This is a genomic window from Streptomyces sp. H27-D2 (genome assembly GCF_035828615.1).
Lineage (GTDB): Bacteria > Actinomycetota > Actinomycetes > Streptomycetales > Streptomycetaceae > Streptomyces.
The window spans coordinates 1-52,533 of record NZ_JAYMZR010000052.1 but is presented as its reverse complement, the minus strand read 5'-3'; the positions used below and the strand labels follow the sequence as shown (position 1 = coordinate 52,533).

44 protein-coding genes and 5 pseudogenes are annotated in these 52,533 nt (G+C 73.1%); 29 read left to right on the top strand and 20 right to left on the bottom strand.

Going from position 1 to position 52,533, the window contains the following annotated elements; all coding sequences use genetic code 11:
- Positions 1-558, top strand: a 558-nt coding sequence (locus tag QMK28_RS20315; RefSeq protein WP_326439971.1) for a L,D-transpeptidase family protein, incomplete at its 5' end; no start/stop codon positions are given.
- Positions 559-650: 92 nt separating this feature from the next.
- On the opposite strand, the gene QMK28_RS20310 is transcribed toward QMK28_RS20315, so the two are convergent.
- The 4 genes from QMK28_RS20310 to QMK28_RS20295 form a co-directional block, all read right to left on the bottom strand.
- On the bottom strand, positions 651-2,612 hold the full coding sequence (locus QMK28_RS20310) for a primary-amine oxidase (protein ID WP_326439969.1): 1,962 nt from the start codon (positions 2,610-2,612) through the stop codon (positions 651-653).
- A gap of 92 nt (positions 2,613-2,704) precedes the next feature.
- Positions 2,705-4,240, bottom strand: a complete 1,536-nt coding sequence (locus QMK28_RS20305) for an APC family permease (protein ID WP_326439967.1) — start codon at positions 4,238-4,240, stop codon at positions 2,705-2,707.
- Positions 4,241-4,309: 69 nt separating this feature from the next.
- The gene (locus QMK28_RS20300; protein ID WP_326439965.1) at positions 4,310-5,266 is read right to left on the bottom strand and encodes a hypothetical protein; all 957 of its coding nucleotides are present in this window, start codon (positions 5,264-5,266) and stop codon (positions 4,310-4,312) included.
- Positions 5,267-5,494: 228 nt separating this feature from the next.
- Positions 5,495-7,147: an FAD-binding dehydrogenase gene (locus QMK28_RS20295; protein ID WP_326439963.1), complete on the bottom strand. Its 1,653-nt coding sequence runs from the start codon at positions 7,145-7,147 to the stop codon at positions 5,495-5,497.
- A gap of 200 nt (positions 7,148-7,347) precedes the next feature.
- Here QMK28_RS20295 and QMK28_RS20290 point away from each other — a divergent pair.
- From QMK28_RS20290 to QMK28_RS20270, 5 genes and pseudogenes are all read left to right on the top strand, one after another.
- Positions 7,348-7,761: pseudogene (locus QMK28_RS20290) on the top strand (TetR/AcrR family transcriptional regulator); the annotation flags it as partial.
- Positions 7,758-8,522 carry a glucose 1-dehydrogenase gene (locus QMK28_RS20285; RefSeq protein WP_326439961.1) on the top strand — a complete coding sequence of 255 codons (765 nt, stop codon included), beginning with the start codon at positions 7,758-7,760 and terminating at the stop codon, positions 8,520-8,522. The pseudogene QMK28_RS20290 and the gene QMK28_RS20285, both read left to right, overlap by 4 nt.
- Positions 8,523-8,573: 51 nt before the next feature.
- A complete protein-coding gene (locus QMK28_RS20280) occupies positions 8,574-9,242 on the top strand; it encodes an NUDIX hydrolase (RefSeq protein ID WP_326439959.1) in 669 nt (222 codons plus the stop codon).
- 13 nt (positions 9,243-9,255) lie between these two features.
- Positions 9,256-9,684, top strand: a complete 429-nt coding sequence (locus QMK28_RS20275) for a YidH family protein (protein WP_326439957.1) — start codon at positions 9,256-9,258, stop codon at positions 9,682-9,684.
- Positions 9,684-10,013: a DUF202 domain-containing protein gene (locus QMK28_RS20270; protein WP_326439955.1), complete on the top strand. Its 330-nt coding sequence runs from the start codon at positions 9,684-9,686 to the stop codon at positions 10,011-10,013. The genes QMK28_RS20275 and QMK28_RS20270 overlap by 1 nt, the downstream gene beginning before the upstream one ends.
- A 151-nt stretch (positions 10,014-10,164) precedes the next feature.
- On the opposite strand, the gene QMK28_RS20265 is transcribed toward QMK28_RS20270, so the two are convergent.
- Complete coding sequence (locus QMK28_RS20265; protein WP_326439953.1) at positions 10,165-11,091, bottom strand: NADP-dependent oxidoreductase; 927 nt, start codon at positions 11,089-11,091, stop codon at positions 10,165-10,167.
- 300 nt (positions 11,092-11,391) lie between these two features.
- On the opposite strand from QMK28_RS20265, the gene QMK28_RS20260 reads away from it, so the two are divergent.
- The 3 genes from QMK28_RS20260 to QMK28_RS20250 all read left to right on the top strand — a co-directional run bounded on the left by QMK28_RS20260 (position 11,392) and on the right by QMK28_RS20250 (position 14,813).
- Positions 11,392-12,357 carry an MBL fold metallo-hydrolase gene (locus tag QMK28_RS20260; RefSeq protein ID WP_326439951.1) on the top strand — a complete coding sequence of 322 codons (966 nt, stop codon included), beginning with the start codon at positions 11,392-11,394 and terminating at the stop codon, positions 12,355-12,357.
- Positions 12,358-12,568: 211 nt separating this feature from the next.
- Positions 12,569-13,591 (top strand): phosphotransferase family protein, encoded by a 1,023-nt coding sequence (locus tag QMK28_RS20255; protein WP_326439949.1) that lies wholly within the window; start codon positions 12,569-12,571, stop codon positions 13,589-13,591.
- 7 nt (positions 13,592-13,598) lie between these two features.
- A complete protein-coding gene (locus tag QMK28_RS20250; protein ID WP_326439947.1) occupies positions 13,599-14,813 on the top strand; it encodes an acyl-CoA dehydrogenase family protein in 1,215 nt (404 codons plus the stop codon).
- Between the two features lie 226 nt (positions 14,814-15,039).
- Here QMK28_RS20250 and QMK28_RS20245 read toward each other — a convergent pair whose 3' ends face one another.
- The 4 genes from QMK28_RS20245 to QMK28_RS20230 form a co-directional block, all read right to left on the bottom strand.
- Positions 15,040-15,915: a PhzF family phenazine biosynthesis protein gene (locus QMK28_RS20245; protein ID WP_326439945.1), complete on the bottom strand. Its 876-nt coding sequence runs from the start codon at positions 15,913-15,915 to the stop codon at positions 15,040-15,042.
- 199 nt (positions 15,916-16,114) lie between these two features.
- Complete coding sequence (locus QMK28_RS20240) at positions 16,115-16,708, bottom strand: TetR/AcrR family transcriptional regulator (protein ID WP_326439943.1); 594 nt, start codon at positions 16,706-16,708, stop codon at positions 16,115-16,117.
- Positions 16,709-16,851: 143 nt separating this feature from the next.
- Entirely contained in the window at positions 16,852-18,513 is a 1,662-nt protein-coding gene (locus QMK28_RS20235) for a class I adenylate-forming enzyme family protein (protein WP_326439941.1), read from the bottom strand.
- A 142-nt stretch (positions 18,514-18,655) separates the two neighbouring features.
- Positions 18,656-19,438 (bottom strand): SDR family oxidoreductase, encoded by a 783-nt coding sequence (locus QMK28_RS20230; RefSeq protein WP_326439939.1) that lies wholly within the window; start codon positions 19,436-19,438, stop codon positions 18,656-18,658.
- 222 nt (positions 19,439-19,660) lie between these two features.
- Between QMK28_RS20230 and QMK28_RS20225 the strand changes: the two genes are divergently transcribed.
- The 8 genes from QMK28_RS20225 to QMK28_RS20190 all read left to right on the top strand — a co-directional run bounded on the left by QMK28_RS20225 (position 19,661) and on the right by QMK28_RS20190 (position 29,488).
- Entirely contained in the window at positions 19,661-20,968 is a 1,308-nt protein-coding gene (locus tag QMK28_RS20225; protein ID WP_326439937.1) for an exo-beta-N-acetylmuramidase NamZ family protein, read from the top strand.
- 459 nt (positions 20,969-21,427) lie between these two features.
- Complete coding sequence (locus tag QMK28_RS20220; RefSeq protein WP_326439935.1) at positions 21,428-21,646, top strand: ANTAR domain-containing protein; 219 nt, start codon at positions 21,428-21,430, stop codon at positions 21,644-21,646.
- Positions 21,647-21,791: 145 nt separating this feature from the next.
- Positions 21,792-22,520, top strand: a complete 729-nt coding sequence (locus QMK28_RS20215) for a GAF and ANTAR domain-containing protein (RefSeq protein WP_326439933.1) — start codon at positions 21,792-21,794, stop codon at positions 22,518-22,520.
- A 166-nt stretch (positions 22,521-22,686) separates the two neighbouring features.
- Positions 22,687-24,738 (top strand): SpoIIE family protein phosphatase, encoded by a 2,052-nt coding sequence (locus QMK28_RS20210; RefSeq protein WP_326439931.1) that lies wholly within the window; start codon positions 22,687-22,689, stop codon positions 24,736-24,738.
- Positions 24,735-25,265, top strand: a complete 531-nt coding sequence (locus tag QMK28_RS20205) for an ATP-binding protein (RefSeq protein ID WP_326439929.1) — start codon at positions 24,735-24,737, stop codon at positions 25,263-25,265. Before QMK28_RS20210 ends, QMK28_RS20205 begins: the two co-directional genes overlap by 4 nt.
- A 212-nt stretch (positions 25,266-25,477) precedes the next feature.
- Complete coding sequence (locus tag QMK28_RS20200) at positions 25,478-26,824, top strand: serine-threonine protein kinase (RefSeq protein WP_326439927.1); 1,347 nt, start codon at positions 25,478-25,480, stop codon at positions 26,822-26,824.
- A gap of 424 nt (positions 26,825-27,248) precedes the next feature.
- Positions 27,249-27,860 carry a hypothetical protein gene (locus QMK28_RS20195; RefSeq protein WP_326439926.1) on the top strand — a complete coding sequence of 204 codons (612 nt, stop codon included), beginning with the start codon at positions 27,249-27,251 and terminating at the stop codon, positions 27,858-27,860.
- Between the two features lie 194 nt (positions 27,861-28,054).
- Positions 28,055-29,488 (top strand): amidase, encoded by a 1,434-nt coding sequence (locus QMK28_RS20190; protein WP_326439925.1) that lies wholly within the window; start codon positions 28,055-28,057, stop codon positions 29,486-29,488.
- Between the two features lie 88 nt (positions 29,489-29,576).
- On the opposite strand, the gene soxR is transcribed toward QMK28_RS20190, so the two are convergent.
- Entirely contained in the window at positions 29,577-30,038 is a 462-nt protein-coding gene (soxR, locus tag QMK28_RS20185; RefSeq protein ID WP_326439924.1) for a redox-sensitive transcriptional activator SoxR, read from the bottom strand.
- Between the two features lie 125 nt (positions 30,039-30,163).
- On the opposite strand from soxR, the gene QMK28_RS20180 reads away from it, so the two are divergent.
- Positions 30,164-30,625 carry a MaoC family dehydratase gene (locus tag QMK28_RS20180; protein WP_326439923.1) on the top strand — a complete coding sequence of 154 codons (462 nt, stop codon included), beginning with the start codon at positions 30,164-30,166 and terminating at the stop codon, positions 30,623-30,625.
- Between the two features lie 113 nt (positions 30,626-30,738).
- On the opposite strand, the gene QMK28_RS20175 is transcribed toward QMK28_RS20180, so the two are convergent.
- Together QMK28_RS20175 and QMK28_RS20170 are read right to left on the bottom strand one after the other, a co-directional pair.
- Positions 30,739-31,365, bottom strand: coding sequence for a TetR/AcrR family transcriptional regulator (locus QMK28_RS20175; protein ID WP_326439921.1), 627 nt, complete (start codon positions 31,363-31,365; stop codon positions 30,739-30,741).
- Between the two features lie 156 nt (positions 31,366-31,521).
- Entirely contained in the window at positions 31,522-32,685 is a 1,164-nt protein-coding gene (locus QMK28_RS20170; RefSeq protein WP_326439919.1) for an acyl-CoA dehydrogenase family protein, read from the bottom strand.
- Positions 32,686-32,763: 78 nt separating this feature from the next.
- Here QMK28_RS20170 and QMK28_RS20165 point away from each other — a divergent pair, with 78 nt between their 5' ends.
- Positions 32,764-33,453, top strand: a complete 690-nt coding sequence (locus QMK28_RS20165) for a TetR/AcrR family transcriptional regulator (protein WP_326439917.1) — start codon at positions 32,764-32,766, stop codon at positions 33,451-33,453.
- Here QMK28_RS20165 and QMK28_RS20160 read toward each other — a convergent pair.
- The 5 genes and pseudogenes from QMK28_RS20160 to QMK28_RS20140 form a co-directional block, all read right to left on the bottom strand.
- Positions 33,450-34,547: a zinc-binding dehydrogenase gene (locus QMK28_RS20160; RefSeq protein ID WP_326439915.1), complete on the bottom strand. Its 1,098-nt coding sequence runs from the start codon at positions 34,545-34,547 to the stop codon at positions 33,450-33,452. The genes QMK28_RS20165 and QMK28_RS20160 overlap by 4 nt on opposite strands.
- A 142-nt stretch (positions 34,548-34,689) precedes the next feature.
- Positions 34,690-35,871: pseudogene (locus tag QMK28_RS20155) on the bottom strand (aldehyde dehydrogenase family protein); the annotation flags it as partial.
- Positions 35,862-36,602: pseudogene (locus QMK28_RS20150) on the bottom strand (MFS transporter); the annotation flags it as partial. The pseudogenes QMK28_RS20155 and QMK28_RS20150, both read right to left, overlap by 10 nt.
- A 125-nt stretch (positions 36,603-36,727) precedes the next feature.
- Complete coding sequence (locus QMK28_RS20145) at positions 36,728-38,227, bottom strand: CitMHS family transporter (RefSeq protein ID WP_326439913.1); 1,500 nt, start codon at positions 38,225-38,227, stop codon at positions 36,728-36,730.
- A gap of 119 nt (positions 38,228-38,346) precedes the next feature.
- Positions 38,347-40,617, bottom strand: coding sequence for a molybdopterin-dependent oxidoreductase (locus QMK28_RS20140; RefSeq protein WP_326439911.1), 2,271 nt, complete (start codon positions 40,615-40,617; stop codon positions 38,347-38,349).
- 237 nt (positions 40,618-40,854) lie between these two features.
- Between QMK28_RS20140 and hmgA the strand changes: the two genes are divergently transcribed.
- The 3 genes from hmgA (at position 40,855) to QMK28_RS20125 (ending at position 44,420) form a co-directional block, all read left to right on the top strand.
- Entirely contained in the window at positions 40,855-42,189 is a 1,335-nt protein-coding gene (gene hmgA / locus QMK28_RS20135) for a homogentisate 1,2-dioxygenase (protein ID WP_326439909.1), read from the top strand.
- A gap of 13 nt (positions 42,190-42,202) precedes the next feature.
- Entirely contained in the window at positions 42,203-42,952 is a 750-nt protein-coding gene (locus tag QMK28_RS20130) for a GntR family transcriptional regulator (RefSeq protein ID WP_326439907.1), read from the top strand.
- Positions 42,953-43,238: 286 nt separating this feature from the next.
- Positions 43,239-44,420, top strand: coding sequence for a type ISP restriction/modification enzyme (locus QMK28_RS20125; RefSeq protein ID WP_326439973.1), 1,182 nt, complete (start codon positions 43,239-43,241; stop codon positions 44,418-44,420).
- A 99-nt stretch (positions 44,421-44,519) separates the two neighbouring features.
- Here QMK28_RS20125 and QMK28_RS20120 read toward each other — a convergent pair whose 3' ends face one another.
- Positions 44,520-44,783, bottom strand: a complete 264-nt coding sequence (locus QMK28_RS20120; protein WP_326439905.1) for a hypothetical protein — start codon at positions 44,781-44,783, stop codon at positions 44,520-44,522.
- On the opposite strand from QMK28_RS20120, the gene QMK28_RS20115 reads away from it, so the two are divergent.
- Complete coding sequence (locus QMK28_RS20115) at positions 44,782-44,970, top strand: hypothetical protein (RefSeq protein ID WP_443050777.1); 189 nt, start codon at positions 44,782-44,784, stop codon at positions 44,968-44,970. The genes QMK28_RS20120 and QMK28_RS20115 overlap by 2 nt on opposite strands.
- A gap of 213 nt (positions 44,971-45,183) precedes the next feature.
- Here QMK28_RS20115 and QMK28_RS20110 read toward each other — a convergent pair whose 3' ends face one another.
- Positions 45,184-45,462 carry a hypothetical protein gene (locus tag QMK28_RS20110; protein ID WP_326439903.1) on the bottom strand — a complete coding sequence of 93 codons (279 nt, stop codon included), beginning with the start codon at positions 45,460-45,462 and terminating at the stop codon, positions 45,184-45,186.
- Positions 45,463-45,781: 319 nt separating this feature from the next.
- On the opposite strand from QMK28_RS20110, the gene QMK28_RS20105 reads away from it, so the two are divergent.
- On the top strand, positions 45,782-47,605 hold the full coding sequence (locus QMK28_RS20105) for a serine/threonine-protein kinase (protein WP_326439901.1): 1,824 nt from the start codon (positions 45,782-45,784) through the stop codon (positions 47,603-47,605).
- On the opposite strand, the gene QMK28_RS20100 is transcribed toward QMK28_RS20105, so the two are convergent.
- Positions 47,594-48,400 carry an SGNH/GDSL hydrolase family protein gene (locus QMK28_RS20100; protein ID WP_326439899.1) on the bottom strand — a complete coding sequence of 269 codons (807 nt, stop codon included), beginning with the start codon at positions 48,398-48,400 and terminating at the stop codon, positions 47,594-47,596. The two genes, QMK28_RS20105 and QMK28_RS20100, sit on opposite strands and share 12 nt — an antisense overlap.
- 220 nt (positions 48,401-48,620) lie before the next feature.
- On the opposite strand from QMK28_RS20100, the gene QMK28_RS20095 reads away from it, so the two are divergent.
- From QMK28_RS20095 to QMK28_RS20075, 5 genes and pseudogenes are all read left to right on the top strand, one after another.
- Positions 48,621-49,013, top strand: a complete 393-nt coding sequence (locus QMK28_RS20095; protein ID WP_326439897.1) for a hypothetical protein — start codon at positions 48,621-48,623, stop codon at positions 49,011-49,013.
- Between the two features lies 1 nt (position 49,014).
- Positions 49,015-50,109: a GNAT family N-acetyltransferase gene (locus QMK28_RS20090; RefSeq protein ID WP_326439895.1), complete on the top strand. Its 1,095-nt coding sequence runs from the start codon at positions 49,015-49,017 to the stop codon at positions 50,107-50,109.
- Positions 50,110-50,472: 363 nt separating this feature from the next.
- On the top strand, positions 50,473-51,312 hold the full coding sequence (locus tag QMK28_RS20085) for a glycosyltransferase family 2 protein (RefSeq protein WP_326439893.1): 840 nt from the start codon (positions 50,473-50,475) through the stop codon (positions 51,310-51,312).
- A 17-nt stretch (positions 51,313-51,329) separates the two neighbouring features.
- Positions 51,330-52,353 (top strand): annotated as a pseudogene (locus QMK28_RS20080) (glycosyltransferase family 2 protein).
- A pseudogene (locus QMK28_RS20075) lies at positions 52,350-52,533 on the top strand (polysaccharide deacetylase family protein); the annotation flags it as partial. The pseudogenes QMK28_RS20080 and QMK28_RS20075, both read left to right, overlap by 4 nt.

Below are 52,533 nucleotides of genomic sequence, written 5' to 3'. Positions count from 1 at the left end.
CCGGGATCGACCAGCGGCACGGTCTCCTGGTGGCAGCGGCGGAACGGCTCCTGGGTGCGCGCGGGGGTCACGCCGGCGCGTTTCGGCGGCGGCGGGCTGACCGAGGGCGCAACTCGCGCCCAGGGCGCCTCCACCACTCCCACCGGCCTGTACGACCTGCCGTTCGCCTTCGGCACCCGTACGGCCCCGGCCGGCGTCTCGCTCCCGTACCGCCCGGTGACCGACCGGTCCTGGTGGTGCCAGGACAACGGCTCCGCGTCGTACAACCGGTGGGTGGAGCCGCTGCCGGACGACTGCTCGGCGCAGGAGGCAGAGCACCTGGCGTCGTACGGCACGCAGTACGGCCGGGCGATGGTCATCGGCTTCAATTACGCGAAGCCGGTCAAGGGGCGCGGCGCGGGGATCTTCCTGCACGTCAACGGGAGCGGCGCCACGGCCGGCTGCGTCTCGGGGCCCGCGGCCGCGATGGACGCGATCCTCGCCTGGACGGACCGGGCGGCGCGCCCGCACATCGCCATCGGCACCGATTCGGGGAGCACCGCCATCACCCGTTACTGAACCCGCTGCCGAACCCGGTTACTGAGCGGACGCGTTGGAGCGAGGCGCCGGCACGACGGCTGAACCGCCGCGCCGGGCCCGTTCGCACTCCGCTATCCGGCGGGCTCCTGCCGGGGTTCCGCCGGGAGGTCCAGCGCCGGGTTGCGGTCGAAGAAGCCGGTGGGCTTCAGGGTGAAGCCGCTGCGGTCGACCGGCATGACCGGCCAGTCCTCCAGCCGCGGCAGGTGGGTGGGGCCGAAGGTGTGCCAGACGGTGAGGCCGGTGTCCTCCAGCGGCTCGCCGGCCGCCGCGTCCCGGGCGCTCCAGTCGGTGACGCCGGGGCCGCCGCGGTGCTGGTTGGGGTAGTCGCCGCCCGGGTAGCGCCGCTCGGGCGCGGTGCGGGTGACCCAGAGGTGCGTGGTGGCGTAGGCGACCCGGGCGGCGACCGAGGAGCCGGGCTGCGCGAGCAGCACCGGGCCCGGCTCCGGTACGAGGGTGTAGGCGACGGGCTCGCCCATCCGGTTGCGCGAGCCGGGGTTGCTGATCCGCCAGCGGCGGCCCGCCGAGGTGTCGGCGAGCCGGCCCGCCTCGGCTCCGGAGCCGATCGCGGTGGCGCGGGCGGTGAAGGCGTTGCCGTTGGGGTTGGCCGGGCCCATCGGGAGCGGGACGACGTCGACCTCCTCGACCGTGTTGGCCGGGCCGTCGACGGCCATGTCGAGCCGGGCGCAGAAGAGATGCTGGTGGAAGGGGGCGAGCAGACCGGGCGCGACCTCGGTCGCGTGCGCGGAGCCCGCGCCCGGTTCGGCGCCCGAGGTCTGGAGCAGGCCGGTGGACTTGGCCTCGAAGGCGATCGTGCCGTCCTGGTGGAAGTACCAGTAGAAGCCGTAGTCGTAGTTGCCCAGCGTGGCGATGTACGAGACGACCAGCCGGCGCGAGCGACGGCTCTCGGCGGCGGAGTCGTCGAAGATGTTGGTGTGCTTCCAGAGCAGGCCGTGGTCCTCCTCGTGGACGCAGATCGCGTTGGGCAGCGTCTGCGGCCTGCCGAGGTCGTCGGAGAGGACCGCGTCGAGGTAGCGGATCTCGCCGAGGCAGTCGCAGCCGAGCTTGAGAGCGTTGGCGTTGCGGCCGAGCAGGTACTCCCCCGCGTCGAGGTAGCAGACCCAGTTGCGGGCCGGGTCCGGCTCGGCGTACGGGACGGCCATCTCGGCCAGCGAGGCGCGGTGCAGCACGGACCGCTCGCGCTCGCCGTCCTGGTGCTGCACGAGGTGATGCACCAGGCCCTCGCGGGCGTTGAAGTCGATCCGCATCCGCCAGTTCTGCCAGCTGAGCCGGTGGCCGGAGAGGGCGAAGGAGGGGCCCTCGGGCTGGCTGATCTCCAGCGGGCGCAGATCTGTGCGGGCCGGGCCGTTGAACTCGGCCTCGTAGCGCCCGCATTCGGCCGGCACCGGGACGGCGGCAGTGTCTATGAGCCGCAGGACGCGGCGCTCGGTGACGTCGACGTCGGCGACCAGGCCCGCGACGGGATGCGCGAAGGGGTTGTCGCTCTCGTCGCAGCGCAGGAAGGTGAGCGAGCGCAGCATGCGCCGGCCGGTCTCCCGCGCGACGCCGAAGTTGCCGGCCGCGAGCGGCGCGGCGACGGCCAGTGCGGTGTCCGTGATGCCCCGTTCGGCCATCGCCTTGCGCCAGCCCGGGTCGGCCTTGACGACCGCGTCGCAGATCTCGTACTCCTCGAAGAGGATCGGCGGTTGGCCGTCCTCGACCGCGTCCAGCTCCCGGTAGGAGAGCAGCGCGCCGGGGGTGCCCGCGGTGACGTCGATCAGCGCCTCGGCGCCGAGGCCGGTGGAGGTGTCGAGGAGCGTGGCGCGCACCCGGCGCGCCACCGGGTCTCCGTCGCGGTGGGCGGCGACGGTGTGCCGGGCGGGCTCGTCGAGCAGGACGAGCGGGAAACGGGTGTCCGCGCCGGCCTTGCCCGCTTCGTCGAGCACGCGCCGGGCGGCGCTGATCTCGTCGGCGGACAGCGGGTCCAGCGGGTGCGGGGCCGTGGCGCCCGCCGGCGCCGGGTGGCAGGAGGTCATGTCGGCACTCGCTTCCTACGGAGGGTGCGGGGCATCCGGGTACGGCGACGGCCCGCCGCTCCCGGCAGGCGGGTGCGGCAGGCCGGGCGTGGTCAGACGGATGGGACCTTGGGCTCGGACACGGCGGCCTTCTCCAGTTGGAACGCCTCGTTGCCCAGGCCGATGCGAGCGTAGACCTCGGGCTTGGTGGCCCGCAGGACCAGGCCGTGCGCGATGCCGACGACGGCGGCGGCGGCGATGATGCCGGGCAGCAGCCAGCCGAGCGCCGAACCCGACCCGGCGTCCACCAGGATGTCGAAGTCCGCGAGCGCGTAGCCCAGCACGACCAGCAGCGCGATCCCGGCGAGGCCGGAGCAGAGGAGCCGCCCGGCCTGGGCGCGGGCCGCGCCGCGCCGGACGAAGAAGGCGATGACGGCGGCGGAGGCGGTGGCCATCAGGACGATCACGCCGACCGCGCCGACGTTGCCCATCCAGGTGAAGAGTTGCAGCACCGGGGCGGTCGGGTCGCCGGCCGGCTTGTCGTCGTTGACCGCGAAGGCCACGACCACCAGCAGTGCGATCACGCTCTGCAGCAGCGAGCCGAGCGCCGGGGCGCCGCTGGACTTGGAGGTGCGGCCGACGGCGGCGGGCAGCAGGCCCTCGCGGCCCATCGCGAAGGCGTAGCGGGCGACGACGTTGTGGAAGCTGAGCATGGAGGCGAAGATGCCGGTCACGAAGAACACGTGCAGCAGATCGGTGAAGGTGCCGCCGAGCCGTGCCTCGTTGAGCCCGAAGATCAGGCCGGGCCCGGCCTCCCGCGCCGCGCCGACGACCTCCGAGGGACCGGCGGCCACGCCGATCAGCCAGGAGCTGAGGGCGAAGAACACCGCGACGAAGCCGACCGCGAGGAACATCACCCGGGACACGACGGTCTGCGGGCTGCTGGTCTCCTCGGCGTAGACCGGGGCCTGTTCGAAGCCGACGAAGCCGGCGATGCAGAAGCACAGCGCGGTGCCGAGCCCCGCGCCGGTGAGGGACTCCGGGTTGAACGCGTGCAGCGACAGCCCCTGCGCGCCGGGGTCGGCGGCGAAGGCGATGTCGAAGACGATGATCAGGACGCACTCGATGAGCAGCAGGACGCCGAGCACCTTGACGTTGAGGTCGATCTTGAGCGCGCCGAGGACGCCGATGAGCACCACGCCGAACAGCGCGATGATCCACCAGGAGACGGTGATGTCGAGGTGCCGCTCCAGCAGTCCGGAGACCTCGAAGCCGAAGATGCCGTAGATGCCGACCTGGAGCGTGCTGTAGGCGGCGAGCGCGACGAAGGAGGCGCCCGCGCCCACGGTCCCGCCGAGGCCGCGGGCTATGTAGGCGTAGAAGGCGCCGGCGTTGTGGACGTGCCGGCTCATCTCCGCGTAGCCGACGCTGAACAGCGCCATCACCACGCCGAGGATCACGAACAGCAGCGGCTGGCCGACGATGCCCATGACGGCGTACGCGGTGGGCATCACGCCGGCCACCACCATCAGCGGCGCGCTGGCCGCCAGCACCGACAGCAGCAGCCCTGCCGTTCCGATCCGGTCGGCGCGCAGCGCGCGTTCATGGCCCTTGAACGTGCTGATCTCGGTCTTCGTGCCCGACAGCATGGCGGGGGTGTCCTTCCCATGGGGATGAGCAAAGGGGTGCGGCAGCGGGGACGTGCGCCGCGGCGCGGGTCATGGGGAGCCGAGCCCGAGCGCGCCGTCGCGCGCGGCGCGGAAGGCATTGCCGGGATCTCGTCCGGGGTAGGACCAGGGGCTTCTGGTGGCGTACGGGCCGATCCGGTTGAACAGCGCGGCGGCTTCGGCGGTGCGGCCCTCGTGGTACTTCGCGTGGGCCAGGTAGTTGAGGTCCGCCTTGTGCCGGGGGTGTTCCTCGCCCTCCCATTCGAGCCACCAGTTGAAGGCGGCCTTGAGCCCCTGGCGGGCGCGGCCGCTGGTCCAGTGCTGCGAGAGGGCGGGGTCGCGCGGTTGCAGGCCGGCCTCGGCGAGCACCCGGTAGCGCTCGGCGTGCGCGACCACCGGGAGGACCGCGAGCGGCGAGTCGGCGGGGGCCTGGTCGGCGGCCCAGGAGGCGAATTCGTACACCTCGTGGAACGGGTCGTCCTCGCGGCCCTCCTGACGTTCGGCCAGGAAGGCGGCCATCAGGTGGTGGGCGTGGTGGTGGTCGCGGTAGCGGGCGCGCACCTGGTCGAAGATGCGGGCCGGTTCGCCGTCGGTGCCCTTGTGCCGGGCGAGGATGAGCAGGGCCAGCCAGGGCGACGGGTCCTTGGGCGCCATTCTGGCCGCGGTGAGGCAGGCGGCCCGCACCGAGTCCGCTGAATCCTTTCCGCGCAGCACGCGGAAGACTCCGGCGCACGCGAGCAGCGCGGCGGCGCAGGGGCTGTCCGGTTCGGCGAGTTGCCAGTCGCGGGCCCAGCCGGCGCTGGCGGGGCCTTCGCCGAGGACGACGAGCCGGTGTCCGCGGCGGTCCCAGTCCTCGCCGGTCTCGGCCAGCAGGCTGCGCGCGTCGATCCAGCGGCCCTGCGCGAGGGCGTCACGAACGACGGCCAGTTCGCTGTCGTCGAGGGCCGGGTCGAAGTCGATGCCGTCCTTCTTGCGAGGTCGGCCGAAGGGGGGTGGCGGGGGTGTCATCCGCGAGCTGCCTCCACAGCGCACGCGACCGCGGCCCCGAACCAGGGTGCACGTGCAGGTTAGGTGAATGCCAGTGGCGGTCGCGCGAAGGTGGCGGCGGCGCCCAACGATCACCCACAGCTAACCGGTAGTGAACGGTCCGCGTCAAGACCGAACCCGCTCAACTACCCCTTCGGCAGTAGAAGTTGATCTTTATCCACACCCATTAAATGCACCACTATCAGCCCACTACAGCGCCTTTGCCGCCGCCCTTCCGGCCGTTCGGCCGGAGAAAAGGCACCCGCCGAGGAAGGTTCCCTCCAGCGAGCGGTAGCCATGCATCCCCCCGCCGCCGAACCCGGCGGCCTCGCCGGCCGCGTACACGCCGGGCAGCGGTTGACCGCTCTCGGTCAGCACCCGGGAGGAGAGGTCGGTCTCCAGTCCGCCGAGCGTCTTACGGGTCAGGATGTTGAGCCGGACGGCGATCAGCGGCCCGGCCTTCGGGTCGAGCATCCGGTGCGGGGACGCGGTGCGGATCAGCCGGTCGCCCAGGTACTTGCGGGCTCCGCGCACGGCGGTGATCTGCGAGTCCTTGGTGAAGGGGTTGGCGATCTCGCGGTCCCGCGCGGTGATTTCGCTGCGCAGATCGGCCTCGTCGATCAGCGGCTCCTTGGTGAGCGCGTTCATCCGGCGCACCAGCTCGGCGAGCGAGTCCTCCACGATGAAGTCGGCGCCGGCGTCCATGAACGCCCGCACCGGGCCCGGCGCTCCGGCCCGCGCCCTGCCGAGCACCTCGCGGACGCTCTTGCCCGTCAGGTCCGGGTTCTGCTCGGATCCCGAGAGGGTGAACTCCTTCTCGATGATCTTTTGGGTGAGCACGAACCAGGTGTAGTCGTAGCCGGTCCGCATGATGTGTTCGAGCGTGCCCAGGGTGTCGAAGCCCGGGAAGAGCGGCACCGGCAGCCGCTTGCCGCGCGCGTCGAGCCACAGCGGGGACGGCCCGGAGAGGATGCGGATGCCGTGCCGCGCCCAGATCGGGTTCCAGTTCTCGATGCCCTCGGTGTAGTGCCACATCCGGTCACGGTTGATCAGCCGCCCGCCCGCCGCCTCGGTGACGCCGAGCATCGCGCCGTCGACATGGGCCGGGACGCCGGACAGCATCCGCTCGGGCGGGGCGCCGAGCCGCTCCGGCCAATGGGCGCGTACGAGGTCGTGGTTGCCGCCGATGCCGCCTGAGGTGACGATCACGGCCTGGGCGCGCAGCTCGAAGGCTCCGACCGCCTCCCGGCCGGTGGCCGTGCCGCGCGCGGCGGTGCTGGGCGCGAGGATCTCGCCGCCGACCGTGTCGACGGCGCCCGCGGTGCCGGACAGGCCGGTGACGCGATGCCGGAAGCGCAGCTCGACCAGGCCGCGTTCGACGGCGGCCCGCACCCGTCGCTCGAAGGGCTCGACCACGCCGGGGCCTGTGCCCCAGGTGATGTGGAAGCGGGGCACCGAATTGCCGTGCCCGGTCGCCCCGTAGCCGCCGCGCTCCGCCCAGCCGACGACCGGGAAGAAGCGCAGCCCCTGGGCGTGCAGCCAGGCCCGTTTCTCGCCCGCCGCGAAGTCGACGTACGCCTCGGCCCAGCGGCGCGGCCAGTGGTCCTCCGGTCGGTCGAAGGCGGCGCTGCCCTGCCAGTCCTGCCAGGCCAGGGCGTGGCTGTCGCGGATGCGCAGCCGGCGCTGCTCGGGCGAGCCGACGAGGAAGAGGCCGCCGAACGACCAGTGCGCCTGCCCGCCGATCGATGCCTCGGGCTCCTGGTCGAGCAGGATCACCTTGCGGCCCGCGTCGGCCAGTTCGGCGGTGGCGGCCAGTCCGGCGAGCCCCGCCCCGACCACGATCACGTCAGCGTCGTACGCCATGTGCGCTCTCCTCGTCAGGGCGGCCCGCCGGGCGGACCGCCGGGGCAACCGGAGATCCGGCAGCCGCGCTGGATCGATCCTCGGGAAACGGGGCGGCCCCGTCAACCAGATCGACGGAGCTGGATCCGCGGCTGCGAGCGCTGGAGAACCCGACGCCCGGCCCGACGCCCCGCTCTGCCTGCCCGGCGCACCGCCCCTCGCTCCGCCCGTTGCTCGCGACGCTGATCGCCGCCGAGGCGACCGAGCTGCGGACCGACCGCGGCCGACGCTGGCTGCGGGTGTCCGCGCAGCTCAGCCATGAGAGCGGGGTCCGCACCCGCACCCCGCACCCGACCCTCGCCGGCACCCGCTACTGGCAGCTCATCGGCATGGTCGAGGAGGGTCTGACCGCGCTCCCCGAGCCGCTGCGGCTGGAGCGGCTCGACCTGGCGCTGACGCTGATCGGCGCGGCGCTGGGCGACCGGGCCCGGCAGTACCTGGACGGCGCCCGGCCGCTCACCGACGAGGAACCGTTCCTCGCCGACCTCACCGAGACGACCGCCGCGCTGCTGGAGGCCGGCGTGCCGCCAGGCGCGGCGGAACGTACGAACACCAGCCCAAGGAGCAGCACATGAACGACCTCGGCGACAAGACCGTCATCATCACCGGCGCGGCCCGCGGGCTGGGCGCGGAGTTCGCGAAGCAGGCGGTCGCGGCGGGTGCGAACGTCGTGCCCACGGACGTGCTCGCGGCGGAGGGCGAGGCAACCGCCGCCGCGCTGGGCGGCCGGGCCCGCTTCGCCACGCACGACGTCACCTCCGAGGCCGACTGGCAGCGCGTCGCCGACTTCGCCCTCGCCGAGTTCGGACGGATCGACGGCCTGGTGAACAACGCGGGCATCTCCACCGGCCAGTACCTGGAGTCCGAGTCGGTCGCGCACTTCCGCAAGGTGCTCGACATCAACCTCACCGGGGTCTTCATCGGCATGAAGACCGTGATCCCGGCGATGAAGGAGAACGGCGGCGGCTCGATCGTCAACATCTCCTCGGCCGCCGGCCTGATGGGGCTCGCGCTGACCGCCGGCTACGGCGCGTCCAAGTGGGGCGTCCGCGGGCTGACCAAGATCGGCGCGGTGGAGCTGGGCACCGCGAGGATCCGGGTGAACTCGGTGCACCCCGGCATGACCTACACCCCGATGACCGCCGAGGTCGGCATCCGGCAGGGCGAGGGCAACTACCCCAACACCCCGATGGGGCGGGTCGGCGAGCCGGACGAGATCGCGGGCGCGGTCGTCTTCCTGCTCTCCGGGGCGGCCTCCTACGTCACGGGCGCGGAGCTGGCGGTGGACGGCGGCTGGACCGCGGGGCCGACGGTGAAGTACGTGATGGGGCAGTAGGCCCGGAGGGCCCGGCCCCGGCTCTCCGCGCGCGGCTGATTGGATGGCCTCATGGCTGATGACAGGGCTGACCACGGGGCGGACGGCACGGCGGCGGACGACGGAGCCGGCGGCGCACCCGACGTCCGCGGAACGCCGCCCCGGTCGGCGGACGAACTGCTGGACATCGTGGACGAGCGGGACCGGGTCGTGGGCCAGGCCCGTCGCGGCGACGCGACGACCCGCCGGCTGCGCCACCGCTGTGCGTTCATCCTGGCGCGGGACGCCGAGGGCCGGACCTTTGTGCACCGGCGCACCGCGCAGAAGCTGGTCTTCCCCTCGCTGTACGACATGTTCGTCGGCGGCGTGGTCGGGGCGGGCGAGTCGTACGACGAGGCGGCGCTGCGCGAGGCGGAGGAGGAGTTGGGCGTGTCCGGGCTCCCCGCGCCCACGCCGCTGTTCTCGTTCCTCTACGAAACCCCGGAGCACACCTGGTGGTCCCGTGTCTACGAGGTGGAGTGCACGCTCCCGGTCGACCCGCAGCGCGAAGAGGTCGCCTGGCACGCCTTCCTGACCGAAGCGGAGCTGGAGCAGCGGCTGACCGAGTGGGAGTGGGTCCCGGACGGACTCGCGGCGTACGAGCGGCTGCGGGCGGTCCGGGCGGCCGAGGGGCGTGCCGGACCGCGCGCCGCCGGACCGCGCGCCGCCGATCGGGAGGGCGGTCCCGGCCCCGCGTCGTGAGTAGGCTCCGTTCATGATCGACCCCGCTCGGCCGCCCGAAACCGGAACCTCGACGTCCTTCCTCGGCGGGCTCCGCCTGTGGTTCGCTCCGGCGCGGCTCCGCGAGGAGGGCGCCACGCCCGACTACCGCTTCTCGCTGGCGAACGAACGCACCTTCCTCGCCTGGCTGCGCACCTCGCTGGCCCTGGTCGGCGGCGGTTTCGCGGCGGGCCAGTTCCTGCCCGACCTGCCGCGGCCGCTGCGCGTGACGCTGGCCGTGGCGCTGCTGGTGGGGGGCGCACTGTGTGCCGTGCGCGCCGTCAACCACTGGATGCGCTGCGAGCGCGCGATGCGCCGGGGCGAGGACCTGCCCGCGACCCGCTTCCCGGCCGCGCTGGCGCTCGGCATCGGCCTGATCGCGCTGGCCACAGTGGTCATCGCGCTGCTGGGCAGGGCCGGCTAGTGCAACCGGCACCAGCGCCGGCACCGGCGCCCCGCGACCCCGGACTGCAGCCCGAGCGGACCCGGCTGGCCTGGCGGCGCACGACGCTGTCCTGCGCGGTCACCGCGGGGCTGGCCGCGCGGCAGGCGGTGCACCAGGGGCTGACGCCGCTGTCGATAGTGGCGACCGCGCTGGTCGCGCTGGTCTGGCTCGGCTTCCTGACCGCCGCGCACCACCGGATCCGCGCGCTGGACGCGGCGCGGCCTCCCACGATCTCGCCGCGGGCGGCAGCGCTGGCGGCGGGCTGCACGGTCGCGCTGGCGGCTTTCGGCGCGGCCGAGCTCTTCTGACGGCTTCCTGCGGTTTCCCGGCCGGGTCTCAGCGGTTTCTCGCGGTCTCTCGCGACGTTCTGACGGCGCGCTGCCGTACCGCCGCGCCGTCACACCTTCCTTCACGCCTTCACGCACGCTTTCACGCCTTCCCGCACGCACGCCGGCCTCGCTACTCCACCGTGACGACGATCTTCCCCCGGGTGTGCCCCTCCGCGCTGAGCCGCTGCGCGTCGGCCGCCTTCGCCAGCGGGAAGGCGGCGGCGACCTCGACGTCGATCACTCCGCGCTCGACCAGATCGGTCAGCGCCGCGAGGTCGGCAGCGTCGGGGCGCACCCAGAAGTAACGGCCGCCTAGGCCGAGCACGGCCGCGTCCGCGATGGACACCAGCCGTCCGTCGCGGGTGAGCAGGCCGGGCGAGACGGTCAGCGCGTCGCCGCCGACCAGGTCGAGGACGGCGTCGACGCCCCTCGGGGCCAGCGCCCGTACCCGGTCGGCCAGCCCGTCCCCGTACGCGACCGCCTCCGCGCCGAGCGAGCGCAGGTACTCGTGATTGCGCTCGCTCGCGGTGCCGATCACCCGCGCGCCGAGGTGCCGGGCGATCTGGACGGCCATCGAGCCCACCCCGCCCGCCGCCGCGTGGATGAGGACGCTCTCGCCGTCCCGTACCTTCAGCGCCCGGGTGAGGGCCTGATAGCCGGTCAGCCCGGCCAGCGGGAGGCCCGCGGCCTGCTCGAAGCTCAGGTTGACCGGCTTGCGTGCCAGCGTGCGGACGGGCGCGGCGACGTATTCGGCGAAGGTGCCGCGAGACAGGAAGTCCTCCCGGACGTAGCCGATGACCTCGTCCCCCGCCTGGAACTCGACGGCGTCCACGCCGGGCTGGACGACGACGCCCGAGACGTCCCAGCCTGGGATGACGGGGAAGACGGCGTTGAGCAGCCCGTCCAGGTAGCCGGCCTGGGCCTTCCAGTCGACGGGGTTGACCGCCGCGGCCTTGACCTTGATCAGGACGGCGTCCGGGCCGATCTTGGGCTCGGGAAGCTCGGCGTATTCGAGGACTTCGGGACCGCCGTAGGTGCGGTAGCTGATGGCCTTCACGAACTGCTCCTCAAATGGGCGGCCGGCGATCGGGGATCGGGGATCGGACAGCTGGACAGCCGGACAGGGGCGGGCGTCGAACGACCCCGACTCGACGGTCCGTGGCCCGCGGAGCTTCCGCGAGCCGAACCGGGCGACCGCCGCATCCGGCCGCCCCGTCCGACCGCCGTATCCCACCCGGCTCCCGCCCGGAGCGGGCCGGTCGCAAGGGGCCGCCCTTCCGCGCGGCACGGTCGACTGCCAGTCTGGTGCGCGCATCGCGCGCGTCACCCGCGCGCGCCACATCTCTATGGGGGAACCATGGACGGCACCGACGGCACCGACGGCACCACCACGGCAGCCGCGACGACGACCGGCGAGCCGTATGTCACTCAGTTGGCTCCGAACGTCCACGCGTTCGTCCAGCCCGACGGCGGCTGGTGCCTGAACAACGCGGGGTTCATCAGCGACGGCGAGTCGACGCTGCTGGTCGACACCGCCGCCACCGAGCGCCGCGCCCTGCTACTGCGCCAGGCGGTCCTCGACTCCGGGGCCCCGCTCCCCCGGCAGGTGGTCAACACGCACCACCACGGCGACCACACCTACGGCAACGGGGTGTTCGCCCCGGAGGCCACCATCATCGGCCACGAGGCCTGCCGCCGCGAGGCGCTCAAGGTGGGCCGCCAACTGCACGCCATCTGGCCGTCCGTCGACTACGGCGACATCAGCATCACGCCGCCCGCGGTCACCTACCAGGACAGCCTCACGCTCCATGTGGGCGACATCGAGGTGCGGTTGATCCACCCCGGCATCTCGCACACGGTCGGCGACACCCTCGTCTGGCTGCCCGAGCAGCGGATCCTGTTCACCGGGGACCTCACCTTCAACGGCGGTACCCCGTTCGTCCTGATGGGCTCGCTCAGCGGCTCGCTGCGCGCCCTGGACCGGCTCCGCGCGCTGGACGCCCTGATCGTGGTTCCCGGCCACGGCCCGGTCACCGATCCCGGCGTGTACGACCGGGCCGAGCGGTACCTGCGGTACGTGGCCGACCTCGCCGAGCGGGGCTACGCGGCCGGACGTACGCCGTTGGAGACGGCCCGCGAGGCCGACCCCGAGGCGTTCGCTGAATTCGCCGCGCTGCCGGAGAGTGAGCGGCTGGTCGCGAATCTGCACCGCGCCTACTCGGAGCTGGCAGGGCAGCCGCTGGGCACGGACCTGGACAGCCTCGCGGCGTTCACCGACATGTCCGCGATGAACGGCGGGCAGCCGGTGGCCTGCCACGCGTGAGGGCTGCGGACGGGCCGACGGCGTGCGTCCGCGTACGGACCACGACGCCGGCCCGCCCACGACGTGGGCTACCCGCGCCCCCCGGTCGGCCCCCGCACTCCGCGCCCGCGTGACCGGAGCCGCACGCCGGAACACTGGACGACATACCGACTGGTCGGCATGATGAGATCGGTCAGCACATCTCCCACACCGCCGCATGGAGGCGCACTCGATGAGCAAGGGCAATCCGCCGGGTCTCGACCTGGAGAAACTCCGCGCCCACCTGGATCGCGAACGCCCCGGGCTGGTGCACGGCCCGTTGACCGCGGAGCTGATCGAGGGCGGCCGGTCCAACCTCACCTACCGGGTCTCGGACGGCGCGTCGCGCTGGGTCGTACGCCGGCCGCCGCTCGGCCATGTGCTCGCGACCGCACACGACATGAGCCGCGAGCACCGGGTGATCAGCGCGCTGCACCCGACGGCCGTGCCGGTGCCGCGAACGCTGCTGCTGTGCGAGGACGATTCCGTCATCGGGTCGCCCTTCTACGTGATGGAGTTCGTGGACGGGACGCCGTTCCGGACGGCCGAGGAGCTGGCGCCGCTGGGCGCCGAGCGGACCCGCGACATCGTCCTCGGCCTGGTCGACACCCTCGTCGAACTGCACGCGGTGGACCCGCAGGCCGTCGGCCTCGGCGACTTCGGGCGGCCCGAGGGCTTCCTGGAGCGGCAACTGCGCCGCTGGGGCAAGCAGCTCGAAGCGTCGAAGAACCGTGAGCTGCCGGGCATCGACGAACTGCACACGGCCCTGAGCAAAGCGCTGCCCGCCTCGCCCGCACCCACCGTCGTGCACGGCGACTACCGCCTCGACAACGTCCTCGTCGGACCCGACGACACCATCCAGGCCATCCTGGACTGGGAGATGTCCACCCTCGGCGACCCGTTGACCGACGTCGGGCTGCTGATGATGTACAGCTCGCAGCAGGACATGGACGGCTCCCCGATCAGCACCACGACCGGCGCGCCCGGCCACCCGGAGCCGCGGGAGATCATCGAGCGCTACACCGCCGGCTCCGGCCGCGACGTGTCGCAGATCGCCTGGTACACCGCCTTCGCCTACTTCAAGCTCGCGGTGATCCTCGAAGGCATCCACTACCGGTACACGCTCGGCCAGACCGTGGGCGCGGGCTTCGACCGCATCGGCGGACTCGTCCCCGTCTTCATCGAGAACGGCCTCACCACCCTTCAGAAGGGCTGACCCCACCATGGACTTCGCATTCGACGACCGTACCGAAGAGCTGCGCGGCAAGCTGCTGGCCTTCATGGACGAGCATGTGTACCCGGCGGAGAAGACCGCTGAGGCGCAGCGCGAACTCCTCGCCTCGCCCTGGGGCACCCCCGCGATCGTGGAGGAGCTGAAGGCCGAGGCCCGCAGCCAGGGACTCTGGAACCTCTTCCTCCCGGACGCCGGGCTCGGGGCGGGCCTGACCAATCTGCAGTACGCGCCGCTGGCCGAGATCACCGGCCGCAGCCCCCAGTTGGCCCCGACCGCGCTGAACTGCGCCGCGCCCGACACCGGGAACATGGAGGTCCTCACCCAGTTCGCGAGCGAGCAGCAGCGCAAGCAGTGGCTGGAGCCGCTGCTCGCCGGCGAGATCCGCTCGGCCTTCGCGATGACCGAGCCCGAGGTCGCCTCCTCGGACGCGACCAACATCGAGACGCGGATCGAGCGGCAGGGCGACGAGTACGTCATCACCGGCCGCAAGTGGTACATCTCCGGGGCGATGAACCCGCTCTGCAAGATCTTCATCGTGATGGGCAAGACCGACCCGGACGGCGCCGACCCGCGTCGCCAGCAGTCGATGATCCTGGTGCCGCGCGACACTCCCGGCGTCGAGGTGCTGCGCGCGATGAAGGTCTACGGCTATGAGGACCACTCCCACGGCGGCCACGCCGAGGTCGTCTTCGACGGCGCGCGGGTGCCCGCCGCGAACCTGATCGGCGAGGAGGGCGGCGGCTTCGCCATCGCCCAGGCCCGGCTGGGACCCGGCCGGATCCACCACTGCATGCGGCTGATCGGCATGGCCGAGCGGGCCATCGAGCTGATGTGCCGCCGGGCCGTGGACCGTACGGCCTTCGGCAAGACGCTCGCCCAGCAGGGCGTCGTGCAGAACTGGATCGCGGACGCGCGGGTCTCGGTCGAGCAGCTGCGGCTGCTGATCCTCAAGACCGCCTGGCTGATGGACACGGTCGGCAACCGCGGGGCGCACACCGAGATCCAGGCCATCAAGATCGCGACGCCGCGCACCGTCGTGGACATCCTGGACCAGGCGGTGCAGCTCTACGGCGCGGGCGGCGTCAGCCAGGACTTCCCGCTCGCCGAACTGTGGGCCGGGGCCCGCACGCTGCGGCTCGCGGACGGGCCGGACGAGGTGCATCAGCGGTCGCTGGCGCGTCGGGAGATCAAGAAGTACGTCTGAGGGGTCTGGTCATCCGGGGGCTGGTCGCCTGAGGGGTCTGGCGGCCTCCGCGGGCACGGCCCCCGCGGGCACGGGCCGTGCCCGCCCCCGCGTGCCCGGGGCTCGCGTCCTGGCGCAGCCGGCCCGGGGCATCCTCATCGCGCGGCGGATCGGCGCCCACCAGGCACGGAGGCTCCCCTCCAGACGGGCAGCCACCCGCAAGGGAGCCCGGCGGCGGGCCCGACCGTCAGCCGTCGCCGGGAATCCGCGCCCCCGCCCCGGAAACCCGCACCCGCGTCTCCCCCGGGCGCAGCTCGACGCCGAGTACTCCCGGCCTGCCCAGGTCCTCGCCCTGGCGCAGGGTGAGCGAGGCCGCGGAGCCGACCAGGCCGAGCGCGCGCAGATAGTGCCCGAAGGCCGCCGCCGCCGCGCCCGTCGCCGGGTCCTCCACGACTCCGCCGACCGGGAACGGATCGCGCACGTGGAAGGTGTCCGCCGACTCGCGCCAGACGAGTTGCAGCGTCGTCAGGTCCAGGCCGCGCATGAACACGGCCAGCCCGTCGAAGTCGTACCGCAGGTCGGCGAGGCGCTCGCGGGTTGCGGCGGCCAGCACCAGGTGGCGGGCGCCCGCGTAGGCGATCCTGGGCGGCAGCCGCGAATCGAGATCCTCGGGCGTCCAGCCCAGCAGGGTCAGCGCCTCCGCGACGCTCGCGCCGGTGACGTCCTCCAGGGCGGGCTCGACGCTGGTCAGGGTCGCCCGCAACGCGCCGTCGGGACCGGCTGCCACCTCCACGGGAACCGTTCCGGCCGGGGTGGCCAGCAGCAGTTCGCCGGGGCCGATCCGCTCGGCCAGCGCCACCGCCGTCGCCACCGTCGCATGGCCGCAGAACGGCACTTCGGCGAGCGGGCTGAAGTAGCGCGTGGTGAACGCCCGGCCCGGCGCGCCGCCGAGGCCGGCCGGCGGGGCGGTGAGGAAGGCGGTCTCGGAGTAGCCGATCCCGGCCGCTATCGCGAGCATGGCGGCGTCGTCGAGACCGGTGGCGTCGAGCACCACGCCGGCCGGGTTGCCGCCCGCCGGGTCGGCGGAGAAGGCGGTGTAGCGCAGGACTTCGGGGTCGGACATGGGTCCACGCTCCTGAGGCACAGCAGATGACCGGCGCGGAGCCGGTCGCGTCAGCCGATTTTCGCAGGCCGGGTCTCCCCGGGTGCGGTCGGGCGCGGACCGGCTGCGGATCAGCCGCGACGCATCGGGACGGCGGACCCGTGCGGCGGACCCGGTTGCCGGCCCGCACCACTCCCGCAGCCCCCGCCCGCCCCGGCCCTCAGCGCCGCAGCGAACGCAGCAGCATGTCGGCGAGGTGGTCGGCGACCTGTTGCGGGGTCAGCGAGCCGTCCGGGCGGTACCAGCTGGCGAGGTGGTGCACAGAGCCGAAGTGGTAGTCCACCACGAGATCGGCCGGGGTCGCGGTGGTGAAGACCCCGGTGCGCTGGCCCTCCTCGACCAGGGCGCGGAAGCGCTCGTGATAGCGCCGCCGCTCCGCCCGTACCTGCTTGTCCTTCTCCGGGCTCAGCTGGTGCATCGAGCGGAAGAAGATCTTGGTGTCGTCGAGGTTCTCCAGAGTGGTGACGACGACGTCCGCGGCCGCGTCGCGCAGCCGTCGCTCGACCGGCGCGTCCGCGTCGGCGAACGCGTCGAGCCGCTCCTGCTGGAGGCGCAGCACCCGCCCGTACACCTCGTGCAGCAGGTCTTCCTTCGACCCGAAGTAGTGATAGAGCGCGCCCTTGGTGACGCCCGCCGCCTCGACGATCTCCTGTACGGAGGTCCGGTCGTAGCCCTGGTCGGCGAAGAGGCGGGTGGCGGCGGCGAGCAGCCGTTGCGGGACCGGTTTCCCGTCGCCTTCCGTTGTTCTGGCCATTGCCGCCACCTGCCTTTCGTGCGTGGTGCGCTCCGCGCGGTGGTTCCCGCGCGGTCGTCGGCCCGGTCGGGCCGCTCAGTGGTGCGGGCGGCGCTACCGCTGCCGGCCGCTGTGGCTTTACGGCCCGCCCTCGCGTCCCGCCGCTACGGCTTGCCGCGCAGCTCCCGTCGGAGGATCTTCCCACTCGTCGTTTTCGGCAGCTCCGGCAGGATCTCCACCTCGCGCGGGTATTTGTACGCGGCGAGGCGCTCCTCGCAGTACGCGCTCAGCTCGGCCGGCTCCACCGCCCGGCCGGGGCGCAGGCTCACGTACGCCTTCACCGACTCGCCCCGGTAGGCGTCGGGTATGCCGACGACGGCCGCCTCGCGCACCGCCGGATGGGTGTAGAGGACGTCCTCGACCTCGCGCGGCCACACCTTGAAGCCGGAGGCGTTGATCATGTCCTTCATGCGGTCGACGACGTAGAGCCAGCCGCCCTGGTCCATGAAGCCGATGTCGCCGGTGCGCAGTTCGCCGTCGGGGAACGCCGTTTCGGTCTCCGCGGGCCGCCGCCAGTAGCCGGGGACCACCATCGGGCCGCGGACCGCGATCTCGCCCTGTTCGCCGAAGGGGGCGTCCTGACCGGCGGCGTCGACGATCCGTACGACCGTGTCGGGACCGGGGACGCCGACAGCCAGCGTGCCGGACACCGGGTCGACGGGTGCTTCCCTGCCGGGCGGGACGCTGGCGCACGGGGCGGTGCACTCGGTGAGGCCGTAGCCGTTGTGCAGATACGGGCCGAGGGTCGCGCGGAAGGACTCGACCAGCGCGGGCGGCAGCGGCGCGCCGCCGGAGGAGATCATCCGGAACGAGGTGAAGTGCTCACGGGTGACGGCGGGGTGGGCCGCCAGCGCCATGAAGGCGGTGGACGGGCCGACGGTGTAGGCGGGGCGGTGTTCGAGGAAGGCGTCGAGGACGACCCCGGCCTCGAAGCGGTAGGCGAGGGCGAGCGTCCCGGTGTTGGCCAGGCAGGCCGCGAGCTCCACGACCATGCCGGTGATGTGGAACAGCGGGGCCAGCGCGAAGAAGGTGCTGCCCTGCGGGAGGCCGAAGCCGGTGTGCTGGCGCTCGGCGTTGTAGGCGATGTTGCCCTGGGTGTTGGTGGCCCCCTTGGGAGCTCCGCTGGTGCCCGACGTATAGCTGATCAGGGCGATGTCGTCGGAGGTCAGCCCGGGGTCGGCGGGCTTGCGGCCGCTCGCGGCCCCGGCCCTGGCCGCGTCGAGCAGATCGTCGGCGCCCTCGCGCGGGCCCAGCCGCTCGCCGCGCAGCACGCGCTGGTCGTCGCGCGTCTGCAGGCCCAGCTCGCAGGCGGTGAGCGCGATCCGTACCGAGGAGTCGGCGGCCGTCTCGCGCAGGAAGGCGTCCCAGGTGTGGCCGGCGCAGACGACGGCGGTGACCTCGGCGTCGGCGAGGACGTGCGCGACCTCGTGCGTCTTGTACATCGGGTTGACCGGCACGACCGTACCGCCGGCCTTCCACGCGCCGAGCAGCGCGAGCACGAAGTGCGGGCTGTTCTGCAGCATGACCGCGGCCCGGTCGCCGCGCCGGAAGCCGCGCTCCAGCAGGTGGACGGCGAGGCCGTCGGAGAGTTCGTCGACCTCGGCGTAGCTCAGCCGCCCGTCGAAATAGGCCAGCGCCGTGCGGTCGGGCGCTTCGCGGACGGCCGCGCGGAAGGCGTGCAGCACCGTCGGCTGCGGCTGGACGGGGGTCCGCTGCGCCTCGTTGAGCTGTTGCAGCCACGGCTGGTCCTGGTACCGGACGGTCATCGGTGCGGCCCTCTCTGCCGGGCGGTGTACGGGCCGTCCCGGGCCCGTACGGCCGGCGTGTGCGGTGGTGATGTCGGTGGCGGTGGTGGTGCGGCGGTGCGGTGCTGCGGTGGTTATGGTGCCGTACTGGTGCGGCTGCCGCTCAGCTCGCCTCGGCGGCCGTGGCCTGCTCGAACTTCCGCTGGACGCGGTTCATGCCGCCGAGCCAGCGGTCGGTGTCGGTGGCGCGGGCCGTGTAGTAGTCGGCGACCTCGGGGTGCGGCAGCACCAGGAAGCGGTCCTCGGCCATCGCCTCGAACACGGCGTCCGCGACCTCGGAGGCGTCGATCGCGGTCGGGCCGAGCACCAGGTTGAGCGCGGCGGCCCCAGTGCCGAGCAGCATGTCGGTGCGCACGCCCTGCGGGCACACCGCGTGCACCTTGACGCCCCGGTGCCGGTAGGTGACCGCCAGCCACTCGGCGAAGGCCATCGCGCCGTGCTTGGTCACGCTGTACGGCGCGGAGCCGACCATGGTCAGCAGCCCCGCGGCGGAGACGGTGGCGATGAACCGGCCGCTGCCCCGCTCCAGCCAGTCCGGGAGCAGCTCGCGGGACGCCCGGACGTGCGCCATGACGTTGACGTCCCAGGCCGCGTCCCAGATCGCGTCCTCGGCCTCGGGGCCGCCGCTCGGGGCGATGCCCGCGTTGGCGCAGTAGATGTCGATCGTGCCGCCGAGCGCGTCGCGGGCGGCGGGCACGATGCCGGAGGCGTCGCCGGGCAGCGCGATGCCGCCGATCTCGGCGGCCACGGTCTTCGCCTTGTCCGCGTCGAGGTCGTTGACCACCACCCGCGCGCCCTTTGCCGCGAACCTCCGGGCCAGGGCCGCGCCGATCCCGCCGCCCGCGCCCGTGACGACCACTCCCGCGCCGCGCACCGCTTCCACCATCGTGTCTCCCTCGATTCGCCGTCGGTCCCGGCCGGACGCCCCGGCCGGGCGCCGCATGCGTACGACCCCCGGCGTCCGTCTCGGCCGCACCGGCAGACTAACCAGTCGGTATGTCGGAACGGAAGGGGGCTGGGAGCCCGTCCGGCGCGTGCGTTCCGCAGCGGCGGTCCGCGCGTTAGCGTGCGTGGTCATGACACCGGCCACGCTCATGGAGGCACGCACATGACTCTGTCCAGACGGAATCTGCTGGCTGTCACGGGAGCGGTCGGCGCGGTCGCGGCCGCCGCCTCGTCCGCGTACGCCGCCGCACCGGGGCGCTCGGCCACCTCTCGCGCCCCCTCCCCGACGGGCCGGGGCGGGCCCAAGGTGCGCACCGGCTTCGACCGGCTGGCCGCCGACGGCTACCGGCTGCTGGCCGGCCGGCGGGTCGGCGTCGTCACCAATCCGACCGGGGTGACCGCGGACGTGCGGCACATCGTGGACGTGATGCACCCGGACGAGCGGGTGAATCTGACCGCGGTCTTCGGCCCCGAGCACGGCTTCCGCGGGACGGCGCAGGCGGGCGGCTCCGAGGGGCGCTACGACGACCCGGCGACCGGGCTGCCGGTCTTCGACACGTACCTCAAGAGCGGCCGGGCACTGGCCGCCGTCTTCACCGAGTCCGGCGTCGACACCATCGTGTTCGACATCCAGGACGCGGGCTCGCGCTTCTACACCTACATCTGGACCCTCTACGACTGCATGGTCGCGGCGGTGCTGGCGGGCAAGCGCTTCGTCGTCCTGGACCGGCCCAACCCGGTCACCGGCCGCGCCGCCACCGGGCCGATCCTGGACAGGGCGTACGCGACCTTCGTCGGGCGCGAGCCGATCGCGCAGGCGCACGGCATGACGGTGGCGGAGCTGGCGCTGCTGTTCAACGGCGAGTTCGTGCCGGCCGCCGCGGGCCGGGCCGTCGAGCTGGACGTGGTGCGGATGTCCGGCTGGCGGCGCTCGGACTTCTTCGACGCGACGGGCCTGCCCTGGGTGCCGCCCAGCCCGAACATGCCGACGGCCGACACCGCCCTGGTCTACTCCGGGACCTGCCTGTTCGAGGGAACCAACCTCTCCGAGGGCCGCGGCACGACGCGCCCCTTCGAGCTGCTCGGCGCGGAGGGCATCGACCGGAGGTGGGCGGCGGCGGTCAATGGGCTCGGCCTGCCCGGCGTGCACTTCCGCGAGGCGTACTTCGCGCCGACGTTCTCGAAGTTCCAGGGCAGGACGGTCGGCGGCGTCCAACTCCACCTCCACGACCGGAAGTCCTTCGACTCGGTCAGGACCGGCATCGCGCTGCTGGTCACCGCGAAGCAGGTGTGGAGCGGCTTCGCCTGGCGTCCCGACAACTGGATCGACAAGCTGACGGGCTCGCCGAAGGTGCGCACGATGATCGACGCGGGCGCGTCGGCCGACGAGGTCGTGGCGGCCTGGCAGGGCGGCCTCGCGGAGTTCCGGAAGGTCAGGAAGCGCTATCTCCTGCGGTACCCGTCGCGCTGAACGGGGCGGGCCGCGCCGGACGCGGGCCCCCTCGGGGCGGGCCCGCGTGCCGTCGCCGGTTCACGGGTACACGGGAGGCCCGGCCGATGGACACCCAGGAGAACAGCGGCACACAGGACGTCCGGATCCGCTCCGCCCCGGCCGGGCGCTCCTTCTCGCCGGCCGTCGAGACGAGCGATCCGTGCGCGTAGGACCGCTTGAGTCCGCGGGGCCGTGGTGCCAGGCTGGGCACAGGGGGCCTCTCTCCCCGACAAGCGGAGATCGACCGCTGCGGGCGGCCCGGAGCAGGCGAACAGGCGGCCGTGCCGTGCAGATCGGGCCGGGTCCCCCTCCGGCGGTCCGCGAGGCGCGGCAAGGTGGGGCTGATATGTCCGGTTGGGAGCGCGAGGAGCGCCTCGCGGCGGCATTCGTCAAGTTGGCCGGCGCCCTGGCCGGCGAGACCGCTCCGTACGTGATCACATGACCCTGAGCGCACAGTTGCAGGCCGCGCTGGAGAGCAGGGTGGTGATCGAACAGGCCAAGGGCATCATCGCCGCGCGCGGCGGCGTCAGCATGGACGCGGCCTTCGCCCGACTGCGGGCGCACGCGCGCCGGCACGGGATACGTCTGACCACTCTGGCCCACGGCGTCATCGACGGCAGCGCCCCCTCGGCTCTGACCGGCGCTCCGCCCCCGTGACCGCCCCCGTGACCCGGACGGCGCCGCGACCCGGCCACGGGTCACGGCGCGGATGGGAGGACGTCATGCCCCGCTGTCCGACGCCCCCTGCCCCGCAGGGGTCGCTTCATGCCGCCACCGCGTCCTACCCAATGGGATGAATGCCATGACCGTCGGCCCGAGCCAGCAGATCCGCACGCTGCTGGCCGCGGTGCTGCGGGACGCCGCCACCGGAGACAGTCCCGCCTTCCCGGCCGCCGACTGCGCCGAGCGTCTCGGTCTCGACGGCGTGACCGTCTGTCTGCTGGCGGCCGACGGCGGCACCGAACTCCTCTGGTACGACAAGGGCGACAAGCACGGCCCCGCCCTGGCCGATCTGCAGTACACCCTGGGCGAGGGCCCCACCCCCGACGCCGTCGGCAGTGGACGCGCCGTCCTCGAAGGCGACCTCACCCAGCTCCCCGCGCTGCAATGGCCCGGCTTCCGGTCGGCCGCGCTGGACGCCGGCATCCTGGCCGCCTTCGCGTTCCCCTTGCGCATAGGAGCGATCCATCTCGGCGCCGTCACCGGATACCGCGCTCTGCCGGGGCCGTTGAGCGAACAGCAGATGAGCGACGCGCTCGCCGTCGCCGAGGCGCTCACCCTGTTACTGGCCGCCCGCGCCCGGCACGGCCCGCTCAACGCGCCCGCCGAAACGAGCGGGCTGCACCGCGCGGAGGTCCACCAGGCCACCGGGATGCTCTCCGTACATCTGCGCATCCCGCTGGAACAAGCCCTGCTGCGGCTGCGGGCCCACGCGTACAGCCACGACCGCCCGATCCTGGACGTCGCCCACGACATCATCACCAACCGGCTGCGCCTCGACGCCGACACGCCCCACCCGCCGCCGGGTTGAGCGAAGGCCCCCGTCCCGCCCGCACACCCCACAGCCCTGGTCCGGCCCGAAAGCGGAATTCCCAGGCGTCGCTCTGCGACCAGGGCTCTGGCATAGTCACAACGCAATTGTCAAGCGAAAGAGACTATTCGCGCACCGGTCACCGCTTCTGCGCTACTTTGCGACGGTGGCCAATCACCCTCCGTCCTCAGTAGCCGAGGACGGCCCCCCTCGGGATCGTCGTGCGCGGCCCAGCGCGCCGCTGCCGCCCCGGTGGGCCGCAGCGGACTTCAACCAGGAGCTGAGTGCGCTCAGCGAGCGCATTTCCGACCTCCGGGAGCAGCGTGGCGGCCGTCCGGCGGAGCTCACGGCCGCGTTCGATCTCGCCCTGGTCGAACTGGACATCGCGGAAGAGGAACTGCGGGCCTGCCGGGACGAACTGAACGCTCACAGCGACCACCTCGACCACCTCACCGAACGGGCCGACGGCGCTGACCCGGAAGGGCGGCTGCCGCACAGCACGTTCCGCGAGCTCCCCGTGCCGGTGTTCCTGATCGGCGCGGACGGCGTCGTCGTGCACGCCAACGACGAGGCGGCCCGGCTGCTCGACACCAGCGACGACCGGCTGGTGGGCACTTCACTGGCGGCGATAGTGGGGCTGGACCACCGGCGCGCCTTCCGCGCCGCCGTCGACTCCGCGCGGCGCTCGGGCGTCCCCGTCCGGCTCCGGATCGCGCTGCTGTGGTCGGGGGACGGGGCGGAGGCGCGGATTCAGCTCGCCCGGCCGACCGCCGACGACGCCCCGCCGCTGGTCTCCGTGGTCGTGCTGTCGCAGGGCGGCTCCATGAACAGCCGGGCGGTTCCACCGGCCGAGGCCCCCGGCTCCGGCTCGGCGTCCGGCGCGCACCGGTTCGACGTGGTGTGCCGGATGACCCGGTTGCTGGTCGGGGAGGTGTGCCGGGACGAGCCGATGATCCTGGCGCTGGCCGCCCGGCTGCTGGCCACCGAATTCACCGCCCGGGTCATGGTGTTCCTCACCAGGACCGACTGGCCGAAGCGGGTGGTCTCGGCGGAGTCGAGCGCGGACTGCGACGGCCGGACCGGCGAACAGCGGCGCGGCGGCGCCGGCTCCGGGGCGACCGCGGCCAGGGTCGCCCGGTGCGTGGCCGCGTCGGGGGAGCCGCTGATCGAGCCCGCCTCGCCGCGGGCCGACGACCACGGCCCCGCCCCGGACCACGGCCCCGCCCCGGACCACGGCCCCGCCCCGGACCACGCCTCCGTCCCGGAACAGAACGGGTCCAGGCCGGAACAGAGCGGGCGAGCGGGGCCGGTGCTGGGTGTGGCGCTCGGCCATGGCGCGGAGATCCTGGGCGCGCTCGTGCTCTCGCGCGGCGCCGGCGGGGCGCCCTTCACGCTGCCGGACCTCGACCTCATCGAGGAGTTGGGGCAGCACCTCGCGATGGCGCTGCGGGCCGAGCGCGGCCACCGTCGCAAGGCTGACGCGGCACTGGTGCTCCAGGCCAGCCTGCTGCCCGCCGGGATGCCGTCGATCCCGCACGTCGAGGTGGCGGGTCTCTACCTGCCGCCGGGCGGCGGTCCGGTGGTCGGCGGCGACTTCTACGACGCCTTCCCCGCCCGCGACGGCTGGGGCCTGGTGCTCGGCGACGTCTGCGGCAAGGGCGTCGAGGCCGCCGCCGTCACCGCCGCCGTACGGCACGGCATCCGCACCCTCAGCGTCTGGGAGGAACGCCCGGAGGCGGTGCTGGAGAAGATCAATTACGCGATGGCCGTGCAGCAGCCGACCGAGGACCGCTTCGTCACCGCCGTCGCCGCGCGGCTGCGCACCGCCCCGGGCCTCGCCCTGGTACGGCTGGCCAGCGCGGGACACCTGCCCGCCGCCGTACGCAGAGCGGACGGATCGGTCGAGTTCGCGCAGGGCGGCGGCACGGTGCTCGGCCTGTGCGAGGAGCCCGACGTCGCCGTACAGGAGCTGACGCTGAGCGCGGGCGAGGTCCTGCTGCTCTACTCCGACGGCGTCACCGAGGCCCGCGAGTCCCTCCGTTCCTTCTTCGACGAGTCGGGGCTGGCTGCCGCCCTGACCCGAGCGGCCGATATCTCGGCCGAAGCCGTGGTGCGCGAAGTCGCCCAGCGGGTGCTGGACTTCGCCGGCGGCACGCCCCAGGACGACCTGACACTGCTGGCCGTCCGCGTAGTACCCACGACCGAGGCCGGACCATGAACGGATACCCCGACAGGCAGGCAAGCAGCAGCGCGGCGGCGAACCGGGAGGCCGAGGCCACCCCGAGGGCGCCGCGGACCAGGGGGCCCCTGCCACGGTCGCCGGGCTCCCGCCGGGAGTTCCCCGGCACGCCCCAGTGCGTCGCCGACGTCCGCCGCTACCTCGGCCGGGAGCTGCCCGCGGCCGGTTGCGCGGGCGTCGTCGACGAGGCGGTTCTCCTCGCGAGTGAACTGGCGACCAACGCCGTCGTGCACACTCGATCGGGTGATCCGCTCGGCAGCTTCAGCGTCGAACTGGCCATCACGGGGCGCACCGTGCGCGTGCTGGTGCACGACCTGGGCAGCCGCCGAATCCCGCAGGTGCTGGGCGGCACCGACAGCGGCGGCCGCGGGCTCTGGCTCGTCCACGCCCTCGCCGACGACTGGGGCACGAGCAGCGACGCGACGGGCCGCACCGTCTGGTTCGAACTCGCGTTACCGGATGACAGCCGTGCGGAGCCCAGGAGCGGGCCTCCGCCGACGGCTTAGCGGGCGCCGGGGCTCAACGGGCGCGGGGTTGGCAGGCGCCTGTTCAGCAGCCGCCCCGGACAGCCTCGCGCCGGGGCGCGGGGGCGCGCACGCCGGTTGTCCGGCCCCGGCCGAGCCCCGCCGTTCGCGCAGAAATCACTGACTCGGCGTATAGCCGTGCCGCGCGGCCGTTGGGACGATGCGCAGACAGCCGACCGGCCGAGGGGGTCGCCATGGCGGGCATCAGTGTGGAGCCGTACAGCGAGTTGACGTTCGACGCCGACGGGGATGTGTCCCCCGCCGAGCGGGACCGTCTGATGGCGCTGGTCAGCCAGGGGGAGATCACCGATCTGCTGGTCTTCGCGCACGGCTGGAACAACGACCGGTCCATCGCGACCCGCCTGTACGGCCACTTCTTCGAGCCGTTCCCCCGGCTTCTCGGCGACGCCCCGGGGGTGCGGCTCGGATACGTCGGCGTGCTGTGGCCCGCCATGCGGTTCAGCGACGAGCCGATCCCGGACTTCGACCCCTCGCTGACGGCGCGGACCGGCGTCGGCGACGCGGCACGCCACCTCCTCGGCAAGGCGTCGCAGCGGGCGCTGAACGAGGTCTTCCCCGGCCACGAGCAGGCGGTGAGCCGGCTGGCCGAACTGCTCGGCGAGCGGCCCCGGCAGGACGCCCGCTTCGAGGAGTTCGCGCGCCTGGTGCGGGAGCTGATCTCGATCGGCCCGCGGAGCGCGGCGGTCGCGTTCGCGGCCGATCACACCGACGAGGTGCCGGACGACGATCCGGCCGCCGGCGAGCCCGCGATGCTGGCGGACGACCCGGTCGGCGTCTGCGAGTTCTTCGGCGCCCTGCTGGCTGCCGTCGACGACAGGACCGGAACCGCCGCCGCGCCGGCCACCCTGGGGATCGGTCTCGACCGGCTGTGGAACGGCGCGCACGAGCTGTTGCGCCAGGCGACGTACTACGCGATGAAGCGGCGCGCGGGCACGGTGGGGCAGTTGGGCCTCGGGCCGGTGCTCGGGCGGCTCGCGGACGCCTCACCCGACGTGCGGATCCATCTGCTCGGCCACAGCTTCGGCGGCCGGCTCGTCTCCTTCGCGCTGCGCGGGCTGCCCGAGGGCGTGACCTCGGTGCGGTCCACGACGCTGCTCCAAGGCGCCTTTTCGCACTACGCCTTCGCCGAGCGGCTGCCGCACGCGAAGAGCCGCGGCGGGGCGCTGAACGGAGTACAGAACAGGGTCGCCGGGCCGCTGGTGTCCTGTTACTCGCACCACGACAGCGCGCTCGGCACGCTGTACCCGATCGCCTCCCGGGTCGCCGGGGACACCGCCGGGCTGCTGGGTCTGGACAGCCGGTGGGGCGCGGTGGGCTACGACGGCATCCAGGCGGTGCCCGGCAGCACCAAGCTCTCGCTGGCCGACGCGCTGCGCGGCCCGCTTCCGGCAGACGGCTGCGTCAGCGTCGACGTGGCCTCCGTCGTCCGGCACGGCCCGCCGCCCGCCGGCGCGCACAGTGACATCTGCCATGAGGAACTGGCCGGTGTCATGCTCGCCGCCGGGCGGATCGGGCGCTGATCGACGCCGGATGCCGCTCGGGGTTGCCGTGCGGGGGCCGTACCGCCCCCGCACCGCGCCCTCAGCGGTGATACACCCGCTTCCGGTACGAGCCCCGGCCGTCGAGTCCGCCAGTGAGGGCTTACGACGCACCGGCGCGTCACCCGCCCGGTGGCCGATGGCCGAGATGGCTGAGAAGCTTCACCGCCCGTACCCGGGCCGCGACGGCCGGCGGACCGGCGCACGGCGGGCCATCTCGGGCGTTGCCAGGCGATTCCCGGTCGATGGCAGCAGACCGCCCCGTTCACCGGCATGCATGGACAAGTCATCCCAAGAGGGCGCAATCGGCCGTTTTCGTCGCGGCGACCGATCCGAGGGAGCCGAATCGGGTCGGGCCACGTCCATTCCCCATCGCCGAAGTGCGGAGCGACGGAGGTAAGAAGCGATGGCCGGATTCAGAAGTCTCGCGCAACACGTACGTGATCCACACGTCGCCACGGAGCAGCGGCGCACCGCCCTGCGCAAGTGCCTGGAGAAGTTCGCCCCCTACGGACACCACGCGACCTGGCACCACCTGTGCGACCGCGCCGGGATCGGGCCACAGGAGCGCCTGCCCGACCCGGCGCGGCTCGTGCTGGCCCTCGCGGAGCTGGAGGAGGGGCGCGCGGTGTGGCTCGCCTACGACAGGGAGTTCGCCGCCCGACGCCGGCGGGAGAAGTACGAGGGCGTCCGCCGCCCGAGCGCCCTGGACGACTGGCACCGGTGCACCTGGGGCGGCTGCGGAGTCGCCTGGTGCGGCGACCCGCTGCTGCACCCGTCCGCCTCACTGGCCGACGTGCTGCGCCGGATGATCGCCGCGCTGGAGTCGAGACCGGGCGAGTGCTGCCCGGTCTGCGCCGAGAGCCGGATCGTGTGGCGGGACGACCTGGAACATCTGCCGAGTTCGGGCCCTGTGTGCACCGGCTGCGGCATCGTCGTACCGGAACCGGTGCTGACCGCCGAGGCCGTGATCCGGGCGAAGCGGCCCCGCCGACCGGCGCTGGCGTCGGTGTCCTGAGGAGTGTCCTGAGGCGCGGGCGGCGGGCCGGGACGGTTCCCGGAACCCGCGCCCCGGCGTCCCGGCTCGACGCCGGGACGCCGGCCGTCACCGCATCGCGCGTGTCCGGAGGGCTGGCCGCCGCCGTGGCGCGATGCGAGGATGCGGCCGACGGCACCCACGTCTCATCGGCGAGAACGAGAAGGTGAATGGGCATGGCGCAGGCGCATGACCTGACCGCGCTGGAGCAGGCCGACGCGATCCGGACGGGGGAGCTGTCACCGGTCGACCTCACCGAACACTTCCTGGCCCGCATCGAACGACTGGACGCGACCGTCGGCGCGTTCATCACCCCGACCCCTGATCTGGCGCGCAAACAGGCGGCGGACGCCGAGAGCGAGGCGACGGCGGCGCGCCGCGAGGGGCGGTCGCTGCCGCGGCTGCACGGCGTGCCGGTGCCGGTCAAGGACCTCAACTTCGTGGCGGGCGTGCGCTGCACGCTCGGCTCGGCCGCCTACGCGGAGCATGTGCCGACCGTCGACGACCACATCGTGACCAGGCTGCGCGCGGCCGGCACCATCATGCTGGGGAAGACCAACACGCCCGAGTTCGGGCTGCCCTGCCACACCGAGAACAAGGTGGCGCCCCCGGCCCGCACCCCGTGGGACCTGACCCGCTCGGCGGGCGGCTCCAGCGGCGGCGCGGCGACCGCGGTCGCCTCCGGGCTCGCCCCGATCGCGCACGGCAGCGACGGCGGCGGCTCGATCCGCATCCCCGCGGCGGCCTGCGGACTGTTCGGGATCAAGCCCAGCCGGGGACGGGTGAGCAGCGGCCCGACGCTGCACGACGTCAGCGGGCTGAGCACCTCGGGGCCGCTCGCCCGTACCGTCGCCGACGCCGCCGCGCTGCTCGACGTACTGGCCGGGCCGATGCCGGGCGACGGCTACGCGGCGCCCGCGCTCCCTCCCGGCGAGACCTTCGAGGCGTACGCGCACCGCCGCCCCGGGCCGCTGCGGGTGGCCCTGCTGCCCAATCCGCCGGTGCCCGGCGTCGAGCTGCACCCCGACTGCCGCACGGCGGTCGACGAGGCCGCCGAGCTGCTGGAGGAGCTGGGCCACCAGGTGGAGGAACTGTCGCTGCCCGTCGACGCCGCGCTGCGGGACGCCTTCTCCGACGTGTGGAAGGTGATGGCCGCCTTCCGGCCTGTCCCGCCCGGCGGTGACGAACTGCTGATGCCGCTGACCCGCTATCTGCGCGAGGGCGGCACGGCGGTCTCCGGGCCCGCGTTCGCCCGCGCGCTCTTCGGCTTCCGGACCCTGAGCCAGTTGCTCGCGGACACCCTGCTCGCCACCTACGACGTGCTGCTCACCCCGACGCTCGCCCAGCCCCCGCTCCCGGTCGGCGCGCTGCGCGACGACACCGACCCCGAGGCGGAGTTCGCGAGCCTCGGCGCGTTCACCCCCTTCACGCCGATCTACAACGCGACCGGCCAGCCCGCCGTCAGCCTGCCGCTGCACTGGACGACGGAGGAACTGCCCATCGGCGTCATGCTCGGCGGGCGGTACGGCGAGGAGGGAACGCTCATCTCGCTGTCGGCACAGTTGGAGGAGGCCCGGCCGTGGGCGGACCGTAAGCCGTCAGTCTGGTGACCCCGGAACGCGCCCTCCGGTGACCTGAGGAGCACGGGAGGCGCGCCGCCGCCGTCGGATCGGGCCGCCCCGCGCGAACGGGGGCGGCTCAGCTCTTGCGGTCCGCGTAGAGCACCGAGCCCACCCGTCGCTCGCCGAAACGGTCGTCCGGGTTGGACAGCACGCACGCGTCGAGCGAGAGGCAGCCGCAGCCGATGCAGTCGGTCAGGTGGTCGCGGAGCCGCCCCAGCTGCTTGATCCGCACGTCCAGCTCGGTCCGCCAGGTCGCGGAGAGCTTGGCCCAGTCCTCGCGGGTCGGCGTGCGCTCCTCGGGCAGCTCGGCGAGCGCGACCCGGATCGTGGCGAGCGGGATGCCGACGCGCTGCGCCGCCCGGACGAACGCGACCCGGCGGAGCGTGTCGCGGGTGTACCGGCGCTGATTGCCGCTCGTACGGCTGCTGCTGATCAGCCCCTTCGTCTCGTAGAAGTGCAGGGCGGACACGGCCGCACCGCTGCGCGCGGACACCTGCCCGACGGTGAGTTCATGAAGGTTGACCGGAATCTGTGGCACAACCCGAGACCCTACGTTCCCCGGCCGGGGCGCGGACCAGGATCCGTTGACACGAGCGCATCACCTCAGCATGCTGAGCAAGCGCTTAGACAACGCTGCTCGGACAATCCTTAGGAAGCATGCAGATGACAGAGCCCCGGATCTTCGCATCACTCGACGACCTGCGGTCCGCGGTCGGCGAGGACCTCGGTACGACCGACTGGCTGGAGATCGACCAGAAGCGGATCGACCTCTTCGCGGAGGCGACCGGCGACCACCAGTGGATCCACGTGGACCCGGAGAAGGCCGCCGCGGGCCCCTTCGGCACCACCATCGCGCACGGCTATCTGACGCTGTCCCTGCTGCCGACGCTGGTGCCGCGGCTGATGCGGGTGGAGGGCGTGCGGATGGGCCTCAACTACGGCGTGAACAAGGTCCGCTTCCCCGCCACGGTCCCGGTCGGCTCACGGCTGCGGGCGAGCGCCCGGATCGCCGAGGTCTCCGAGGTGAAGGGCGGTGTGCAGCTGACCACCGGCGTCACGATCGAGCGTGAGGGCGGCGAGAAGCCGGTCTGCGTGGCGGAGTCGGTGAGCCGGTTCTACCTCTAGGGCGGGCCGCGTCCGGGGCGGTTCCGCGTCCGGCCGCGGCAGCGCCTCCGAAGCTGACGGGCCGGGCGCGGGCCGCGATGCGACCGCGTCCCGCCCGGCCCCGCTCCCGCCCCTCAGAGCTGGCCGGGGCGGACCATGCGCAGGACGAGGTCGGCGTAGAACGCGCCGACCTCGCCGGGCGTGCGGCGGCCGTCCGGGTTGAACCAGCGGGCTACGTCGATGCACAGCGAGAGCACGGCGAGCGTCGTGCCGGGCACGTCCGGGACGTCGAAGCCGCCGGAGCGCACCCCGTCCTCGATGATCGAGCGCACCGCCGCGTCGGTGCCCCGGCGCAGGGTGACGACCTCGGCGTAGTGCTCCGGGCTGAGCGCGTCCAGCTCGTACTGCACCACCCGCGCGGTGGTGTGGTGCTCGGCGTGCCAGCGGACGAAGGACCGTACGGCCTCGGCGAGGCGTTCGGCCGGTGTGCCGTCGCCGTTCGCCGCGTCCCGCAGGATGCGCAGGGAGAGCCGGTGGCCGACGCCGCTGATCTGGAAGAGCAGCTCTTCCTTCGTCTTGTAGTGGATGTAGAGGGCGGCCGGACTCATCCCGGCCCGGCCGGCGATGTCGCGGGTGGTGGTCGCGTGATAGCCGCGCTCGGCGAACGCCTCGACCGCCGCCGTCACCAACCGCCTGGCCGCGTCCGGGGTGACGTCGCTCCACTCGGCGACCTGCTCGGCCTTCTCCGCCTCCACACCCATGACGCGCTCCGCTCTCCCGACCCGCTCGCCCCGGGGTCACCGTTGACAGGGCGCACACCATACAGCGGGGCTGAGCAAGCGCTTAGATACTAAGCGGTTGCTCAGAGCGTCCTGGAGGAGTCCCCGGGGGGGCGTCAGGGAGTCGTCAGGACACCCTCAGAACGCCGAGACGCCGGTCAGCGCACGGCCGATCAGCAGCTTCTGGATCTGGCTGGTGCCCTCGTAGAGGGTCATCACACGGGCGTCGCGCAGCAGCTTGCCCGCCGGGTACTCGTCGATGTAACCGTAGCCGCCGAAGACCTGGAGGGCGTTGTTGGCGGCGCGCACCGCGGCCTCGCTCGCGAACAGCTTCGCGACCGAGGACTCGGCGGCGAACGGCAGCCCGCGGTCGATGTGGTCGGCGACGCGCCAGGTCAGCAGCCGGGCCGCGTCGACGTCGACCGCGATGTCGGAGATCAGCTCCTGGACGAGCTGGTGGTGCGCGATCGGCTTGCCGAACTGCTCCCGCTCCCCCGCGTAGCGGACCGCCGCGTCCAGGCACGCCTGGGCGATGCCCACACAGCCGGCGGCGACCGACATCCGGCCCTTGGCCAGGGCGGACATGGCGACGGAGAAGCCCTTGCCCTCCGGGGCGATCATGGCGGAGGCCGGGACGCGGACCGCGTCGAGCGTCAGTTCGGCGGTGGCCTGGCCGCGCAGCCCGAGCTTGCCGTGGATCTCGCGGCGCTCCAGGCCCGGGGTGTCGGTGGGGACGAGGAACGCGCTGACGCCCTGGTGACCCTGGCGCGCCGGATCCGCGCCGCCGGTGCGGGCGAAGAGCAGGACGACATCGGCCCAGCTGCCGTTGGTGATGAACATCTTGCTGCCGCTGATCAGGTAGTCGTCGCCGTCCCGCACCGCGCCGGTGGTGAGGTTGGCGGCGTCCGAGCCGGTGCCGGGCTCGGTGAGCCCGAAGCAGCCGACGGCCTCGCCCGAGGTGAGGCGCGGCAGCCAGCGCCGCTTCTGCTCCTCGTCGCCCCAGGCCGCGATCGACTTGGCCACCAGGCCGAGCGAGACCGAGACGATGCCGCGCACGGAGGAGTCGCCGCGCCCCAGTTCCTCGGTGACCAGGGCGTACGCGAGGTGGTCACCGCCGGAACCGCCGTACTCCTCGGGGATCGTGAGCCCGAGGAAGCCCAGCGCGCCCAGCTTCGCGACGATGCCGCGGTCCACGCTCTCGGCGCGGTCCCACGCGACGACGTGCGGGGTGATCTCGCGGTCCACGAAGTCCTTGGCGAGCCGCCGGACGGCGGTCTGCTCCTCGGTGAGCTCAAGGTCCACGGCGCACCCATTTCATAGCCGGGCAATGCGTTGATTAGCAGTGCTAGTTTATGGCGGACAGGCCCTACTATGTGCCGTATGGCCCGCCCTCGCAAGCCCCTGCTCAGCCGCGACCGCATCGTGGCGACCGCTCTCGCGCTGGCGGACGCCGAGGGGCTGCAAGCCGTCTCGACCCGGCGGCTCGCCGCCGAGCTGGGGGTCAGCGGGCCGTCCCTCTACAACCACTTCACGACCAAGAACGAGATCCTCGACTCGGTCGCGGACACGGTCGTCTCCCAGGTCGAGTTGTCGATGTTCACCGACGGCACGGACTGGGCCGGCGCGCTCCTGGAGTGGGGCCGCTCCTACCGCGCCGCGCTCACCGCCCACCCGCACATCGTGCCGTTCCTCGCCCAGGGCCCCGGCCGCCGTCCCGCCGGGCTGCGGATGGCGGACGCGGTCTTCGGCGGCATGGTGGAGGCGGGCTGGCCGCCCGCGCAGGCGACCAGGATCGGAGCGCTGATGCGCTACTTCGTCGCCGGTTCCGCGCTCGGCTCGTTCGCCCGCGGCTTCGTGGACGACGCGAGCGCCTACGACCCGGCGGACTACCCGCACCTCGGCCAGGCCCACCTGCTGGCGGAGCACCAACAGCAGGTGGACCTGGGGGCGTTCGAGACCGGGCTGCGCGCCTTGGTGGACGGCCTGGCGATCCAGTACGCGGCGCTCGCGGAGCCGGCCGGCGAGAAGACGGCCGGCCGAAAAACCACCAGCCGGAAGCCCACCGGCTAGAAGACGACCAGCGCCCGGCCGCCCTTGCCCGCGAGCATCGCGTCGAAGGCCGCCGGGATCCCGTCGAGGCCGATGTGCTCGGTGACCATCGACGAGAGGTCGAGCCGCCCGGCGCGGACATGCTCAGCGATCACCGGCAGATCGACGGCCGGGTCGCTGTCCCCGTACACGCAGCCGGAGAGCGTGCGGCCGAAGTAAAAGAGTTCCAGTGCGGTGAAGGTCACCTGCTGGTCCTGGCCACCGATGCCGACGACGACGGTCCGGCCGCCGCGCCGGGTGGCGGACCAGGCCGTACGGATCGTGTCGGCGCGGCCGACGCACTCGACGGCTACGTCCGCGCCATGGCCGCCGGTGAGCTTGCGGATCTGCTTCGCGGTCGCGGAGGGGTCCCCGGCGGCGACGAGGAATTCGGTGGCTCCGGCGGCCCGCGCGAGTTCCTCCTTGGCCGGGGAGACGTCGACGGCGATGACCGCCCCCGCGCCGGCGGTCGCGATGCGGGCCGACTGGAGGACGGAGAGGCCGACGCCCCCGACCCCGAAGACGACGACCGACTCGCCGGGACGGACCTTGGCCGAGTTGTTGACGGCGCCGTACCCGGTGAGGACGGCGCAGCCCAGCAGGGCCGCTTCGGTGAGCGGGATGCCGGCGGGCAGCGGCAGCACCGCTCGCGCGCTGACGACGGTCTCCTCGGCGAAGACGGCGGTGCCCAGGCCCGGGTAGAGATCGGTGCCGTCGGAGGCGAGCTTGGCGTAGGGCTTGGTCGCTGCGGCGGCCGAAGCGGAGCACAGCCAGGGCTCGTTGAGCCCGCAGAAGTGACAGTCGCCGCAGGCCGGCGCCCAGTTGAGGACGACCTGGTCGCCGGGCGCGACGTCGGTGACGCCTTCGCCGACCACGGTGACGGTGCCCGCGCCCTCATGGCCCAGGACGGCGGGCACGGGCTGGCGCAGCGTGCCGTTGGACAGCGACAGGTCGGAGTGGCAGACCCCGGCGGCGGCCAGCCGGATGCGGACCTGGCCGGGTCCGGGGTCGGGAAGATCGATCTCGGCGATCCGGAGCGGGGCGTTGACGGCGGACAGTACGGCGGCGCGGACCACGGGTCTCCTCGGTGCGGAGGGCGGGCGGGGGCTGCCCGCGCGGGCGGGGCAGCGGGCGTACGAGGCGTGCGGGCCGGGGCGTGCGGTACGGGCAGTGCGCCCCGCAAAGGGAGTGCGCGCCAGACCGTGCGCCCCGTACGCGTCAGAACTGGAGGGACTTGGTCTGCAGATACTCCGCCAAGCCGTGCGCGCCCAGCTCGCGGCCGACGCCCGACTGCTTGTAGCCCCCGAACGGCGCCAGCGGGTTGAAGCGACCGCCGTTGATGTCGACCTGGCCGGTGTCGAGGCGGCGGGCGAAGGCGACGGCCTCGCTCTCGTCGGCGGACCAGACCGCGCCCGCGAGGCCGTAGACCGTGCCGTTGGCGATGCGCACGGCGTCGTCCTCGTCCTGGTACTCGATGATGGAGATGACCGGGCCGAAGATCTCCTCCTGCGCGATGGTCATTCCGGGGGTGACGTCGGCGAAGATCGTCGGCTGGATGTAGTAGCCGCTCTCCTTGCCCTCGGGGGCCTCCGGGCCGCCCGCGACGATGCGGGCGCCCTCGGCGACGCCCTTCGCGATGTAGCCGCGGACCCGCGCGTGCTGCTTGGCGTTGACGACCGGGCCGAGGCGGCTGGCGGGGTCGTGCGGGTCGCCGGGGAGGTACTTCGCGGCGGCGGCGGCAGCGAGCTGGACGGCCTCGTCGTAGCGGTCGGCGGGGACCAGCATCCGGGTCCAGGCGCTGCACGTCTGGCCGGAGTTGGCGAAGACGTTGGCGACGCCGACGTTCACCGCCTTGGCGAGGTCCGCGCCCGGCAGGATGACGTTCGCGGACTTGCCGCCGAGTTCGAGGGCGACGCGCTTGACCGCCGCGCCCGCCGTCGCGCCGATCTGCTTGCCGACCGCCGTCGAGCCGGTGAAGGAGACGAGGTCCACGTCCGGGTGCTCGGCCAGCGCCTGTCCTGCGACCGGGCCGCGACCGGTGACGAGGTTGAACACCCCGGCCGGAATGCCCGCGGCGTCCACCGCCTCCGCGAAGAGCTGGGCGACGAGCGGGGTGTCCTCGGCGGGCTTGAGCACGACCGTGCAGCCGGCGGCGAGCGCGGGGGCGACCTTGGCGACGACCTGGTGGAGCGGGTAGTTCCAGGGGGTGATCGCGCCGACCACGCCGACCGGTTCCTGGAGGACGGTGGAGTTGCCGATCCGCTCCTCGAAGGGGTGGGCTGCGGCGAGTTCCGCGTATGAGCCGGCCACCGCGATCGGCACTCCCGCGTGCACCGCCTGGCTGAAGGCGAGCGGCGAGCCGAGTTCGGCGGAGACGGTCTCGGCGATCTCGTCGCGGCGGCCCGCAGGCTGAGCAGCAGGCCGACGGTGGCGGGCGCGATGCCGCGCTGTTCGCCGACGACCGGGAGGTAGGCGGTGAGGATGTCGGTGGCGCTGAGCACCGAGAGGCTGGTGAAGATCCCAGCGGCGACGCCCCGGGTGCGCAGGATGCGGTGTACGGGGACGCGGGCGGCGCGTCCCGGCCCGGCGGCCGTGTCCCCCTCCCCGCCGGTCCCGTTGGGCGGTCGCGGGGCGCGGTGCTCGATGCGCCACAGGGCGGTGAACGAGAAGGCGGCGACCGCGCCGGAGACCAGCAGCGCGGTGGCGCTGGTGCGGGCCATCGCGGCGTCGTGTCCGGAGACGAGCAGTCCCGCCGCGATCGGCCCGATGAGCTGGCCCAGTGACGCGCCGATGGTGAAGTGGCCGAAGTTGCGGTCCTGTTCGGCCGGGGCGCTCTGCCGGGCCACAATGCTCTGCGCGCCGATCACGAAGGCCAGGTGGCCCAGGCCCATCACCCCGCTCCAGGCCGCCATCGCGCCGAGCGAGCCGGCCGTACCGCTGAACACGCAGCCGGTGGCGATCAGCGCGACGCCGACGGGCAGCAGCGGGGCGCAGCGGCCGTGGTCGGTGCGCCGTCCGAGCGGGACGGCGGCGAACAGCGGCAGCAGCGCGTAGACGGCGGTGATCACGCCGATCGCGCGGGCGTCCGCGCCCAGGGCCAGGGCCCGGTAGGAGACGGCGGGCCGGGCCATGCTCACCGCGCCCTGCGCGAAGGCGAAGGCGATGACCAGTCGCAGCAGCCAGGCCCTGCCCGACCCGGACCCGGCCCCGACCCCGGAAGAGGACCGGGAGCCGGCCGCGGCGGCCCCGGACGGCATCAGATGACGCCGAAGAGCAGACCCGCGCCGAGGACCACCAGTGAGGTCAGCGTGGCCCACTTCACCGTGAAGCGGGTGTGGTCGCCGAACTCGACCTTCGCCATACCGATGAGGACGAAGACGGCCGGGACCAACGGGCTGGACATGTGCAGGGGTTGGCCGACGAGCGAGGCGCGGGCGATCTCCAGCGACGAGACGCCGTGGGCGGCGCCGGCCTCCGCGAGGATCGGGACGATGCCGAAGTAGAAGCCGTCGTTGGACATCAGGTAGGTGAGCGGGATGCTCAGCACGCCGGTGACCAGGCCCATGTGCGGGCCGAGCCCGTCCGGGATGCCGTCGACGAGCCAGCGGGCCATGTGCTCGACCATGCCGGTGCCGGTGAGGACGCCGGTGAAGACGGCGGCGGCGAAGACCATGCCGGAGACGTTGAGGACGTTCTCGGAGTGGGCCGCGATGCGCGCCCGCTGGTCCGTCATGTGCGGGAAGTTGACGGTGAGCGCGATGGCCGCGCCGAGCAGGAAGAGCACTGGGATGGGCAGCGTCTGCAGGATGAGCAGGGTGAGCAGCGCGATGGTCAGCGCGGCGTTGAACCAGTAGAGCTTGGGGCGCAGGGTCGCGCGCTGCGGGTCGAGGCCGGAGAGCCGCGCGTCCTCGACGGCGGGCTCGGCGTCATCTGCGGCCGTGCTGTCCGCGGGGCCGCCGGCAGCACCGCCGGTGGAACTCCCGGTGCCGCTCGCGGTGGCTTGGCGGCCGCCGCCGGTCGCGGTGGCCGCATGCGTCGGGCCGCTCTCCGCAGCCGACGTGGCCAGGGCGCCGGAGCCGCCCGCTCCGGCCATGGCGAGCTCCGTCCCGTCCTTCGCGCCGACGATCTCGTCGATGCTGAGGATGCCGAGCCGCTTGCGCTCGCGCATGCCGAGGACGTAGGCGAGGACGAAGACGCAGACCAGGCCGACGGCGAGGGCGGGGATCATCGGGATGAAGATGTCGCCCGCGTCGAGCTTGAGGGCGGTGGCGGCGCGGGCGGTGGGGCCGCCCCAGGGCACGGTGTTCATCACGCCGTTGGCGGTGGCGGCGACACCCGTCATGACCAGCAGGCTCATCTTCAGCCGGCGGTAGAGCGGCAGCATCGCCGAGACGGTGATCATGAAGGTGGTGGAGCCGTCGCCGTCCAGCGAGACGATCGCGGCGAGCACCGCGGTGCCGACCACCACCCGCATCGGGTCCGCTTTGCAGAACCGCAGGATGGCGCGGACGATCGGGTCGAAGAGTCCGACGTCGATCATCACCCCGAAGTAGATGATGGCGAACATCAGCATCGCGGCGGTGGGGGCCAGTTCGCCGATGCCCTTGATGACGTAGTCGCCGAGGCTCGCGCCCTGACCCACCAGGACGCAGAACAGTGCCGGGATGAGTACCAGCGCCGCCATCGGCGACATCTTCTTCATCATGATCAACGTCAAGAATGTGGCGATCATGACGAATCCGAGGATTGTCAGCATGTGGGTCCTAACGTTCGCCGTTGAACTCCCACCGGGGATGGCGGTCGTGGTGACGTTAGGTGGCGTAACTCAGTATTAACAAGGTCTTGACGCGCGAGCAATAAGCGCAAAACCCCAGGTCAACCATGGGTGACCACAGAGGCACCGGCCGCTGCGGCAGAAGCGCCCCCGGCGGCGGCCACCCGCACCGGGAAACCGTTGAGCACCGACGTGCCCGACAGCGGATCCAGCCGGCTCCCGTCGAGGAGCTGGTTCACATTCGCGCCGGGGTCGGCCTCGGCCACCGCCATCCGGGTGCCGGTCCTGTCGTGCCCCCAGCCGTGCGGCAGGCTGACGACGCCGGGCCGTACGCCGTCGGTCACCTCGACCCGCGCCAGCACCTCCCCGCCGTCCCCGGTCACCCGCGCCGTCCCGGCGTCGGCCAGGCCGAGCCGGGCGGCGTCCTGCGGGTGCACATGGAGCGTGCAGCGGTTGCTGCCGCCGCTGAGTGCGGGGATGTTGTGCATCCAGCTGTTGTTGGAGCGCAGATGCCGCCGCCCCACCAGGACCAGCCCGTCCGGCCGGGCGGTCAGCGAGCCGCGCAGCCGGGGCACCTCGGCGAGGATCGGCTCGGGGCACAGCTCGACCTTGCCGCTGACGGTCCTGAGCAGCTCCGGGACCCGCGAGCGCAGCGGGCCGAGGTCGATGCCGTGCGGGTGCGCGAGCAGCCGGGCCAGGGACAGCCCCTCGGGGTCCGCGCCGAAGCCGTCGCCGTACGGGCCCAGCCGCAGCATCAGGTCGATCCGCCGCTCGGTGCTGCTCTCACCGGTCAGCTGCGCGGCCAGCTCGGCGGGCTGCCGGCCGAGCACCGGGGACAGCGGGTCGGCGACGGCCTTGCCCAGCGTCCTGCCGATCACCGACTCATCGACCGTGGACGGCTCCACGCCCTCCCGGCCGCCGGCGCACAGAGCCAGCCGCGCGAGGATCGCCGGCTCGTCCAGCTGTCCTTCGGCGAGCGCGATGACGGGCCGCGAGTAGCGGATCTGGTTGCGCACGGCGAGCGCGTTGAACGAGAAGTCGAGGTGCGCGCTCCGGCTGGGCGGCGGCGGGGGCAGTACGACGTGGGCGTGCCGCGAGGGCGCGTTGAGGTACGGGTCGACGCTGACCATGAAGTCGAGCCCGGCCAGCGCGCGGTCCAGCCGCGCGCCGTCCGGCGCGGACAGCACCGGGTTCCCGGCGATCGTGAGCACCGCCCTGACCTGCCCCTCGCCCGGCGTCTCGATCTCCTCGGCCAGCGCGGCCGTGGGGAGTTCGGACTTCGCCTCGGGGTGTCCGCTGACCCGGCTGCGCCAGCGGCCGAGCGCGAACCCCTCGCCCGGCGCGGCCGGCCGCGGCGCGCGGGCGGTGGCGGAGAGCGGGAACATCATGCCGCCGGGGCGGTCGAGGTTGCCGGTGAGGATGTTGAGCACGTCGATCAGCCAGCTGCCGAGCGTGCCGAATTCGACCGTGGAGCTGCCGACCCGCCCGTATACCACCGCGCTCGGCGCGGCGGCCAGCTCACGGGCCAGCGTGCGGATCTCCTCGGCCGGAACCTCGCAGGCCCCGGTGACCGCCTCCGGGGTGAAGTCGGCTGCGAGGGCGCGCACCTCGTCGACTCCGCTCACCTGCTCGGCCGCCGCGCCGAGGTCCACGAGCTTCTCGGCGAAGAGCACGTTGACCATGGCGAAGAGCAGCAGCGCGTCGCCGCCGGGCCGGATCACCACATGCCGGTCGGCCAGCTTCGCGGTACGGGTGCGGCGCGGGTCGATCACCGTGAGCCGGCCGCCGCGCCGCCGCAGCGCCTTGAGCCGGCCGGGGAAGTCGGGCGCGGTGCACAGGCTGCCGTTGGACTCCACCGGGTTGGCGCCGATCATCAGCAGATGGTCCGTACGGTCCAGGTCCGGCACCGGCAGGGCCAGCGGGTCGCCGTAGAGCAGACCGCTGGAGACATGCTTGGGCATCTGGTCGAGCGTGCTGGCCGTGAACACATTGCGGGTGCGCAGCGCCGCGAGCACGGCGGACGGGTAGAGCGCGCCCGCGATGGTGTGCACATTCGGGTTGCCCAGATAGACGGCCGTCGCCTGCGGCCCGTACTCCTCGATCACCGGCCGCAGCCCCGCCGCCACGGCCGCGAACGCCTCGTCCCAGCTCGCTTCCCGAAGCTCGCCGTCCTTGCGGACGAGCGGGCGGGTGAGCCGGTCGGGGTCGCTGTCGAGTTCGCCGAAGGCCGCGCCCTTGGGGCAGATGAAGCCCTTGCTGAACACATCCTCGCGGTCGCCCCTGGCCCCGGTGACGCGGTCCGCCTCGATGGTCAGGGTCAGCCCGCAGGTGGCTTCGCACAGTGGGCAGATTCGTAGGGCGGTACGCGGCATGGGGCCCTCCCGGGACGGCGGCGGCAGCCGTGGCACACGGCTGCCGCCGACCATACCGACCGGTAGGCATGGCCGGCACGGTTCTCGTACGAACTTCTCGGGGGACGGCAGCCGGCGCGGTCGGTTTTTGAAGACGTATCGCACGCACCGGGGCTCAGGACGTTCAACATCGTTGACGCGCCCATACATTGATTCCTATGGTCATACACAGGAATCCTTGAGCGGCGGGAGCACGCAATGAGCGGTACGGCCAGCGAGCAGGCCAGCGCGGCAGCGCGGAAGACGGCCGAGGGGTTGTCGTACTCCTCGGGTTTCGGCAACGAGCACAGCAGCGAGGCGGTTCCCGGCGCGCTGCCGACCGGCCGGAATTCGCCGCAGCGCGCGCCGCTGGGGCTGTACGCGGAGCAGCTCAGCGGCACCGCCTTCACCGAGCCGCGCGCGCACAACCGACGGTCCTGGCTCTACCGCATCCGCCCCTCGGCCGCGCACCCGCCGTTCGTACGGACCGACAACGGCGGCCTGCGCAGCGCGCCCTTCACCGAGGTCCCGGACCCGAACCGGCTGCGCTGGAGCCCGCTGCCGGAGCCGGCCGAGGGGACGGACTTCGTCGCGGGCCTGTGGACGGTCGGCGGCAACGGCGATGTGGCGCAGCGCGCCGGGATGGCGGTGCATCTCTACAGCGCCAACGCCTCGATGGAGGACCGGGTGTTCAGCGACGCGGACGGCGAGCTGCTGATCGTCCCCGAGCGGGGCGGCCTGCTGCTGCGGACCGAGTTCGGCCTGCTGCACGCCGAGCCGGGCCACATCGCGCTGATCCCGCGCGGGGTCCGCTTCCGCGTCGAGTTGCTCGACGCGAGCGCGCGCGGCTATGTCTGCGAGAACTACGGGCAGCCGTTCGTGCTCCCCGACCTCGGCCCGATCGGCGCCAACGGGCTCGCCAACGCGCGGGACTTCCTCGCGCCGACGGCCGCGTACGAGGACCGCGAGACTCCGGTAGAGGTGATCAATAAGTTCTGCGGAAACCTCTGGCGGGCCACCTATGACCACTCGCCGCTGGATGTCGTCGCCTGGCACGGCAACCACCTGCCGTACGTCTACGACCTGCGCCGGTTCAACGTCCTGGGGTCGATCAGCTACGACCACCCGGACCCGTCGATCTTCACCGTGCTGACCTCGCCGTCCGACACCCCCGGCCTCGCGGGCGTCGACTTCGTGGTCTTCGCGCCGCGCTGGCTGGTCGGCGAGAACACCTTCCGGCCGCCCTATTTCCACCGCAATGTGATGAGCGAGTACATGGGCCTGATCGAGGGGGCGTACGACGCGAAGGCGGAGGGCTTCGTGCCGGGCGGCGGCTCGCTGCACAACATGATGTCCGCGCACGGCCCCGACCGGGAGACCTTCGAGCGGGCGAGCGCCGCCGAGCTGAAGCCGCAGAAGATCGACGACGGGCTGGCCTTCATGTTCGAGACCCGCTGGCCGGTGGCGGCCACCGCGCAGGCCATGGAGGCGGACCACCTTCAAGGGGGTTACGACGACGTGTGGCAAGGTCTGGAGCGCCACTTCAGCTCGTGACCGGAGCCGCGCCGTGACCGCCTTCGCACCCGACTCACTCGTCCTCAACCGCAAACTGCCGCTCTGGTACCAGGTCTCGCAGTCCCTGCGGGCCTCGATACTGGGCCGCCTCCCGCAGGCGCCGCTGCGGCTGCCCACCGAGGACCGGCTCGCCGCACACTACGGCGTGAGCGTGCTGACCATGCGGCAGGCCCTCAAGGAGCTGGAGACGGAGGGGCTGATCAGCCGGCACCGGCGGCGCGGCACCTTCATCGAGCCGAGCGCGCGGCGCGGCGCACCGGTGCGGCTGCTCGGCTCGGTGGACGCGATCGTGGCCCAGCAGTCCGGCGAGCCGACCACTGTGCTGGGCCACGGCCCCGCGCCGGTGCCGGCCGCGCTGACCGAGCACTTCCCTGACCTGACGGACGTGGTGGCCTTCCGGCGGCTGCGCTGCGACGAGCAGTCCGGCGAGCCGACCAACTGGGCGGAGAACTTCGTCCGCCCCGAGCTCGCGGACCGCTTCGACCTCGCCGACCTGGAGCGCTGGCCGATGACCAAGGTGCTGCGGGATGTCGCCGGAGTGCGGATCAGCCGGATCACCGACACGGTCGAGGCGCGGCTCGCCGACCCGCAGACGGCCCGGCTGCTGGAGGTCCCGCTGCTCAGCCCGATCCTGCACTACACCGGGGTGACCTACGACGAGGGCGGCCGGGTCGTCGACGTGGTGCTGATCCACTACCGCGGCGACCGCTTCTCCTTCTCGGTGACCCTGGAAGCGCCCTGACCGCACGGGCGGGAGCGGGGCCGGTCCGGGGTCCGGGGTCCGGGGTCCGGGGTCCGGGGTCCGCGCGAGCTTCTTCCGGCCGGTCCCGCGTCCGTGATGCACCCGCCAAGTCACCCGCCGGAGCCCCACCTGCGGCCGAGCGCCCGCGGCTACGATGCGGACGGCGACCGAACGCTCCGGGGAGGGCTGCCGCGTGACGGCGAGAGCGACACAGACGGACGCGACGCGGTCCGACGTGACACGGACGGACCCGGCGCAGGCCGACGCGGCGCTGCTTGCGGACCTGATGCCCTGGGCGGTGGCGCCCGTGCGGCTCGGGCGCGGCTGGGTGGCGGCGCCGGACGCCGCGTCGCTGCGCGGACGCTGGAGCGCGCTGCTGGCCGCCGGGGACGAGACCGCCCGCGCGGCGCTGTTCGGGCCGACCCGCTCCCGTACGCCGCACAGCTCCGTCGCCCAACTCCCCGGCCACCGCGGCGGCACCGGACGGCTGGCGCGCGAGACCGGCCCTTGCCCGGAGCCAGTACGGGTGCTGTACGGCCCGTACGACCAGCAGTGGCTGCTGCCGGACCACCGCCTCATCGACGCCGCGCGGCCGGAGCTGTGGCGGGTCGCCGACGGGCGGCAGATCTTCGCGCTGGAACCGGGCTGCGCACCGCAGGCCCCGGGCCCGGCGCTGGCCCTGTCCGCACTGCTCCCGGCGGGCCGCTCCGGCCGGGTCAGGCCGCTCTACCGCCGCCCCGGCCAGGCGGAACCCAACCTCGCGCCGGGGCTGCTGGACCGGCTGGCGGAGCGGCTCCAGCACCCCGTCACCGCCGAGGACTTCCTCGGCTGGGCCGCCGCGAGCGCCCGGCACTCCCCCGGCGGCTGCGCCGTCCCGCTCACCGCTGACCCCGAGGTGTGGGCGTCCGGTGTCGCGTTGGGCCGCCGCGCGCTCTGGCTCCAGACGCGCGGCGCGCGCGGCGAGCCACCCGAGGGAGCGCCGGGACCCCGGCCGCGCATGCCGGGCGGCCGCCGCCCGTTCGTCCGCGCCCCGCTCCCGGCCCAGCGGCTGCCGGACAGCCACGCCTACGACCCGGACGAGGAGACGCTGTCCATCGGCGAGGGCCGGATCTCCCCCGTCCCGCTCGGCGCGTGGGACTTCCACGCGGGCGGCGTACGGGTGCTGGACGCCTGGTTCGAGAGCCGCACGACGCCCCGCGAGCCGGGCACGCTGCGAGCGATCGGCCCGGCGGGCTGGCCGCAGGAGTGGACGTCCGAGCTGCTGGAGCTGATCACCGTCCTCGCGCTGCTCGCCGAACTGCGCCCCGAGCAGCACGCGCTGGCGGCGCGGCTGGCCGCCGGGCCGCGCGTGTCGGCCGCCGAGCTGCGCGAGGCGGGCGTGCTGCCCGCCCCGGCGGCGGCGCGCCGGCCGGCGTCGGTGCTGGACCACCACGAGGAGGGCCCGGAGGGGCAGTTCGCGCTGCTCTGAGACGGCTGCCGACCTCCGGGGCCTGGCCGCAACCCTCAGCTTCACAGCCCGCGCCGCGATCCCGCGCCCTCAGCGGCCCCCGCGCGACGGCTCTCCGCCTCAGGAGCCCCGCGGCGGCTCTCCGCCTCGAAGCCGTCCAGCAGCCGGTTGAGCGCCCGCTCGATACGCCGCCTCGGGGACGGACCGCGGCGCACCGTCCGCCAGCGCCCCGGCCAGCAGCGGGTACGCGCCGCCGCCGAGCGCCCGCGCCAGGTAGGCGGCGCGGGCCGCCTGCTCCTGGCCGGGCGGGTCCGGCGAGGTGCGGCTCTGCTCCGCGGTCGACAACTCGCCTGCGGCGTAGGCCGCGACCAGCCCGTTGACCATGGCGATCAGCTCCGTCGTCACCGCCTGCCGCGAACTCTTCGGCAACGCGAGCGCGGCGAGTGCCGCCACCGCCGACCCGGCCTGGCCCACGCGGCACCCGGTGACGGCCTCGCTGCTCTGGTCGGCGCTGCTGCCGGCGGTGTTCGTGCCGCTGACGGTCCGCCGGTACGCGCGCACCGGCCGCTGAGCGGGAGCGGCGCTCCGACCGGCCCGGGACGCACGACAGCGCACCGCCGTGAGGCGATGCGCTGTCGAAAGGTCCCGTCTCGGGATCCAGGGTGGTTACGGGCTTCAGCGGTCACACACCGACGCGCTGCTGAGCGTCCTGGGGAGGACGGACGCACCGGACGCAGCGCTGCGCCGGGACGGTGTGGTCGGCTGGGCCCGGAACCCGCGTGCGTCAGCCGCGACTGCCGAACAGCGAACGGCGCAGCCGTCGCAGTGGCGCGAAGAGCGACACCCTGGAGGTCCGTGTCCTGCTGGACCTGCCGGTCTGCGTGCGGGGGGTGTCGCGAGCGGTCAGCTCCTGCATCAGCAGAGTCGCCCCCTCCACCTCCCGCTGTGGCAGAGCAGGACCGCCGAGCACGGCGAGATGGCGGTCCAGGCGTCGGCTCGACGCACCGCTACCGCAGTTGATGGCAGGCACTCGCGCCCTGCCCCGCATTGCTATCTGTTCCATGAGACTCCCCACCCGTACGAGGGCACCCGGCCCGGGCAGGGTAACCCTACCGCCCCGGCGGGTCGCCCGCGTATCCGCGGCCCCGGATTCACCTTCCCGTCAAGCGTATTGACGCCTGGTCACCGAACCGGTGGCGGCCGGGGGCGAGTTGACGTGCGGGCGCGGGGGCAGGGCGGGGTCCGGACCGCAGGGTATGCGGCAGAGCTCGGTTGAGGCAGGTTTCCCCCGAAACATTCCGTTGGGATCCGAGTTCGGCCATGCTGGTCGGGACGCCCGATCGGGGACGGCATGCCGCCTTCGGGCGGAGGGGGGGTCGCTCATGAGTGAGAGTCCTGGGGCCGGCCGACTGGTCGCCGGCCGATACCGGCTGCTCGCCGAGTTGGGGCGCGGCGGCATGGGCATCGTCTGGCAGGCCCGTGACGAAGTGCTGGCCCGCGAGGTCGCGGTCAAGGAGGTCCGCGCCCCCAACGAGCTGGACGGGCCGCAGGTGCGCCAGTTGTACGCGCGCCTGGAGCGGGAGGGCCGGGCGGCGGCCCGCATCTCGCACCGCAATGTCGTCACGGTCTACGACGTGGCCTCCGAGGGCGGCCGCCCGTGGATCGTCATGGAGTTGGTGCGCGGGCTGTCGCTGGCGGACACGCTCGACGCGGACGGCGCGCTGACGCCCGCCCGCGCCGCGCACATCGGAGCCGAGGTGCTGACCGCGTTGAAGGTCGCGCACGCGGCGGGGGTGCTGCACCGGGATGTGAAACCGGGCAATGTACTGCTCGCCAACGACGGCCGGGTGGTGCTCACCGACTTCGGCATCGCGATGGTGGCGGGCACGTCCTCGTTGACGATGACCGGCGAACTGGTCGGCTCGCCGGAGTTCCTCGCGCCGGAGCGGGCGCTGGGGCGCGCCCCGGGGCCTGAGTCGGATCTGTGGTCGCTCGGGGTGCTGCTGTACGCCTCGGTCGAGGGCCACACCCCGTTCCGGCAGGACACCCCGCTGAGCACGCTGCGCGCGGTGGTCGACGCGGAACTGCCGCCGCCCCGCCGGGCCGGGCCGCTCGCTCCGGTGATCGAGGGGCTGCTGCGCAAGGACCCGGCGCAGCGGCTGAAGGCGGATGCGGCGGCGCGGCTGCTGCGCGTGGTGGCGGCCGGCGGCGCGCCCCCGGCGCCGCCGGTGAACTACACCCCGACCCGGGTGGTCGACGCACCGCGCGGGGCGCGGCAGGAGCCCCCGTACGATCCGCGCACCCGTACCGCCCCGCGCCCGGTGCCCCCGATGGCTCCCGCCGGGCCTCCCAGGGCGGGCTCCGCCACCCCGGCGTACGGTCCGCCGGCGTCTACTGCCGCGCGGCGCCGGCGCCGGATTCTGCTGGTCGCGGTGGGGGTGCTGGTGGCCGCGCTCGCGGCGGGCGGCGTGGCCTGGGGGCTGTTGGGCGACGGCGACGGCGACGCGCACGACGGCGGCACGAGCAGCCAGGGCAGCGGCCAGCGCGGCGGGGGCTACGGCGGCGGGAGCGGCGGCTCGGACTCCCCTGGAGGCGGCAACGGCGGGGGCGGCGCGCCGGGTTCCGGCGGCGCGTCGAAGTCGGCGGGCGGGGGCGGCGGCAGCGCGAAGAACGGGAACTCCGGCGGCGGGCAGACGACGAGCAAGCCCCCGGCGTCCGTCACGGTCACGGTCACCGTGACGGCGTACCGGGACAGCTACACCGGGAGCTGCCCGGCCGCGCCCGGCGAAGCGCCGTCCTTCCGGGGCGACATCACGGTCAGCCGCACCCCCGCGACGGTCGGCTACCGCTGGGTGACCGGCAGCGGCCGGAGTTCGGATCCGGGCTGGAAGAGTCTCACGTTCGCGGACGGCGGCGGCCGGCAGAAGCCGGTCGAGCACACCGAACTGACGTACAAGGAAGGGCAGTCGTCCACGAACTGGATCGGGGTGGAGATCAAGAGCCCGAAGGCCGCGACCTCCAACCATGTGTCGTTCACGGTGACGTGCAAGGAGGCCCCGACGGACGGGACCTCCGAGACCACGACAGGCGCCACGACGGGCGCCGGCACGGGAGCGGCTACCGGGACGACGACGGGTGAGGCGGTGAGGTCGGACCGGTCCGGCCGTTCCGAGCGCTCGGACCGGTCCGAGCGGTCAGAGTACTGAGTCGAGGACGGGCAGATAGCCGCGCGACTGGCCGGCGGCGGTGGGGTGGTAGGACTCGGCGACCGGGAACGTCGTGCTGTGCAGCCAGGAGTCGCCCGAGCAGATCTCGTGGCCGTTGAACGCACTGGCCACGTCGCCGAAGGTGAAGCCGTGGTCGGCGGCCCGCTTCTCGGTGACGGTGTTCAGCTGGTCGGACGCGGCGTTGAGGGCGGCCCGCTTCCGCTCGCTGAGCCCGCCGAAACAGCTGCCGCCGAGCTTGTAGAGCCTCGGGTAGCCGAGGACGACGACCCGCGCGTTGACCGCCTTCTGAGCGATGGCGTCGTAGACCCCGTCGAGCCTGCCGGGGAGGGTGTCGGCGATGAAGGCGCGGGCTTCGGAGACCCGCCGCAGGCAGGTGCTCTCGGAGGACAGCACGCAGGTGGTCATGACGTCGGCGAAGCCGGCGTCGTTGCCGCCGACGCTGACGCTGACGAGTCCGGTGGAGGCGTTGAGCGGGCCGAGCTGGCTCGCCACAACATCACCCGTACGGGCCCCCGAGCAAGCGGTGAAGTGGAAGGACGAGGGGGCGTTCGCGGCTGCCCACAGCGCCGGGTGGGCGCGGGTGCTGCGCTTGCAGTTCCCGCTGGCGCTGTCGTAGCTCCCCGCCCCCACACCGGAGGAGTAGGAGTCACCGAGCGCTGTATAGGCGGGAGTTGCGTCTCGTACGGCGGAGTGGGCCGCGCCGGCGCCGGTGAGCGCGAGCGTCGCGCTGAGCAGGAGTGCGGAAGTGGTGGCCGCGAATCGGGACAGTCTCATGAGACCTCCTCTAGCAGGATCTCTGCCACCCCCGTGTTAGCAGCCACCGCGCGTCGTGGGAAGTGTTCATGACAATCACAGCCGGTCGGCGCACCCTCGGAACGCACCTGGGACGCGCGTCCGGATCGCGCGTTCACAAGCTCTCCGCATCTTGACGGGCCTCTGTCCGCTGCGCGACATTGAAGCCCGGCATCCGGCGCTTCAGGGGGCAAAGTCGCCAATGCAGACCATCGCAGGCAAGAGACCGACGACCGGGGATTCATTTCCCCTGCTCGCGGGCGCGGCCGTCGGCGTCGCGGGGGTCGGTCTGGCGCTCGCGCTCGCCGACGTCAGTTCGCAGCTTCGCGCGCCTTTCACCCTGTTCTTCCTGATCGCGGCCCCGGCGGCGGCCGTGGGGGCCGCGCTGCGCGGTCTGGACCCGATGAGCCGGGTCGTGGTGGCCGCCGCCGCCGCGACCGGGATCGATCTGCTGGTCGCGCAGCTGATGCTCGCGCTGCACATCTGGTCCGTCCGCGGCGGGGTGCTCGCGGTGGCCGTACTGAGCGCCGTCTGCTTCCTGCCGGCCACCGTCCGGCGCAGGCGCGCCGGCGACGCGAGAAGCCGGGCCTCCTGACGTGGACATCAGCGTGTACCGCCCGGGCGAACTGACCGCCGCCGACCGGGCGGCGTGGTCCGCCATGCAGTCGCAGGCCTGCGCCTTCGGCAGCCCGCAGTTGGCGAGCCCCTTCCTCTCCCCCGAGTTCGCGCTCGCCGTCGGGCACTGCCGGCGGGGCGTGCGCATCGCGGTGATCCGGGAGGAGGGGGCGCCCGCCGCCTTCTTCGCCTACCAGCGCTCGGCCCTGGGCGTCGGCCGGGCGATCGGCCTCGGCGTATCGGACGCCCAGGGGCTGGTGCACCGGCCCGGATTCCAGTGGGAGGCCCGGGAGCTGTTGCAGGCGTGCGGGCTCGCGGTGTGGGAATTCGACCACCTGGTCGAGGGGCAGAAACCCTTCGAGACCGGGCCGGTCGGCACCTACGCCTCTCCGGTGATCGATGTGGAGCAGGGCTTCGAGGCGTATCTCGGACGACTTCGCAAGCAGTCGCCGAAATTCACCCGGACCACGCTGGCCAAGGAGCGGAAGCTGGGCCGGGACGTCGGCGAGGTGCGCTACGTCCACGACGAGCGCGATCCGGCCGTGCTGGCCACCCTGATGGGCTGGAAGTCCGCGCAGTACCGGCGCACCGGGCGGACCGACCGCTTCTCCCGGCCCTGGATCTCCCACCTGGTGCAACAGCTCTTCCACACCCGCACCCCGACCTTCTCGGGGCTGCTCTCGGTGCTCTACGCCGGCGAGCGGCCGATCGCGGCGCACTTCGGGCTGCGCTCGGACCGGGTGATCGGCTGCTGGTTCCCCGCGTACGACACGGACTACGCGAAGTTCTCGCCCGGCCTGGTGCTGCATCTGCGGATGGCCGAGGCCGCGGCGGCCGAGGGGATGGCCCATCTCGATCTCGGCCGGGGCGAGAAGGAGTACAAGGACTCCCTCAAGACACGTGAACTTCTGGTGTCGGAGGGGTGGGTGACCAGGCGGCATCCGATCGCGCTGGGGCACCGGGCACACCGGGCGCCGGTGCGGGCGCTGCGCAACGCGGTGCTGTCGAAACCCGAGTTGTTCCAGCCCGCGGACCGTTTTCTCAAACGGATCGGCCACTTCCGAGAAGGAGGTTGAGGAACACGCGACTCCGTATGTGCCATTAAGGCCAAAGGGGATTGAGAGTTCCAGGTCTTGCCATAGAGTCCTAATCATCAATACCGTCGTACATCCACCCGCATCGGCCCATCACGCAAGGCGTTAGGGGAGGGCTCAAACGCCGCGATGGATACCGGCGCGGGGCGCGGTAGGGGGGTGCCGTGCGCCGACATCGAACCTGTGTCGGTTCACGACCGCGCGGCCGTAACACGTATGCCAGCTCACCTTGTTCGCTCGGTGCGCCATGCCGTCCTGTGGAGGGTGAGAACCCCCCTTTCGAACCGGAAAACATCCGGACTGCCCGGGGGCGGGCGGTCCACCGGACGAGAGGGATCAAGATTCATGAGTTCCATCGTGCGCCCGGCGGTGCCCGGGCAAGATCCTTTTGACGCGCCGTCAAAAGGCCGGTCCATACCGAGCAGATACCGTCCCGTCTCTTCTCACCTGGCGATATCTCCGCCGGTGAGCGTCGTGATCCCTGCGATGAACGAGGCGGAGAATCTTCCCTACGTCTTCAAGACCTTGCCCGACTGGATTCACGAAGTGGTCCTGGTCGACGGCAATTCGACCGATGACACGGTCCAGGTCGCCCGTGATCTATGGCCGGGAGTGGTGGTCGTACCGCAGCGCGGAAAAGGTAAAGGCGATGCCCTGATCAGCGGATTCGAGGCGTGCAGCGGAGAAATCATCGTGATGGTCGACGCCGACGGCTCGGCCGACGGGGCAGAGATCGTCTCGTATGTCTCGGCGCTCGTCGGCGGCGCTGACTTCGCCAAGGGGTCGCGCTTCGCCAACGGCGGCGGCACCGACGACATGACGATGATCCGCAAGCTCGGCAACCGGGTGCTGACCTCGGTGGTCAACGCCAAGTTCGGCGCCCGCTACACCGACCTGTGCTACGGCTACAACGCCTTCTGGCGGCGCTGCCTGGACGACATCGCGCTCGACTGCGCGGGCTTCGAGGTCGAGACCCTGATGAACATCCGCGTCGTCAAGGCCGGACTCAAGGTCCAGGAGATCCCCAGTCACGAATACAACCGCATCCACGGCACCAGCAATCTGCGCGCCGTGCGCGACGGCCTGCGGGTGCTCAAGGTGATCCTGCACGAGCGGGGCGCCCGCCGCACGCAGCGCAGCCCGCGCGCCATCGCCCTCAACGCGAGCCGGGGAGAGGTGTCTTGAGCGCTCGTGTCTCGGTGGTGATCTGCGCCTACACCGAGGACCGCTGGGACGACATCCTCGCCGCGGTGTCCTCGGTGCGGGACCAGTCGCTGCGGGCTCACGAGACGCTCCTCGTGGTGGACCACAACCCCGCCCTGCTGAGCCGGCTCGCCGCGCACTTCCGCACAGCGGGAAGCGCCCGGGGCAGCGGTCCCCACGGCACGGCGGGGGGCCTGCGGCTGCTCGCCAACGCGGGCGCCCGCGGACTGTCCGCCGGGCGCAACACCGGCATCGCCGCCTCGACCGGCGAGATCGTCGCCTTCCTGGACGACGACGCCGTCGCCGAAGCCCATCTGGGCGTCCGGCCGCCGGCCGCTCTGGTTCCCGGCCGAGTTCGACTGGGTGGTCGGCGCCACGTATCTGGGGCTGCCGCCCGGTCTGGTCGAGGTGCGCAACGTCCTGGGCGGCAACGCCTCGTTCCGCCGCTCGGCCTTCGACATCGCGGGCGGCTTCGCCACCGGCATCGGGCGGGACGGCGACAAACGGCCGCTCGGCTGCGAGGAGACCGAGCTGTGCATCCGGCTGAGCCGCGCCCGCCCGGACGCGGTGCTGCTGATCGACGACCGGGCGGTGATCCACCACAAGGTGCCGCCGGCCCGCGAGCGGTTCAACTACTTCCGCAGCCGCTGCTACGCCGAAGGGCTCTCGAAGGCCCTGGTGACGCGGAGCGTGGGCGCGCGGGCGGGGCTCGCGACCGAGCGCCGCTACACCACCCGGGTGCTCCCGGCGGGCGTCGCGCGCGGGCTGCGCGACGCGCTGCTCGGGCGCGCGGGCGGAGCGGGCCGGGCGGCGGCGATCGTGACGGGCGTGGCCGCAGCGGCGGGCGGGTATGTGCTCGGCAGCGTCCGGGCGCGCGGCCCGCTGCGGAAGGGCGGCTGCCGGTTCACCATCGCGGCCGTGCCGGACCGCGACCCCGCGAAGGCCGCGGTTCTGGCCGTGGCGGTTCCCGAAGCCGCGGGCGGGGCCGGGGAGGGCGAGGGGCACGAGGGGGCGGTCGCGTGAGCACGAACCCCGCGGCGGGGTCCGCCGCACCACAGGCGCGGCCGACGCCGGCCGCCGAGCCGGCGCGGCCCGCGCGCTGTACCCGGACTCCCCCGGTGCCGATCCTGATGTACCACGCGATCGCCCGTGCGCCGGCCCACGCGACCTACGGGCTGTCGGTGACCCCGGAGGCGTGGGGCC

What these genes read in the sequence shown, in the direction of transcription:
- QMK28_RS20235 (WP_326439941.1), bottom strand. Translation starts at nt 18,513, where the DNA reads ATGACCGTCCGGTACCAGGACCAGCCGTGGCTGCAACAGCTCAACGAG.
- QMK28_RS20165 (WP_326439917.1), top strand. Translation starts at nt 32,764, where the DNA reads ATGGCCCGCCCTCGCAAGCCCCTGCTCAGCCGCGACCGCATCGTGGCG.
- QMK28_RS20285 (WP_326439961.1), top strand. Translation starts at nt 7,758, where the DNA reads ATGAACGACCTCGGCGACAAGACCGTCATCATCACCGGCGCGGCCCGC.
- QMK28_RS20115 (WP_443050777.1), top strand. Translation starts at nt 44,782, where the DNA reads ATGGCGATCAGCTCCGTCGTCACCGCCTGCCGCGAACTCTTCGGCAAC.
- QMK28_RS20100 (WP_326439899.1), bottom strand. Translation starts at nt 48,400, where the DNA reads ATGAGACTGTCCCGATTCGCGGCCACCACTTCCGCACTCCTGCTCAGC.
- QMK28_RS20240 (WP_326439943.1), bottom strand. Translation starts at nt 16,708, where the DNA reads ATGGCCAGAACAACGGAAGGCGACGGGAAACCGGTCCCGCAACGGCTG.
- QMK28_RS20245 (WP_326439945.1), bottom strand. Translation starts at nt 15,915, where the DNA reads ATGTCCGACCCCGAAGTCCTGCGCTACACCGCCTTCTCCGCCGACCCG.
- QMK28_RS20230 (WP_326439939.1), bottom strand. Translation starts at nt 19,438, where the DNA reads ATGGTGGAAGCGGTGCGCGGCGCGGGAGTGGTCGTCACGGGCGCGGGC.
- QMK28_RS20255 (WP_326439949.1), top strand. Translation starts at nt 12,569, where the DNA reads ATGAGCAAGGGCAATCCGCCGGGTCTCGACCTGGAGAAACTCCGCGCC.
- QMK28_RS20300 (WP_326439965.1), bottom strand. Translation starts at nt 5,266, where the DNA reads ATGACACCCCCGCCACCCCCCTTCGGCCGACCTCGCAAGAAGGACGGC.
- QMK28_RS20190 (WP_326439925.1), top strand. Translation starts at nt 28,055, where the DNA reads ATGGCGCAGGCGCATGACCTGACCGCGCTGGAGCAGGCCGACGCGATC.
- QMK28_RS20200 (WP_326439927.1), top strand. Translation starts at nt 25,478, where the DNA reads ATGGCGGGCATCAGTGTGGAGCCGTACAGCGAGTTGACGTTCGACGCC.
- QMK28_RS20195 (WP_326439926.1), top strand. Translation starts at nt 27,249, where the DNA reads ATGGCCGGATTCAGAAGTCTCGCGCAACACGTACGTGATCCACACGTC.
- hmgA (WP_326439909.1), top strand. Translation starts at nt 40,855, where the DNA reads ATGAGCGGTACGGCCAGCGAGCAGGCCAGCGCGGCAGCGCGGAAGACG.
- QMK28_RS20180 (WP_326439923.1), top strand. Translation starts at nt 30,164, where the DNA reads ATGACAGAGCCCCGGATCTTCGCATCACTCGACGACCTGCGGTCCGCG.
- QMK28_RS20205 (WP_326439929.1), top strand. Translation starts at nt 24,735, where the DNA reads ATGAACGGATACCCCGACAGGCAGGCAAGCAGCAGCGCGGCGGCGAAC.
- QMK28_RS20145 (WP_326439913.1), bottom strand. Translation starts at nt 38,227, where the DNA reads ATGCTGACAATCCTCGGATTCGTCATGATCGCCACATTCTTGACGTTG.
- QMK28_RS20215 (WP_326439933.1), top strand. Translation starts at nt 21,792, where the DNA reads ATGACCGTCGGCCCGAGCCAGCAGATCCGCACGCTGCTGGCCGCGGTG.
- QMK28_RS20250 (WP_326439947.1), top strand. Translation starts at nt 13,599, where the DNA reads ATGGACTTCGCATTCGACGACCGTACCGAAGAGCTGCGCGGCAAGCTG.
- QMK28_RS20280 (WP_326439959.1), top strand. Translation starts at nt 8,574, where the DNA reads ATGGCTGATGACAGGGCTGACCACGGGGCGGACGGCACGGCGGCGGAC.
- QMK28_RS20305 (WP_326439967.1), bottom strand. Translation starts at nt 4,240, where the DNA reads ATGCTGTCGGGCACGAAGACCGAGATCAGCACGTTCAAGGGCCATGAA.
- QMK28_RS20120 (WP_326439905.1), bottom strand. Translation starts at nt 44,783, where the DNA reads ATGGTCAACGGGCTGGTCGCGGCCTACGCCGCAGGCGAGTTGTCGACC.
- QMK28_RS20225 (WP_326439937.1), top strand. Translation starts at nt 19,661, where the DNA reads ATGACTCTGTCCAGACGGAATCTGCTGGCTGTCACGGGAGCGGTCGGC.
- QMK28_RS20310 (WP_326439969.1), bottom strand. Translation starts at nt 2,612, where the DNA reads ATGACCTCCTGCCACCCGGCGCCGGCGGGCGCCACGGCCCCGCACCCG.
- QMK28_RS20140 (WP_326439911.1), bottom strand. Translation starts at nt 40,617, where the DNA reads ATGCCGCGTACCGCCCTACGAATCTGCCCACTGTGCGAAGCCACCTGC.
- QMK28_RS20260 (WP_326439951.1), top strand. Translation starts at nt 11,392, where the DNA reads ATGGACGGCACCGACGGCACCGACGGCACCACCACGGCAGCCGCGACG.
- QMK28_RS20105 (WP_326439901.1), top strand. Translation starts at nt 45,782, where the DNA reads ATGAGTGAGAGTCCTGGGGCCGGCCGACTGGTCGCCGGCCGATACCGG.
- QMK28_RS20295 (WP_326439963.1), bottom strand. Translation starts at nt 7,147, where the DNA reads ATGGCGTACGACGCTGACGTGATCGTGGTCGGGGCGGGGCTCGCCGGA.
- QMK28_RS20110 (WP_326439903.1), bottom strand. Translation starts at nt 45,462, where the DNA reads ATGGAACAGATAGCAATGCGGGGCAGGGCGCGAGTGCCTGCCATCAAC.
- QMK28_RS20175 (WP_326439921.1), bottom strand. Translation starts at nt 31,365, where the DNA reads ATGGGTGTGGAGGCGGAGAAGGCCGAGCAGGTCGCCGAGTGGAGCGAC.
- QMK28_RS20095 (WP_326439897.1), top strand. Translation starts at nt 48,621, where the DNA reads ATGCAGACCATCGCAGGCAAGAGACCGACGACCGGGGATTCATTTCCC.
- QMK28_RS20220 (WP_326439935.1), top strand. Translation starts at nt 21,428, where the DNA reads ATGACCCTGAGCGCACAGTTGCAGGCCGCGCTGGAGAGCAGGGTGGTG.
- QMK28_RS20085 (WP_326439893.1), top strand. Translation starts at nt 50,473, where the DNA reads ATGAGTTCCATCGTGCGCCCGGCGGTGCCCGGGCAAGATCCTTTTGAC.
- QMK28_RS20275 (WP_326439957.1), top strand. Translation starts at nt 9,256, where the DNA reads ATGATCGACCCCGCTCGGCCGCCCGAAACCGGAACCTCGACGTCCTTC.
- QMK28_RS20125 (WP_326439973.1), top strand. Translation starts at nt 43,239, where the DNA reads ATGCCCTGGGCGGTGGCGCCCGTGCGGCTCGGGCGCGGCTGGGTGGCG.